Origin of the sequence: Paraburkholderia caledonica NBRC 102488 (genome assembly GCF_000685095.1) — a bacterium.
Lineage (GTDB): Bacteria > Pseudomonadota > Gammaproteobacteria > Burkholderiales > Burkholderiaceae > Paraburkholderia > Paraburkholderia caledonica.
The window spans coordinates 1-54,540 of sequence record NZ_BAYE01000017.1 but is presented as its reverse complement, the minus strand read 5'-3'; the positions used below and the strand labels follow the sequence as shown (position 1 = coordinate 54,540).

The window sequence follows — 54,540 nt, the reverse complement described above, 5'->3', positions numbered from 1 at the left end:
GCTGTTCGGCCCGAGCACGGTGCGCGACGCGGTCGGTTCCATCGGCAACTACTATGTGAACCCGCTCAGTTATGTGGATCCGGCGGGTTTGAGCTGGGCGCTGTACGGCCTCAACATTGTCAATACGCGCGCGAATCTGCTTAACGCGAGCGATGTGCTGGAAGGCGCCGCGCTCGACAAGTATTCGTTCGTGCGTAACGCGTATTTGCAGCGTCGTCAGTATCTGTTGTCGGACGGCAAGCAGTCGCAGGCGTTGCCGAACTATGGCGACGAAGCGCCGCTGCCGAACTACGAGGACGTCGACGGCACGGCCGCCGGAGCGCCGGCAGGCGCGGTGACGGGAACGGCGGGCGCGGCTGGAACGAACAGTGCTGCCGCAAAGGCGTCGGCCGCGTCAGGTGCGAGCGCCGCGACACCGCCGCAAGCCGCTTCTGGAACCGGAACGGCTAACAACGCCGCCGCGCCCGAGTCGGCTTCGGGCAGTTCGGAAACGCCGCCGCTCGATCTGAACGGCGGCCCGGAAACCACGCAGATCCCGGCGGGCCAGCTTGTGCCGCCCACGCGGTTCAACTTTCCGTCATTCAAATTGCGCTGACAGCGTGGCCGTAACAGATCGATACGACTCTCGCAGTTTGCGCGTGGATTGCCGCTGAACTCGCGTGTTAATGTCGGTTCAAACGGTTGCACTATTTTTTACGCAAGGCTCGATATGAAAAAATTTTTCCTGATTCCGTTGTTTGCTGCGCTGTTCTCGTTCACGAGTTTGGGCGCATCCGCGCAGACCGTCGACAGTAGCGCGCCAGACGTACTGATCAAAACGGTCACGCAGCAGGTCATCGACGCCGTGCGCGCCGACAAGTCGATCCAGCAGGGCGACATCTCGCACATCACGCAGCTCGTCAACCAGAAGATCCTGCCGTACACGGATTTCCGCCGCACCACGCAGCTGGCAATGGGCCGCAACTGGCGCACGGCGACGCCTGCGCAGCAGAACCAGGTCGTCGAGCAATTCAAGATGCTGCTCATTCGCACGTATTCGGGCGCGCTTGCTCAGGTGCGCGACCAGCAGATCCAGTACAAGCCGTTCCGCATGAATCCTGACGACACCGACACGGTCGTTCGCTCCGTCGTGATGAACAACGGCTCGCCGATCCAGCTCGACTATCGTCTTTACAAGACGCCGCAAGGCTGGCGTGTCTATGACATCAACGTGCTCGGCGCGTGGCTGATTCAGGCGTATCAGCAGCAGTTCAACGAGCAGATCCAGCAGAAGGGCGTGGACGGGCTGATCCAGTTCCTCACGCAGCGCAACCAGCAACTCGCCGCGGGCAAGCAGTCGTGAGCGAAGTGCTGAGCCCCGTCGCAAATCGTTTTGCGAGCGGCACGACGCTGACCCACGCGAGCGCGAATGCCGCGCTTGCGGCGGGTCTCGATCGGATTGCCGCGGGTGCGGGTGCCGTCGATTGCGCGCCGCTTACGCAGTTCGATTCGTCGGCGCTCGCCGTGCTCCTCGCATGGCAGCGAGCCGCTCAGGCTCGCGGCGCCCCCTTCCAGATCCTCAATCTGCCGGCTGGCCTTGCCAGTCTTGCGCAAGCCTACGGCGTCGATACGCTGCTGTCGGCGCGACATTGACGCTCTCCTGAAGCGTTCGTCGCGCCGCTCCGCGCTCCCCGCTACTGAGATAGGGCCGCTGCTTTTTGCCCTATAATCAAGCGTTTTTTGGGGCGCGGTTCGGACCGCCTAACCGGCCCCAATTCCGTTTTTTTCCCGCATTTGTGCGCCCGCCCAGGGCTCCTTTAAGCGCCGCGTCGCACGTGGCGCACTGTCATGTCAGCCATAGAAATTCGTAACGTCAAAAAGCGCTACAAAGACTTGCAGGCGCTCAAGGGCGTCAGCCTCTCGGTGGAAGAAGGCGAGTTCTTCGGGCTCCTCGGTCCGAACGGCGCGGGCAAGACGACGCTAATCAGCATTCTCGCTGGCCTCGCGCGCGCCGACGAAGGCAACATCGCCGTGCGCGGCCACGACGTGGTCGGCGACTTCCGTGCGGCTCGCCGCGCGCTCGGCGTGGTACCGCAGGAACTTGTGTTCGATCCGTTCTTCACCGTGCGCGAAACGTTGCGTATCCAGTCCGGCTATTACGGGCTGCGCAACAACGACGCGTGGATCGACGAGATCATGGCCAATCTCGATCTCACCGACAAAGCCGACGCCAACATGCGCGCACTGTCGGGCGGCATGAAGCGCCGCGTGCTCGTCGCGCAGGCGCTGGTGCACCGCCCGCCGGTAATCGTGCTCGACGAACCGACTGCCGGCGTCGACGTCGAGTTGCGCCAGACGCTGTGGAAATTCATCTCGCGCCTGAATCGCGAAGGCCACACCATCGTGCTCACCACGCACTATCTGGAAGAGGCCGAATCGCTATGCGACCGCATCGCGATGCTGCGTCGCGGCGAAGTGGTAGCGCTCGATCGCACGAGCACCTTGCTGCAACGCTTCGCCGGCATGCAGTTGTTCGTGCGCTTCGCGCAAGGCGTGCTGCCGGCCGAACTGCGGCCGCTCGAAGCCGAGGGCGGCGCGGGCAACGGCAACGGCCGTCAGCACTTGCTGCGTCTCACGAGCTATGACGAGGTCGAGAAAATCCTCGCGCAATGCCGTGCGGCGGGTTGCACATTCGAAGAAATCGAGGTCCGCAAAGCCGACCTCGAAGACGTTTTCGTTCAGGTGATGAACGGTCCGGAAGTGATCGAGGGGCTCGCATGAGCGGCTATAGCGGTTTCGGCACGCTGTTCTACAAGGAAATTCTGCGCTTCTGGAAGGTGTCGTTCCAGACGGTGTTGGCGCCCGTCATTACCGCGCTGCTGTATCTGACCATTTTTGGCCACGCATTGCGCGACCATGTACAGGTCTATCCGGGCGTCGAATACACGAGCTTCCTGATTCCAGGCCTCGTGATGATGAGCGTGTTGCAAAACGCGTTTGCGAACAGTTCGTCGTCGCTGATCCAGTCGAAAATCACCGGTAATCTGGTGTTCGTGCTGTTGCCGCCTCTGTCGCATTACGAGATGTTCGGTGCCTACGTTCTCGCGGCGGTCGCACGTGGGCTCGCGGTCGGTTTCGGCGTGTTCATCGTGACGATCTGGTTCGTGCCGATCAGTTTCGTGGCGCCGCTCTATATCATTCTATTCGCCATTTTCGGCGCTGCGATTCTCGGCACGCTGGGCCTGATCGCCGGTATCTGGGCCGAAAAGTTCGACCAGCTCGCCGCGTTCCAGAACTTTCTGATCATGCCGCTCACGTTTCTCTCGGGCGTGTTCTACTCCACACATACGCTGCCGCCGGTATGGCGCGAGGTGTCGCGGCTCAATCCTTTTTTCTACATGATCGACGGCTTTCGTTACGGTTTCTTCGGGATGTCGGATATCAATCCGCTCGTGAGCCTCGCGATTGTCGCCGGTTTCTTCGTGGTGCTGGCCGTGGTGGCGATGCGCATGCTCGCGTCCGGCTACAAGCTGCGCCACTGACTGGAGCTTTTCTCATGTTGCCGACTCCCGAACAGGTCAAGCAATACATCGCCGCTGGGCTCGCCTGCCAGCATCTCGAAGTCGAAGGCGACGGTCAGCATTTCTTTGCGACCATCGTTTCCCCGAGCTTCGAGGGCAAGCGGCTGATCCAGCGTCATCAACTCGTGTATGCGGCACTCGGTGACCGCATGCGCGAAGAAATCCACGCGCTCAGCATGAAAACGCTGACGCCCGCCGAATGGCAGAACGCGTAATCTGGAAATTTAGTGCGAATTACTCAGGAAGGACGCGACGCCGGCAGCGGCGCGTCGAACACATTCAAAGCAGTCCCGGCTGAAGTCCGGGTCGATCAGGAACAGACAGGCATGGACAAACTCGTCATTGAAGGTGGCTACCCGCTGTCGGGTGAGGTCGTTGTCTCGGGCGCGAAGAACGCGGCGTTGCCGATCCTGTGCGCCAGTCTGCTGAGCGCGGAGCCGGTGGAACTGGATAACGTGCCGGATTTGCAGGACGTGCGCACGATGCTCAAGTTGCTCGGCCAGATGGGCGTGCGCATTGAAAGCGGCGATGGACGCGTGTCGCTCGACGCATCGAAGGTGGATAACCTCGTCGCGCCGTATGAGATGGTGAAGACCATGCGCGCATCGATCCTGGTGCTGGGCCCGCTGGTCGCGCGTTTCGGCCACGCGCGCGTGTCGCTGCCCGGCGGTTGCGCGATCGGCGCGCGCCCGGTGGATCAGCACATCAAGGGCCTGCAGGCCATGGGCGCTGAGATCACCATCGAGCACGGCTTCATCGAAGCGCGCGCGGAGCGCCTGAAGGGCGCGCGCATCATCACCGACATGATCACGGTGACCGGAACCGAAAACCTGCTGATGGCAGCGGTGCTTGCGGAAGGCGAGACGATCATCGAAAACGCGGCGCGCGAACCCGAAGTCGGCGACCTTGCGCATCTGCTCGTGCAGATGGGCGCGAAGATCGAGGGCATCGGCACTGACCGCCTCGTCATTCAGGGCGTAGACAAGCTGCATGGTGCAAAGCACACGGTCATTCCGGACCGGATCGAAGCCGGCACGTTCTTATGCGCGGTGGCCGCGGCGGGCGGCGACGTCACCTTGCGCAATGTGCGTCCTCAGATTCTGGAAGCGGTGACCGACAAATTGCGCGAAGCCGGCGTGACGATCGAGGAAGGCGACGACTGGATGCGCGTGCGCATGGACAAGCGTCCGAATGCCGTGTCGTTCCGCACGTCCGAGTACCCGGCGTTTCCGACCGACATGCAGGCGCAGTTCATGGCGCTGAATACGGTGGCGGACGGCAAGGCGCAGGTTGTCGAAACGATCTTCGAAAATCGCTTCATGCACGTGCAGGAGTTGAACCGCCTCGGCGCCAACATCACAACGGACGGCAAGACCGCGCTCGTGACCGGCGTCGACAAGCTCTCCGGCGCCAAGGTGATGGCAACGGACCTGCGCGCGTCGGCCAGTCTCGTAATCGCTGCTTTGCGTGCGGAAGGCGAGACGCTGATCGACCGCATTTATCACCTTGACCGCGGCTATGACCGCATGGAAACCAAGCTAAACGCGATTGGCGCGAAGGTCCGCCGCATCGCCGGGAGCCAGGCATGAGTTCCATGCCGCAAACGTCGAGCTCGCCGGCGGTCAGCGCGCCGCTTACGCTTGCTTTGTCGAAGGGGCGTATCTTTGAGGAAACGCTGCCGCTACTGGCTGCAGCCGGCATCAAAGTAGCCGAAGATCCGGAGACCTCGCGCAAGCTGATTTTGCCGACTACCGACGCCAATCTGCGCGTGATCATCGTGCGCGCGACCGATGTGCCGACCTACGTGGAATACGGCGCGGCCGATTTCGGCGTGGCGGGCAAAGACGTGTTGCTCGAACACGGCGGCAGCGGGCTGTATCAGCCGGTGGATCTGGACATCGCGCGCTGCCGCATGTCGGTCGCGGTCGCCGCGGGTTTCGATTATGCGAACGCGGTGCGCCAGGGCGCCCGCTTGCGCGTGGCGACCAAGTACGTCGAAACCGCACGTGAGCATTTTGCCGCCAAGGGTGTTCACGTCGACCTGATCAAGTTGTACGGTTCCATGGAACTGGCGCCGCTCGTCGGACTCGCGGACGCGATCGTCGATCTGGTCAGTTCGGGCAACACGTTGCGCGCCAACAATCTCGTGGAGGTCGAGGAGATCATGCAGATTTCGTCGCGCCTCGTTGTGAACCAGGCGGCGCTGAAGCTCAAGCGCGCCGCATTGCGGCCGATTCTCGACGCGTTCGAACGCGCGACGAAAGCCGGTCTTGCCGCGGCCTGACAGGCGGGTCGAGCCAGTTTGACTTCGCTCTAAAGCGCGCCTTACCGAAACGGATACCCGTATGTCTATCAAGATTCGCAAACTCGATTCCACTGCTCGCGACTTCCAGAAGTCACTGCATGCGGTGCTCGCGTTCGAGGCGAGCGAAGACGAAGCAATCGAGCGCTCGGTTGCGCAGATTCTCAGCGACGTCAAGGCGCGCGGCGACGCGGCGGTGCTCGAATACACGAACCGCTTCGACCGCCTGAGCGCGAACAGCGTTGCCGCGTTAGAGCTGCCGATGTCGGAACTCGAAGCGGCGCTCGAAGGTCTCGAGCCGAAGCGGCGCGCGGCGCTCGAAGCGGCGGCGGCGCGCGTGCGCGGCTATCACGAGAAGCAGAAGATCGAGTGTGGCAGCCATAGCTGGCAATACACGGAAGCGGACGGCACCGTGCTCGGCCAGAAGGTTACGCCGCTCGATCGCGCGGGTATCTACGTGCCGGGCGGCAAGGCAGCGTATCCGTCGTCGGTGCTGATGAATGCGATCCCGGCGCGCGTGGCCGGCGTGCGCGAGATCGTCATGGTGGTGCCCACGCCGGACGGCGTGAAGAACCCGCTCGTGCTGGCGGCGGCCTTGCTCGGCGGCGTGGATCGAGTATTCACGATTGGCGGCGCGCAGGCCGTCGGCGCGCTCGCGTACGGCACGCAAACGGTGCCGGCTGTCGACAAGATTTGCGGGCCAGGCAATGCGTATGTGGCGTCGGCCAAGCGGCGCGTGTTCGGCACAGTCGGCATCGACATGATTGCGGGGCCGTCGGAAATCCTTGTGCTGTGCGACGGTACGACCGACCCGCGTTGGGTCGCGATGGACCTGTTCTCGCAAGCCGAGCACGACGAGCTCGCGCAGTCCATCCTGCTGTGCCCGGACGACGCGTTCATCGGCCGCGTGAACGACGCGATCAACGAACTCTTGCCCACCATGCCGCGCCGGGACGTGATCCAGGCGTCGCTGGAAGGGCGCGGCGCGCTCATCAAGGTGCGCGACATGGCGGAGGCCTGCGCGATCGCCAACGACATCGCGCCGGAACACCTCGAAATTTCGGCGTTGGAGCCGCATCAGTGGGGGCAGTTGATCCGCCACGCAGGCGCAATTTTCCTCGGTCGCTATACGAGCGAGAGTCTCGGCGACTACTGCGCGGGGCCGAACCACGTCTTGCCCACGTCTCGCACCGCACGGTTCTCGTCGCCGTTGGGCGTCTACGATTTCTTCAAGCGGTCGAGCGTGATCGAAGTGAGCGCGGAAGGCGCGCAGACGCTTGGCGAGATCGCCGCGGAGCTGGCTTACGGCGAGGGCTTACAGGCACACGCGCGCAGCGCCGAGTACCGGATGCGGCATAGCGGCTGAGCGCGGCTGGAGCGGCAAGGCGGCTACGCGAATCAGGTGACCGGCTGATCACAGCGAAGGATCACAGCGAAGGCGATCGGAGCGGGCCACGTGGCTCAAGCCGGGCGCCCCGAACCGCGCACAAGGCGGGAACGGTACGCAGCCAATGCAACGATGCCGCACCGTTCGCCGCTCACCGCGCAACTCCCGCGCAACTCCTGTTGACGAATTCGTATCCAATAACGACAACACAGACCAACCGACGCGGCGAGCCGCTGCGAAACAAGGCGCCTCCGACGCGTTTCATGCGCCAGACGCATGCGACGCGCGCGGCCAGCCAACTGACCTATGACGACACCTCAAGACATCATCCGGCGCGACGTGCTCGCGATGACGAGCTATCCCGTTGCAGACGCTACCGGCTACATCAAGCTCGACGCAATGGAAAACCCGTTTCCGCTACCGCCGGTGCTGGCCGCGCATCTTGGCGAGCATCTGGCGGGCGTCGCGCTCAACCGTTATCCGGCGCCGCGCCCCGAAGCGCTGATAGAGAAAATCAAGCGCGTAATGGGCGTGCCGGCCGGCTGCGACGTGCTGCTCGGCAATGGCTCCGACGAGATCATCAGTATGGTGTCGATCGCGTGCGCGAAGCCGGGCGCCAAGGTGCTGGCACCGGTGCCGGGCTTCGTCATGTATCAGATGTCGGCGAAGCTGGCGAATCTCGAGTTCATCGGTGTGCCGCTGAACGCCGATTTCACGCTCGACACGCAAGCCATGCTCACGGCAATCGCCGAACACGAGCCGGCGGTTGTCTATCTCGCCTACCCGAACAACCCCACCGGCACGTTATTCGACGATGCCGACATGGAGCACATTATTGCGGCGGCCACGAAAAGTCTCGTGGTGATCGACGAAGCGTACCAGCCGTTCGCGCAGCGAAGCTGGCTGCCGCGCGCCGACGCGTTCGACAACGTCGTCGTGATGCGCACGGTGTCGAAGCTGGGCCTGGCCGGCATCCGTCTCGGTTATCTGGTCGGCAAGCCGGCCTGGCTGACCGAACTTGACAAGGTGCGCCCGCCCTACAACACCAACGTATTGACCCAGGCGGCGGCGGACTTCCTGCTGGATCACGTCGACGTGCTCGACTCGCAAGCCGCGCAATTACGCGAGGAGCGCACGAAACTCGCGCAGGCCGTGGCTGAATTGCCGGGCGCCGAAGTGTTCCCGAGCGCCGGCAACTTTCTGCTGGTGCGCGTGCCCGACGCTTCGATTCTGTTCGAAACCCTGCTCGCCGCGCGGGTTTTGATCAAAAACGTGAGTAAAATGCATGCACTGCTCGCTAATTGTGTGCGTTTGACCGTCGGTTCTCCCGAAGAAAACGCCCAATTGCTCGCTGCGCTGAAACTCGTGCTGCACTGAGCGAGCGGCGGCAAGCAGCGGCTCGCCGCTCCCACCCCACACTACTATCGCTTCACAGCTAGATTCGAGGAATTACCATGCGCCTTGCGGAAGTCGTTCGCAATACCAGCGAAACGCAGATCCGTGTCAAGATCAATCTGGACGGCACCGGTCAGCAAAAACTGGCCACCGGCGTGCCGTTTCTGGACCACATGCTCGACCAGATCGCGCGGCATGGCCTGTTCGATCTCGACATCGAAGCGCATGGCGACCTGCACATCGACGACCACCATACTGTCGAAGACACCGGCATCACGCTCGGTCAGGCCGTGGCAAAAGCAATCGGCGACCGCAAGGGCATTCGCCGTTATGGCCACTCGTATGTGCCGCTCGACGAAGCGCTTTCGCGTGTTGTAATCGACTTTTCCGGCCGTCCGGGACTCGAATTTCATGTGCCGTTCACGCGCGCACGCATCGGTACGTTCGACGTCGATCTGTCGATCGAATTTTTCCGCGGCTTCGTGAACCACGCGGGCGTCACGCTCCATATCGACAACCTGCGCGGCCTGAACGCTCACCATCAACTGGAAACGGTGTTCAAGGCTTTCGGTCGTGCGCTGCGCATGGCTGTCGAGCTTGACGAACGCGCGGCGGGACAGATTCCGTCGACCAAGGGCAGCCTTTAAGCGACGCATTTACCAGGACCGGGATCGCGCAATGCTCGCGCCCGGTGTTCAATGGATATTCTGAAGTCGTTTATTTCGCTGCTCGCGCTGATCAATCCGATCGGCGCCATTCCGTTTTTCATGAGCCTGACGGCGAATCAGAGCGACGTCGAGCGGCGCAGAACCATTCGGATCGCGGCGATTTCGGTGTTCTGCGTGATTGCGATAACCACGATGCTCGGGCAGCAGATCATCAGCTTCTTCGGCATTTCGGTCGGTTCGCTCGAAGTGGGCGGCGGGATCATCATGCTGCTGATGGCGATCAACATGCTGAACGCGCAGATCGGCAATAGCCGTTCGACGCCCGAAGAACGCCACGAGGCAGAGCAGAAGGACAACATCGCGGTCGTGCCGCTGGCGATTCCGCTGTTGACCGGCCCGGGCGCGATCAGCACCACGATCATCTATGCAGCCGGCTCGCCGCACTGGTACGACCGGATCAGCCTGATCGTGATCGGCGCGGTTCTGGCGGCGATCTGCTTTTTTTCGCTGCGTCTTGCCGAGCCGATTGCCCGCTGGGTTGGTCGCACGGGTATCAACATCGGCACGCGGCTCATGGGTTTGATGTTATCGGCGCTGGCGGTGGAATTCATCGTCGATGGATTGAAGGCTTTGCTGCCTAACTTGAAATGAAAACTTCGATAGCGATTGTGGATTACGGAATGGGCAACCTGCGCTCGGTGGCGCAGGCATTGCGCAAAGCCGCGCCGGAAGCGGACGTGGCGATCGTCGACAAGCCCGAAGCGATTCGCGCGGCCGATCGCGTGGTGTTGCCGGGCCAGGGTGCGATGCCTGATTGCATGCGCAGTCTCGCGCAGTCCGGCTTGCAGGAAGCGGTCGTGGAAGCGTCGCGGGTGAAGCCGTTGATGGGCGTCTGCGTCGGCGAACAGATGCTGTTCGACTGGAGTGCGGAGGGCGACACGCCAGGCCTCGGACTGTTGCCGGGCAAAGTGCTGCGTTTCGATCTGGAAGGCCAGGTGCAGGACGACGGCTCGCGCTTCAAGGTGCCGCAAATGGGCTGGAACCGCGTGCGTCAGGCGCTGCCGCATCCGCTGTGGGACGGCGTGGCGGACAACGCATTCTTTTACTTCGTGCACAGCTACTACGTGGTGCCGGAAAATGCCGCGCATACGTCCGGCGAAACCGTGTACGGCGTGCCCTTTACCTCGGCGGTGGCGCGGGATAACATCTTTGCGACCCAATTTCACCCGGAAAAGAGCGCCGACGCGGGGCTGCGCGTGTATCGCAACTTCGTGCACTGGAACCCGTGAGCGCCTTTGTCCGTTCCGCTGCCGTGCGTCGTTCCGCCACGAGCGGAACCTCCGCCGCGCGCCACAGCTTTTGCACCGTAATTTCGCGCGGCCCTGCCGGTACGCAAGGCCGCCGAAAGAGTTGTACTAAACTAGCGAGACGGCGTTTTGGCGGGCTGACCTACCAGCCGCTGCCGCCGACCTTCAATCCCTTCCCACACAACACCCGATTGCTATGCTGCTGATCCCCGCCATCGACCTGAAAGACGGTCAGTGTGTACGCCTCAAACAGGGCGACATGGACCAGGCGACGATATTCTCCGAGGAACCGGCGGCTATGGCCCGACATTGGGTCGAGCGCGGCGCGCGCCGTCTGCACCTCGTCGACCTGAATGGCGCGTTCGCCGGCAAGCCGAGGAACGAAGAGGCGATTCGCGCAATCATCGAGGAAGTGGGCGGCGAGATTCCCGTGCAGCTCGGCGGCGGCATCCGCGACCTGAATACGATTGAGCGCTATCTCGACGACGGTCTGGAGTACGTGATCATCGGCACCGCGGCGGTGAAGAATCCGGGCTTCTTGCAGGACGCGTGCACGGCGTTCGGCGGCCATATCATCGTCGGTCTGGACGCGAAAGACGGCAAGGTCGCGACCGACGGCTGGAGCAAGCTGACGGGCCACGAAGTCGCCGATCTCGCGCGCAAGTTCGAGGATTACGGCTGCGAGTCGATCATTTACACGGACATTGGCCGCGACGGCATGCTGCAAGGCATCAACATCGAAGCGACAGTGCGTCTTGCTCGCGCGGTGAAAATTCCGGTGATCGCGAGCGGCGGGCTGTCGAACCTGACCGACATTGAATCGCTGTGCGAAGTCGAGGACGAAGGGATCGAAGGCGTGATCTGCGGCCGGGCAATCTACTCGGGCGATCTAGACTTTGCGGCTGCGCAAACGCTCGCGGACCGGCTGCGCGAATCGGACGACGCCTGAATGGTGGCGCCGCTGTCGTCGGTATGCGACAGGCGGGTTTGACGCGATCGCGCCCGGATTTTTTCCGGCATTCGAGCGCACGTGGCTGCGTGTTCCGGCGGCGCGCTCCCGTAGCGGCTCGAGGCTTGGCCGCGCGAAACACATCCGGCGTGGCGCGACCTCCCGCGCCGGACCATGCCGCTCGCTTCAGTCCGAAGTGAGCGGCCTCATCAGCGGTATTGGCAGAATTGCAAGATCATGGCTCTAGCTAAACGCATCATTCCCTGTCTCGACGTCACCGCTGGCCGCGTGGTCAAGGGCGTCAACTTCGTCGAATTGCGCGACGCGGGCGACCCGGTCGAAATCGCGCGCCGTTACGACGATCAGGGCGCGGACGAACTCACTTTCCTCGATATCACAGCAACCTCGGATCAGCGCGACCTGATCCTGCCGATCATCGAAGCGGTTGCCTCGCAGGTCTTTATTCCGCTGACGGTCGGCGGCGGCGTGCGCGCCGTCGAAGACGTGCGGCGTCTGCTGAATGCGGGCGCGGACAAGATCAGCATGAACTCGTCGGCGGTCGCGAATCCGCAGCTCGTAAAAGACGCTACCGACAAATATGGCTCGCAATGCATCGTCGTCGCGATCGACGCCAAGCGCGTTTCCGCCGACGGTGAGACGCCGCGCTGGGAAGTCTTCACGCACGGCGGACGCAAGGCCACCGGCCTCGAAGCGGTCGAATGGGCGCGCAAGATGGCCGAACTCGGCGCAGGCGAAATCCTGCTGACCAGCATGGACCGCGACGGCACGAAAAGCGGCTTCGACCTCGCGCTCACGCGCGCGGTGTCCGACGCTGTGCCGGTTCCGGTGATCGCGTCGGGCGGCGTCGGCAATCTGCAGCATCTCGCCGACGGCATCACGAGCGGCCACGCGGACGCCGTGCTTGCCGCGAGCATCTTCCACTATGGCGAGCACACAGTGGGCGAGGCGAAGCGCTTCATGGCCGAGCAAGGCATTTCGGTGAGGTTGTGACGTGGTGAATCCAACGGCAGTCAATTGGCTCGACAAGGTCAAATGGGACGCGAACGGCCTCGTGCCGGTCATCGCGCAAGAAGCGTCGACGAACGACGTGCTGATGTTCGCGTGGATGAACCGCGAGGCGTTGGCAAAGACCATCGAACTGGGCCGTGCGGTGTACTTCTCGCGCTCGCGCCAGCGCTTGTGGTTCAAAGGCGAAGAGTCCGGCCACGTGCAGCATGTGCATGAAGTGCGGCTCGATTGCGACGAAGACGTCGTGCTGCTGAAAGTGGAGCAGGTGTCCGGCATCGCGTGCCACACCGGCCGTCACTCGTGCTTTTTCCAGAAATTCGAAGGCACGACCGAAGATGGCGACTGGATCGCCGTCGATCCCGTGCTGAAAGACCCCGAACACATCTACAAATGACGCAGACCACGCAAGCTATACCGTCCACGCCGTCGACGACCGATACGCTGATGCGCCTCGCGGCGATCATCGACAGCCGCAAGGGCGGCGATCCCGACGTGTCGTACGTCTCGCGCCTGTTCCACAAAGGCGACGACGCGGTGCTCAAGAAAATCGGCGAAGAGGCCACCGAAGTCGTGCTGGCAGCCAAGGACACGCGTCACGGCGGCGCGACAAAGGCGCTCGTCGGCGAGGTCGCGGACCTATGGTTTCACTGCCTTGTGATGCTCTCGCACTACGATCTGAGCCCAGCCGACGTGCTCGCCGAACTAGAGCGTCGCGAAGGCATGTCCGGCATCGAAGAAAAGGCGCTGCGCAAGAGCCGCGAGCGCGAACAGAACGGCGACTGACCCGCATTCTTCGTCGATGTTTTCCCGTACTGTCTTGAAGTGGCGCGCGCCGGAGCCCACATTGCACTGAACGCATCGCAAACGCATCCTCGGGAGGACGCAAGCATGGAACAGTCGCATGAGAGTTATCCGCGGCCGGCGTATCGCCACGCGATCGAGCCGGAGCGGGAACGCAGCCTGCGCACGCTGACGCACGTGCTGTACGCGCTGTATGCAGTGCATTGGCTGACGGGCGGGCTGACCATCCTCGTCGCGATCATCATCAACTATGTGAAGCGGAGCGACGCGGCGGGCACGCCGTATGAAGCGCACTTCGAGTGGCAGATCCGCACGTTCTGGATCGGCCTCCTGGGTTATGCGATAGGCGGACTGCTGCTGTTCGTGGTGATCGGGGTTGCGGTGCTCTGGGCCGTGAGCATCTGGATGTTGTACCGTATTATCAAAGGGTGGCTGTATCTGTACGATAACAAGCCACTCGCGAATCCGCGTTCATGGTTCTGAATTCGTCCGACGTTAAGGGCGATGGCGGAACCGCGACGTACCGCGTCGAGTCATGCTTGGCATTACCGCATTAGGAATCCGATGAGCCACGACCCGAACTGTCTCTTTTGCAAGATCGCCGCAGGTGAGATTCCGTCGACCAAAGTCCACGAAGACGACGAGTTCGTCGCCTTCCGCGACATCCGTCCGGCGGCCGAGACCCATGTGCTGGTGATCCCGCGCAAGCACATTGCCACCCTCAGTGACTGCACCGAGAGCGATGCGCCGCTGCTTGGTAGAATGCTCGTTTTGACGGCGCGTCTTGCCGACCAGTTGGGCGTGGCGTACACAGGTGGCGAAACGGGCTTCCGCACGGTCATCAACACGGGGCCGGGCGGTGGGCAAGAGGTTTATCACCTGCACGCGCACATCCTGGCGGGGCCGCGTCCGTGGCAGCGCATGGGCTGATTGCGAAGATCGGGCGAGCGGCCCATCGGGTCGGCGTTGTTTTTGCTGCGTTGTAATTTCGGCGACGCGATCGCATGGCCACAATATGCACTGTGCCGCTGTAACGTAGAAGAAGCGCATCTGCTTCGATTCACGCCGCAAGGCAGACGATTTTTGCCGCATCACGTGCGGCGTCGGGGTTAAGGAGAGTAGTCATGGGTTCGTTGAGTATTTGGCATTGGTTGATCGTGTTGCTGATCGTGGCGCTCGTGTTCGGCACGAAGAAGTTGCGCAATATCGGCGGCGACCTGGGTGGCGCTGTGAAGGGCTTCAAAGAAGGCATGAAGGAAGGTGAAACACCGGCCGAGACGCAGCAGCGCGAACTGCCGCGCAACGGCGCCGTCGATGTGGAAGCAAAGGAAAAGGCCCCGCGTTCGGGCGATTACCGCTAAGTCGCGGGCCAACCGCGTTACTGACGGACATTTTCCTCCATGCTGGACCTCGGTCTAACCAAGATGGCGCTGATCGGCGTCGTCGCGCTAGTCGTGCTCGGCCCTGAGCGCTTGCCGCGCGTCGCCCGCACAGCCGGCGCGCTGTTCGGTCGCGCTCAGCGGTATATCAACGACGTCAAGTCGGAAGTCACGCGGGAAATCGAGCTCGACGAATTGCGTCGCATGAAAACCGAGTTCGAGACGGCGGCCAGCAATGTCCAGACCTCCGTGCAGGAGAACCTGCGCAAGCACGAGACGGAACTGAACGACGCGTGGAACAGCGGCACGTCGGTGTCGCCGAGCATTGCCGGCGGTGCGGTCGAAGACGCCGTCAATACTCCGTGGCAAGGCAGCACGCCAGCCGGGTCCGCCAAGCGCAAGAACTGGCGCGTCAAGCAAACCGCAATGCCAACCTGGTACAAGCGCGCAACCACGCGCCGCACGCGCGTGCAGTCGGGCGCGGCGCGCGTCGCGCGGCACACGCCTGCCAGCATGCGTCGTCCGACGCGGTTTTTCTGATGACCAGAACGACAATCTCTAACCGAGGGCCGGTGTGAGCGACCCCCAGAAAAGTCAGGACGAAGGCGCTGAAGAGACCTTCATTTCTCACCTCGTTGAATTGCGCGACCGCATTATCCGCGCGGGCCTTGCCGTCATCGTGGTGTTTGTCGGCTTGGTGTATTGGGCGCCGGATATCTTCCGGCTGCTGGCGCGGCCGCTGATGCAGAACCTGCCCAAAGACGGCAAGATGATCGTCACCGACGTCACCGGCTCGTTCTTCGTGCCGATGAAAGTGACCATGCTGGTGGCTTTCGTGATCGCGCTGCCCATCGTGCTATATCAGATCTGGGCGTTTGTCGCGCCGGGTCTCTATCAGCACGAAAAGAAGCTGGTCGGGCCGTTGGTCGGCAGCAGCTATACGCTCTTTCTGTGCGGCATGGCGTTCGCGTACTTCGTGGTGTTCCCGACCATCTTTCGCGTAATGGCCCATTACAACGCGCCATTAGGCGCGGAGATGACGACCGATATCGACAACTACCTGAGCTTCGTGCTCACCATGTTCATTGCGTTCGGCGTGACGTTCGAAGTGCCGATCGTCGTCGTGCTGCTGGTGCGCATGAACGTAGTAACGCTGAAGAAGCTCAAGGAGATCCGGCCGTATGTGATCGTCGGCGCGTTCGTGATTTCGGCGGTGGTCACGCCGCCAGACGTGTTCTCTCAGCTTATTCTCGCCATTCCACTGATCGTGCTGTATGAGGCGGGGATCATCGCCGCGCGGTTGATCGTCGGCAAGCAACCCGCAGTTGTCGAAGACGCGACGCCGCCGGCTTGAAGTGAAACCGCTACGGTTTGCCGTGGCTCTGCCGATCGGTGACAGGCCTGCGGTGACTCGATGTGAGTCCTGCGGCAATGCTGCGGCAGAAATCACGCAGCGCGGCTAAAACAAAAGGGCAGTCCGTCATGGGCTGCCCTTTTTTGTGTTCTGCGTTCTGCCTCAAGCCCGCATGGCTTTGGCACTGGCAGACCTCAACCGCCGTCGTCGTCCTGCTGATCGCTATCTTCGACGGGTTGTTTCGGCGGCGGCGGGCGCTTGCCGATGGTCACGTCGAGATCGAGCTCGCGGTTCTTGCGCACCAGGTGCACCTTCGCGGCCGTGCCCGGCTTGATCTGCGCGATCACATTCAGCAGGCGGGTCGTGTCGGTGATTTCCTGGCCGTTCACGCTCATCAGAATGTCGCCTGGCTTGATACCGGCGCGGTCGGCCGGACCGTTCTTCAATACGCCCGCGACAATCGCGCCCGACTTCTGCTCGAGCCCGAACGATTCGGCAATTTCCGGCGTGACATCCTGCGGCTCGACGCCGATCCAGCCGCGCGTGACCGAACCCGTGGTGATGATGCTCTCGAGCACGCTGCGCGCCGTGGACACCGGGATCGCGAAGCCAATGCCGAGCGAACCGCCAGAGCGCGAATAAATCGCGGTGTTGATGCCGAGCAGATTGCCGTTCACGTCGACCAGTGCGCCGCCCGAATTGCCGGGATTGATCGCCGCGTCGGTCTGAATGAAGTTTTCGAACGTATTGATGCCGAGATGGTTGCGACCGAGCGCGCTGACAATGCCCATGGTGACCGTCTGCCCGACGCCGAACGGATTACCGATCGCGAGCACGACGTCGCCAACGCGGGTCTGTTCCATGCGACCCAGGGTGATGGTGGGCAAGTTGGTCATGTTGACCTTCAGCACGGCCAGATCCGTTTCAGGATCGATGCCGATCACCTTGGCGTTCGTGGTGCGGCCGTCGGCCAACGCGATTTCGATCTGATCGGCGCCGTCGACCACGTGCTGGTTCGTTAGAATGTAACCTTCCGAACTCACTATCACGCCGGAGCCGAGGTTCGCGGCCGGTTGCTCGCGCTGCTTGCGATTGTTCTTGTCGCCGAAGAAGTAGCGAAACAACGGGTCTTTTGCTCGCGGATCGGGCGGCAGCGAGCCATCTTTGCTGGAAAAGACATTGACGACCGCAGGCATGGCCTTTTGAGCGGCGTCTGCATAAGACGCCGTTGCGGGCCCGCTACCCATGCCAGGCGCCACTTCCCGCAAGGCGACGATCGGTTCGGCAAGTTGCTTGCCGAATTGCCCTTGACGCTGGAGCCACTGCGGTTTGAGGGTCGCGATGATGAACATCAGCGCCAACAGCACAGTCACCGCTTGGGCAAAGAACAGCCAAAAGCGTCTAAGCATCTGAAGACTAGAGGTTTATATGGATCGGATCGAACTTGAATTGTACTTGAACAATCTCCTTGAAACCGCGCGCTTCAAGGACTATTGCCCCAATGGTCTGCAAGTCGAAGGGCGTCGCAAGATCAACAAGCTCGCAACGGGCGTGACCGCCTCGGTGGCGTTTCTCGAGGCCGCGCTGGACTGGGGCGCGGACGCCGTGCTCGTCCATCACGGCTATTTCTGGCGCAACGAGGCGCCGCAGATCACCGGCCGCAAATACGCGCGCCTGAAACTGCTGCTCGCGAACGACCTGAACATGTTCGCTTATCACTTGCCGCTCGACGACCATCCCGAATTGGGCAACAACGCGCAGATAGGCGCGAAGATGGGCTGGATCAGCGACGCGCGCTTCGGCGAGAACGACCTCGGCTGGCTCGCCACTTTTGCGATGCCGATCACGCTCGCGCACTTCACCGCCGAGATCGAACAGACGCTTGGCCGCACGCCGCTCGTGTTCGGCGACCCGGATCGCAGTCTGCGCCGCGTCGCGTGGTGTACGGGCGCTGCGCAAGGCATGTTCGACGCGGCGATCAACGCCGGCGCCGACGTTTATCTGACCGGCGAGGTGTCGGAGTCGGTCATGCACACGTCGGCGGAAAGCGGCGTCGCGTTTCTCGCGGCCGGGCATCATGCGACGGAGCGCCTCGGGGTGCAGGCGGTGGGCAAGCACTTGTCGGAGCAGTTCGATATCGAACATCTCTTTATCGATATCCCTAATCCGGTTTGATTCGTTTGAAATAGAAAATACGCATTAGCTAAGCAAAAGGCACGAATAACGGAGGGGACACTTAAAAGGAGGTGCGAAAAAGTTTGCGATCCGTACGGAGAAACCCTTACCTATCAAGGGCTTCGCACGGTTTTTGGCAATCGGCCCTTGTAAATGGCGACTCCATTCGAGCAAACTAGCGGCGGTAGAAGCGACGTGAAGGAAAAATCCAACTCAGAAGTGGGGCGTGTGATGCGAGACAAGGAAGATGAACGCGTCGACGGCAGCCGCCGTACCTGGCTGATAGCGACGACCGTAGCAGGTGGCATAGGAGGCGTTGCCACTGTCGTACCCTTTGTTAGTTCGTTTGCACCATCTGAAAAGGCCAAGGCAGCAGGTGCCCCGGTCGAAGTTGACATCAGCAATCTGAAGCCCGGCGACATGATGACCGTTGCATGGCGCGGCAAGCCGGTCTGGATCATCAACCGCACCGACAAGATGCTTGCCGATGTCCAGAAAGCCGATAACGAAGTAGCCGATCCCCACAGCAAGAACGTCTTTTCGATGCCGTTGCCGGAGTACTGCAACAACGAATTCCGTGCACGGACCGACCGCAAGAACATATTTGTCGCCGTTGCCGTGTGCACCCATCTGGGCTGCACGCCGACGCCGCGCTTCATGGAGGGCGCGCAGCCCAATCTTCCTGACGACTGGCCAGGCGGCTTTCTCTGCCCGTGCCACGGTTCGACCTATGACATGGCCGGCCGCGTCTTCAAGAACAAACCTGCGCCGCAGAACCTCGACATCCCGCCTTACATGTTCACGGGAGCCAACGGGCTCGTGATCGGCAAGGACGAGAAAGGAGAAGCGTAATGGCGATCGAACACGAAGTAGAGACGACCGGGCTGGTCGGTTGGATCGACCGGCGCTTCCCCTTAACGTCCACCTGGAAAAAGCACGTCTCCGAATACTACGCACCGAAGAATTTCAACTTCTGGTACTTCTTCGGGTCGCTCGCGCTGCTGGTGCTGGTCAATCAGATCGTCACCGGCATTTTCCTCACGATGAACTACAAGCCCGACGCGACGCTCGCGTTCGCGTCGGTCGAGTACATCATGCGCGAAGTGCCGTGGGGATGGCTGATCCGCTATATGCACTCCACGGGCGCGTCGATGTTCTTCGTCGTCGTGTATTTGCATATGTTCCGCGGCCTCATGTACGGTTCGTACCGCAAGCCGCGCGAACTCGTATGGATTTTCGGCTGCGCGATCTTCCTGTGCCTGATGGCCGAAGCGTTCTTCGGTTACCTGCTCCCGTGGGGCCAGATGTCGTTCTGGGGCGCGCAGGTTATCGTCAACCTGTTCTCGGCCATTCCGTTCATCGGGCCGGACCTGTCGCTTTGGATTCGCGGCGACTACGTGGTGTCGGACGTCACGCTGAACCGCTTCTTCGCGTTCCACGTGATCGCGATACCGCTGGTGTTGCTTGGGCTCGTCGTCGCTCACCTGGTCGCGCTGCATGAAGTCGGTTCCAACAACCCGGACGGCATCGAGATCAAGGCGAAGAAAGACCCGGACGGCATTCCGCTCGACGGCATCCCGTTTCATCCGTACTACTCGGTGCACGATTTCTTCGGCGTGTCGATCTTCCTGATGATTTTCGCGGCGATTATTTTCTTCGCGCCGGAAATGGGCGGGTACTTCCTCGAGGCCAACAACTTCGTCCCGGCGAATCCGCTGCAAACACCTCAGGAAATCGCGCCCGTGTGGTACTTCACGGCCTTTTACGCGATGCTGCGCGCCACGACCGATCCGTTCAAGATCGTGCTGATGATCGTGATCGCGTTGCTTGGCCTGCTCGCGCTGGTGCGCGCCCGCGGCAAGTGGAAACTGGGTTTGCCGGTGCTCGCGGTGCTCGTGATTCTGGCAATGGCCTTCACCGAGTCGAAGTTCTGGGGCGTGGTGGTGATGGGCGGCGCGGTGATTTCGCTCTTTTTCCTGCCGTGGCTGGACCGCTCGCCGGTCAAGTCGATCCGCTACCGGCCGTTCTTCCACAAGGTGTTTTACGGGATCTTCGTGCTCGCTTTCCTGACGTTGGGCTTCCTCGGCACTAAACCGCCGTCGCCGGCCGCCACGTTGATTGCGCAGGTGTGCGCGCTGATCTACTTCGCGTTTTTCCTCGGCATGCCGTTCTGGACGAGGCTTGGCACGTTCAAGCAGCCGCCCGAGCGGGTGCGGTTCAAGTCCCACTAATGGCGAGCGAGGAGAACACGAAGATGAAGAAACTGCTTTCGACGTGCGCGCTGATCGGCGCGACACTGCTCGCGGTGCTGAGCGGCCCGGCGTATGCGGACGAGAATGTTCATCTCGACCGCGCGCCGGATAACGCGGACAATTTCGCTTCTTTGCAGCACGGCGCGCAATTGTTTGTAAACTACTGCCTGAATTGCCACAGCGCGAATCTGGTGCGCTACAACCGGCTGACCGATCTCGGCATTGCGCCAGCCGAGATTCAGTCGAACCTGCTTTTCACTACCGACAAGGTCGGCAACACGATGACCGTGGCAATGCGCCCGGACGACGCGAAGGCGTGGTTCGGCGCAAGTCCGCCGGATTTGTCGGTGGAAGCGCGGGCGCGCGGCAAGGACTGGCTCTACACGTATCTGCGCAGCTTTTATCGCGACAATACGCGGCCGACTGGCTGGAATAATCTGGTGTATGAAAACGTGAGCATGCCTCACGTGTTGTGGCAGCTTCAGGGGCAACGTACCGCGAAGTTCGGTGACGAAGTCGACGAAAAAACGGGCGAAACGGTGCACAAATTTGTGGGCTTCCAGCAGGTCACTCCGGGGACGATGTCGCCGGTAGATTATGATTCTGCTGTGGCCGACCTTGTGTCGTATCTGTCCTGGATGTCCGAGCCGACTCAGAAAACCCGCAAACAGCTTGGCGTGTGGGTGCTGATGTTCCTCGGTATTCTGAGCTTTTTCGCCTGGCGACTGAACGCCGCGTACTGGAAACATATCAAATAATCACGCCGCTACACGGCGTGGGGCCGGCGCCAGGAAAAACCTGCTGAACGGTTTTTCCGCGCGCTGGCCCTTCAGCTTTTTGAGGAAACGTAAATCATGATGGTTCTGTATTCCGGCACAACTTGCCCGTTCTCCCAGCGTTGCCGGCTGGTGTTGTTCGAAAAGGGCATGGACTTCGAGATCCGCGACGTCGACCTGTTTAACAAGCCGGAAGACATCGCCGTGATGAATCCGTATGGTCAGGTGCCGATTCTCGTCGAACGGGACCTGATTCTGTACGAATCGAACATCATCAACGAATACATCGACGAGCGCTTTCCGCATCCGCAACTGATGCCGGCCGACCCGGTTCAACGCGCGCGTGCCCGTCTGTTCCTGCTGAACTTCGAGAAGGAACTGTTCGTCCACGTCGGCACGCTCGAGAACGAGAAGGGCAAGGCCGCGGAGAAGAATCACGAGAAAGCGCGCCTCGCGATCCGCGACCGCCTGACGCAACTCGCGCCGATCTTCCTGAAGAACAAGTACATGCTCGGCGAAGAGTTCTCGATGCTCGACGTCGCGATCGCGCCGCTCCTGTGGCGTCTCGATCACTACGGCATCGAACTGTCGAAGAATGCGGCACCGCTGATGAAGTACGCCGAGCGCATTTTCAGCCGTCCGGCTTATATCGAGGCGCTGACGCCCTCGGAAAAGGTGATGCGTCGTTGAGTTTGGCTTTGGGTTGCGGGCTTCGCGCGGCGTCTCGCGCGCAGCTCCGCGCCCGGTAAGAGGACTGCTGATGCAAGAGATTTCCACCAAGCCGTACCTGCTGCGAGCGCTGTACGAATGGTGCACGGATAACGGCTACACGCCGCATATCGCAGTACGCGTCGACAATCAGACGCGTGTGCCGCGGCAATTCGTGCGCGACAACGAGATTGTGTTGAACATCAGCTTCGAGGCTACGAGCCAGTTGCAAATGGGCAACGAGTGGGTCGAATTCAGCGCGCGTTTCTCCGGCAAGTCGCACAAGATCGAAGTGCCGGTCGCCAATATCCTCGCGATATACGCGCGCGAAAACGGGCAGGGCATGGCATTTCCGGTCGAGTCGACCGGAGGCGAAGCGCAGGATTCGGGTGCCGACGCCGAAACAGTCGAGCCGGCCGCCGCGCCGGTTGCCCCCAGTGCGCCTCGTGCGGTCGAAGGTCCGTCCGCAACTGACAGCACCGCCAAAGCTGACCAGACGCCGGAGGGCGACCAGCCCGACGACGACGGTTCAAAAGGTGGCGGTAGGGCTCGCCTCAAGATCGTAAAATGAAGTAGAATCACGGCCTCATGCCGGCTTAGCTCATCAGGTAGAGCGCTTGACTTGTAATCATGAGGTGGCGGGTTCGAGTCCTGCAGCCGGCACCAGTAGCACGAAACGGGGTTTCTGTTCAGTCAGAAACCCCGTTTTTTTATTTGGCGCTCATTGGGCACCTATTGGGCGGCGACGAGGCTCACACGCGAGCCATCGCAGTTTTTCGCCGATCGGTGAGCGTCTTTTGATGCTCGAATTCGCCATATCTCTTTCACCTTGTCGATCGTGGACAAAATTGTCTAAATCCGTGGCGAACAGCGCGGCGAATACGATGCCGTGAGGCGAGGCGGCAGGGGTTACTATTCGGGTCGGGCCGGCATTGCTGTTTGCTCATGCACGCCGCCCGCGCACACCGGCGCATAGCGCCGTCCAACCAGGCCACGTCTTACCGCGTCGCTCCCGCAACACGACCCACCTCATCATGACCAGCCCTGCAAGCATCACCTGGCCCGAAGCCGACGGCCCCCGCACCGCGCGTTGGCGCTCCGAAGCGGCGGTGCCTCCGCCAAAACGCGTGATCGTCGCCGACGACCGGACCACCGCCGACTCCGCCTACCGGCTCGCGTGCGAAGGCACCGCGCTTCTGTGGAACGGGGATTTCCAGAACGCGCGGCAACTGTTGCAGGCGGTGACGCGACGTCTCGAACGCAAACCGCGCAAGCAGGGCGCCACGCCGATCGAGGCGTTCAACCTGCACCGGCAGACGCAGTCACAACGTGCGCGCACGCTCGGCATGATCCTGATACCGCTTGACGCGTCATACGCGATTCCGCTGCGCCGCGCGCCCGACGTGCAACAGGCGTGTATCGAGACCTATGGACCGCCGACCGATGAGGCGTCGGTCGTGTCGTTGCGCGAACTGCTCGGACTGATTGGCGCGCACGAGTGGCGCAAAAAGGGCGTCGAGATTCCCGCGCTCGGCGATCGCATTCATCCTTATTACGGTGTGTTTTCGCCGGTGCGCGGTGAATACGTGGATCTCGTTGCGCGGACCGCGCTGCCTTCGTTGAATAAGGCGTTCGATATCGGCACCGGCACGGGCGTGCTGTCGGCGTTGCTGGCAAAGCGCGGCGTGAAGAAGATCGTCGCCACGGACCAGGACCCAAGAGCGCTTGCGTGCGCGCGGGAGAACATTGCGCGCCTCGGCTACGAACAGCAGGTCGAGGTCGTTCAAGTGGACCTGTTCCCTGAAGGCCGCGCGCCGCTGGTTGTTTGCAACCCGCCTTGGGTGCCGGCGCGGCCCGCATCGCCGATCGAATATGCGGTCTACGATCCGGAAAGCCGAATGCTATTGGGCTTTCTCAACGGCCTGGCCGAGCATTTGTCGCCGGGGGGCGAAGGCTGGCTCATTTTGTCGGACTTCGCGGAGCATCTGGGTTTGCGCACCCGCGAGTGGTTGCTTGCCGCGATCGACGAGGCCGGCTTAACTGTGATCGGGCGCGAGGATATTCGTCCGAGGCATCCCAAATCCACCGACGAGACCGATCCGTTGCACGCAGCGCGGGTCGCCGAAGTTACGTCGCTGTGGCGGTTAAAGGCGCGTGCCTGAAGCGAGTTTGGAATCTGACGCGGCGCCCACTTTACTGCGACGCGCCGCGCGCCCCTGTGAACGCTGCGGCACCGCGCCCAGCGACGAGACCGCTCGCAAAGCACGCAGTCAGCAGATAACCGCCTGTCGGCGCTTCCCAATCGAGCATTTCGCCCGCGCAAAAAACACCGGGCAAGTGCCGGATCATCAAATGCTGATCCAGCGCTTCGAACGGAATGCCCCCCGCGCTGCTGATGGCTTCTGCGATCGGTCGGGCGCGCAGAAGTTTTACCGGGAGCGCCTTGATAGCGTGCGCGAGACGTGGGGCATCTGCGAACACGTCTTTCGGCAGCATCTCGTGCAGTAATGCCAGTTTGACACCGCTAATCCCAACTCTTCCCTGCAGGTGACTCGATATCGACCGCGAGCCGCGCGGCCTCGTGACTTCTGACATCACTCGCTCCAAAGGCAAGCCGGGCGCCAGATCCAAGGCGATGGTGAGTTCGCCGTCAGCAAGAATTCGCTCGCGAATCGCGGCGGAAAGCGCATAGATCAGGCTCCCTTCGAGGCCTGTTTCCGTCAAAAGTATTTCACCTTGTCGATTGTGGACTTTTTCGTCTACATCGGTAAATGAAATGGCGATGGACTTTACCGGCTGACCGGCGAAACGGCCGCGCAGGTAAGGGCTCCAGTCCACGTCGAAGCCGCAGTTCGCGGGTTGCAGTGGACGCACGGGCACGTGGCGGGACGTGAGCAACGGAACCCAGGCCGCATCCGATCCGAGGCGAGGCCAACTTGCGCCGCCCAGCGCCAACACGACGGCGTCATAGGTTACGGCCCGCTCGCCGTCGGGCGTGGCGAACACAAGGGTATGCGCGGAATGCGCCGTCGCGGACGCGTCGGCGGCGGTCTCCTCTTCGGTCTGCCAGCCGATCCATTTTTGCCGCATGTAGAAGCGCACGCCTGCATCCCTCAATCGATGCAGCCAGGCGCGCAGCATCGGCGCCGCTTTCATGTCGGTGGGGAAAACGCGTCCCGAACTGCCGACGAACGTCTCGACCCCAAGCTCTCGCAGCCACGCGCGCAGAGTGTCCGGCCCGAACGTCTGCAGCAGCGGCGCAATCCATTCGCGGCGGGCGCCGTAGCGATCGAGAAACGGCTCGAGCGGCTCCGAATGCGTGATGTTCATGCCACCTTTGCCGGCCATCAGGAACTTGCGGCCCACCGAGGGCATCGCGTCATGGACGTCGACCTGTACGCCTTGCAGGGAAAGCGCCTCGGCGGCCATCAGGCCAGCGGGTCCGCCGCCGATAACGGCGACGCGGGCGGAATCGAACGAAGATGACATGCGAGCCTGCCGATGAGCAAAAGAGGGCGCGCCGGCAGCTAATGCGTGGACGGTGCGAAGAGTGTGACAAACGACTAACTGGGCATTGTGAAGGCGCTGGAACGCTCGCGAACCCGGACGCCCAACAGAGCGTCGGACACGATGAAGGCGCCAAAGCGCGCAGGAACGTATCCGGTGCGGCAGAACGCGCCGGATGCGCCCAGACGCCCGCAGCACGAAAACAGTGCCCAACCCCTCAACACCCCACGAAGCCCGCTATTTTCACACCGCATCCAGCGCGGAGCAAACGCACCTGTCACCAACCGGGCGTCAGAACGCTACATTCAGGCGCGCTTGCCCCCGGGCTTGTCCGATGCACGGCTTTGTTATTCAGCATCGCCAACTATAATTTTTGGACACCTTCCATTGGGCGCGTTCGAGTCATTCCCCGCGTCATTCCCGCGTCAAGATAAGCGACCGCGCTGTCCGGGCGCCGCATGCCGTGGCATCGGGAGCGGTGCGCTTCGGTTTGCGCCTTGTGCCAGCGTGGATGGTCACACATATCGATCAAGGAGACTGCCATGACCCGCAAATACATCGACTGCCGCGAGTTCCCGAGCGAAACGAACTGCACGGTCGCACTGTCGGCCGATAGCGAAGACGAACTGCTCAACGCAGCCGTGCAACATGCCGTCAGCGTGCACAAACACGACGACTCGCCTGAACTGCGCCAGCAATTGAGGACGCTCTTCCACGAAGGCACGCCGCCGGTGGAAGCGCCGCGCGCGTGAATCGAGCGTTCTGGAAGAAGGAGCCACCGCGGTGACTCGCGGGGGAGGCGAGCGGCGGGTGGCCGCTCGCGCAAGTCGCCGTGTGGGTTCGATATGTCCGCGCTTCCTCGCCGGACCTCAGCTCGGATAAGCCTCGTCCACCTTGAGGCCCGCAAGCTTGAAGATGACCCGCAGCGTTTGCGGTTTGATATCGCGCCGTGAAGCCAGCGTCGTCATCACGAAGTCGAGCACTTTCGCGTATTTAAGCAGTGTCAGACACGTTTCCATGTCGACGCTCCCGTCCCGCATGACTTCCGCGAGACGAAGCATTTCGGTGGAGATGTCGCGGGCCATCTCGAGTTCAAGCTGCTGCTTCTCCGACCAGGCGGGCATGGCGGTGAGCTTCGCCATCATCTCCTGGAACTTCTGTTCGACGTTTCCGTTGGGTACCGTATCCATTGCTGCCTCTTCTATTATCCGGGCGCACGTTCAGTTGAGATCGCGGCGCGCTGCCGGTGACGTAACGTTCGGCCCATGTCACTGGGCCGCCCTCCCCACTTGCATCAGGATCGTGTGTCCGTTACCACGACCGACAGCTTATTGTTATAGGCACCACGGCTTACGTTCTTGGGACTCGGGCGGCGGGGAATCGGTTTCTGCGCCGTACGTAAATGTCCCGCGTCGTGCCTTTGCGAGCAGGAAGTGTTCCAGGATTGCTGCACTTCCTGCAGGTTTTTCGCGGCTCTTCGGTGAGCGGGCCGCGGTTTGGGTAAACTGGCAGCAACTTCTTCCTTTTTCCGTCACCTGACGCACGTTCGCGTTGCAATTGACGCCGGTCCCCCACGATGTCCAGCAAAACCCACGAAATCCGACCAAACCAGTCCATCGAATTGCTCAAGGAGCTGCACATCCTGACGCGCGACGGCAAGATGAACCAAGACAGCCGCCGCAAGCTCAAGCAGGTCTACCATCTGTTCCAGTTCATCGAGCCGCTCCTCAAGGATCTGAAGGACCAGCAGGGGGCAATCACCCTTGTCGATCACGGCGCGGGCAAGTCATATCTAGGTTTTATCCTGTATGACCTGTTCTTCAAGGAATTTCAGGATGCCGCAGGTGGGGCGTCGCACATTTACGGCATCGAAACGCGCCAGGAGCTTGTCGCGCGGTCGGAGGAACTGGCGGCGCGCCTCGGCTTCAAGGGTATGTCGTTCGTGAATCTGTCGGTAGCGGAATCTATTACGTCCGACCGCTTGCCGTCGCGGATCGATATCGTTACCGCGCTGCACGCCTGCAATACCGCAACGGACGACGCGATTCGCTTCGCCCTCGAAAAGAACGCCAAATATATCGTGGTCGTGCCGTGCTGTCAGGCCGAGGTGGCGGGTGTTTTACGTCAAAACAAAAGTAAATCGCTCGCCAGTGCGTTGACGGAAATCTGGCGGCATCCGTTACATACTCGGGAATTCGGCAGCCAGATTACCAATGTGCTGCGCTGCCTTCAGTTGGAGGCGCACGGTTATCAGGTCAGCGTAACCGAACTCGTGGGATGGGAACATTCGATGAAAAACGAGCTGATCATCGCGCAGTTCAAGGACCTGCCGCGGCGGCGCCCGGCGGAGCGGCTCAACGAGGTCATGCAAACGCTCGGTATCGAGGAATTGAAAGAGAGATTCTTCGTTTCCGCGTGAATCACGTTTTCATTAATTTATTCCAGCCGACGAGCCCTATTCGCCGAAGCGTTTCCTGATTGCGCTCAAAAATGGCTTCCGGATCTCGAAATGCCTGAACCGCGCGTTCAATACTGTCTTCTCTGAGTAGATGAAAAATCGGATAAGGCGCGCGGTTGGTGTAATTCTCGATATCGTCCGGCTCGGTGCCTTCAAACTGATAAAAAGGGTGAAAGCTGGCAATCTGGATAATGCCAGTCAGGCGAAGCTGCTTGAGCGTTCTTTCTGCGAAGAACAGTGCGTCGTTATATTGCAGAAAATCTTCTAGCGCCTGAGGCACGATCAATAACGTGGTCTCTACGGCGGCGGGATCGCCGGCGGCGAGATCGGTGAGCTCGGTCTCAAGGTCGGCTAGCACGCCTTCCAGATCGGTCGCGGAGCTAACCGCGTAGCGGATTTGCCCCTTCACATGGACGGCCTTTGCGAATGGGCACAGATTGAGCCCGATTACGGCTTCCGTCAGCCAGTGACGGATGGCGGCAACGACAGTGTCGTGCGATTCGGAAGACAACGTCATGGCAGGCGGCGAAAAGGGCAGAGAGGGCGAAGAGCCATTTTAACGGCGCGTGCGCGAGGCCAGTGCACGACTGCCTCGGGCAGCGCCGCGGAATGAACGGGAAAACGAAACGACACAACGAAGCCGCGAAAGAGCCGAAGCCGGGCCAGACCCAAGCCATATACAAGCCGAACCCGAGCCGAACTCAACTCTCTGCCGGCTAACGCTCCGATTTCCCGCCACACGCCGCGGCGATGAGCTGTGCGGCGGCTTTCGGCGCGGCGAGCACCGGACTCGATCCAGCGCGGTAGGTCTGACTCGCCGCATACACGCCCTCGATCAGCAAAGCCAGGGAGCTGGCGAGCATCTCCGGATCGTCGGCGCCTGCGGCGCTTGCTAACTCCGTCAGGCGTGCAAGCAAACGCTCCTTGTTCCGGAACACGAATAGCCGTGCCGGATGCGCGGTATCGGGGAACTCCACCGCGACGTTCACGAACGGACAGCCGCGATAGCCTTCTGCCGACGCCCGCGCGGCGAGATCGTCGAAATATTGCTGCAGCTGCTTTGCGGGGTCGCCGGAGTACTTCGCGAAGCTCGTTTCGACATAGCCGAAAAACTGAGCGTCTTTGCGCTCCAGATAAGCCATCACCAGATCGTCTTTCGACGAGAACTGGCGGTACAGACTCATCTTGTTCACGCCGGCGCGCTCGACCACCGCATCGACGCCAACCGCCCGCACGCCTTCACGGTAAAACAGTTCATCCGCCGCGCGTAGCAGATGCTGTTGCGCCTCCGGCCCAGTTGTGTGGCCACCGCGTGGTCGCCGCGAGCGGGACGAAGCAGGCGGATTGGAAGACGCAGAAGCAGGCGCAGAACCAGACGCTGAATTTTCCACCGTGGAGCCTCGCTTGGAGCTTTCGCTGTCAGACATGGGTGCTCCTAAATTCAATTGACGCCTTGACATGTTACCGACCGGTAACTAACATCGCAACACCATTGTGACTGATCTGTCACAAGTCCCTTACTGACACCGTAATAACGCGAACGGCACGGCGAGTCTGACGACGCCGACAGGAGAGCCGATGAACTGGGCAGCGAGACTGATAGGCAGGCGTTTTCACTACGGCTGGTTGACCGTGGCCGTGGTGTTTCTGGTGCTCCTGGCGGCGGCGGGCACGCGCGCCACACCGAGCGTGATGATGGTGCCGCTCGAGCATCAGTTTGGCTGGAGCCGTGGCACCATTTCGCTGGCAATCTCCGTGAACATCGCGCTATACGGGCTAATGGGGCCGTTTGCGGCGGCGGCGATGCAGCGTTTTGGCGTGCGCCCCACGCTGCTCATCGCGCTCGGCACCATGGCGGCGGGCGTCGCTTTGTCGTCGCTCATGACGCACCCTTGGCAGATGATCCTGATCTGGGGCGTGATGGTTGGCGGTTCGACGGGCGTGGCAGCGCTGTCGTTGTCGGCGACCGTCGTGACACGCTGGTTCACCACGCATCGCGGACTCGTCATGGGGATTCTGACCGCCAGTTCCGCGACCGGCCAACTCGTGTTCCTGCCGATGCTCGCGGCCATCGTCGAGCATTACGGCTGGCGCCAGGTGGTGTGGGTCGTCGCGGCGGTTGCGGCGATCGTGCTGCCGCTGGTTGCGTTCCTGCTCCCCGAGCGGCCGTCCGACGTAGCGCTGCGCCCTTATGGCGAGCCGCACGACGCGCCGGTGACCGCGACGGCGACGAAGCAGAATCCGCTGGCGATCGCCTTCGGCACACTCGCCATGGCGAGCAAAACACGCGATTTCTGGCTGCTGTTCTTCAGCTTTTTCATTTGCGGGGCGAGCACCAACGGCTACGTCGGCACGCACCTGATTGCGATGTGCGGCGATTACGGCATGTCGGAAGTGCAGGGCGCGTCGCTGCTTGCCGCGATGGGCATCTTCGATCTGTTCGGCACGACGCTCTCCGGCTGGCTGTCCGATCGCTTCAATAGCCGCGTGCTGCTGTTCTGGTACTACGGACTGCGCGGCTTGTCGCTCATGTATCTGCCGCACGCTTTCGGCATCGACTTCTTCGGTTTGCCGCTCTTCGCTGTGTTCTACGGGCTCGACTGGATTGCGACCGTCCCGCCGACCGTGCGTCTCGCGACGGACGTCTACGGCAAGGAGGCGGCTCCCGTGGTGTTTGGCTGGGTGGTCGCCGGGCATCAACTCGGCGCGGCGTTCGCGGCGCTCGGCGCGGGCATGCTGCGCGCGAGCCTCGGTACGTACACCGTTGCGTCGATGATTTCGGGCGGTCTGTGCCTCGTGGCCGCCGTCATCGTGTTGCGGATCAACCGTCCCGCCAAGGCGCCGCAGCCACAGGCGGCCTAGACCGGTTACACGGAAGGGCACGGCCGCTCGGCAGCGCCCGCGCCTTTCCATGCTACGGAAAATCTATCCGCTCGCTTCATGCAGCGCGCGCGCCGAACCCCGGTTATGCTATGTGACCTTCGGGCAGCCGCCCGCGATCATGAATTTCTACCGAGAGAAGCGCATGGCCCACAAACCCGCCCCTTCCGCAGTTGCCATTCACGAGCTGATTGCCGGTCGCTGGAGCCCGCGCGCGTATTCGAGCGAGCCGGTGAGCCGCGAGAACCTCCACGCTGTGCTGGAAGCGGCACGTTGGGCACCTTCGTCGTATAACGCTCAACCGTGGCGTTTTCTTGTGTTTGATCGCAGCGTCGACGAAGTCGCGTTCAAGCAGGCGTTCGCCACCCTCGTGCCGTTCAATCAGGCCTGGAACGCGCCCGCACCCGTGCTGATCGCCGTTACCACACTCACGCGCACCAGCAAGGGCGAGGTGAACCGCTGTGCTCAATACGACGCAGGCGCGGCCGCGATGGCGCTGGTGTTGCAGGCACACGCGCTCGGTCTCGCCGCTCATCAGATGAGCGGCTTCGACCCGAACGCATTCCGCAAGGCTTTTGACCTGCCGAACGACGTCGAACCGATCGCCTTCATTTCGTTGGGCCATTTCGGCGATGTCGAGAAGCTCGATCCGGTTTTGCGCGAACGCGAGAAGTCGGTGCGGCAGCGTCTGCCGTTAGCGGAAATCGCCTACGGCGGCGGCTGGAAGAAGGCGTTCTGAGCGGGTCTGCCAGCTTCAACCGTTTTACGGGAACGCGCGGCGCAGACCGCGCGTTTTTGCGTCGACGTGTCTACGGCGCGTCGTCGGTTACGCTCGAAAGCGGCGCCGCCACATGTTCGAGAGATTTGCGCTCCGCGTCCACGCCCCACACCGCCGCGATCACGGCCGCCGCGAGCATCAGCGCCGACCCGACCAGATAGCCCGAGAACACTTCGCTGCGTTGATGCGTGTCGATCAGCCGTCCGAAGAACGCCGGCCCGGCGATCCCGCCGAGTGCCGTGCCGAACGCATAGAACACGGCGATCGCGAGCGCGCGGATTTCCAGCGGAAACGATTCGCTGACTGTCAGATAGGCCGAACTTGCCGCAGCGGACGCGAAGAAGAAAATCACCATCCACGCGATCGTCTGGGTGACGACCGTCAGCATGTGTTGCTCGAAAAGGTAGCCGCTGACTGTCAGTAGAATCGCCGAAATAGCGTAGGTCGACGCAATCATCTTGCGCCGCCCGATCACGTCGAACAGCCGGCCAAGAAGCAACGGTCCGAGAAAATTGCCGAGCGCGAAAGGCAGCAAGTACCAGCCGATGTGGTCGCCGGGCACGCCGTAGAAATCCGTCAGCACCAGCGCATAGGTGAAGAAGATTGCGTTGTAGAAAAACGCCTGCGCGGTCATCAGCGACAGGCCGACCAGCGCTCGCCGCCGGTGCAGATTGAACAACGTGTGGAACACTTCGCGCAGCGGCGTGTGTCCACGCGCGCGCAGACGCAGACGCGTGAGACCAAGCGTGGAAAGCGTGTGGCCTTCGTTGCGAAAGCGCGTTTCGATTCCGTCGACGATCGCATGCGCGTCTCGCTCGTTGCCGTGGGTGAGCAGCCAGCGCGGGCTTTCCGGCACCCAGATACGCATTGGCAGCACGATCAGCGCGAGCGCCGCGCCGATGAAAAAGCACGCACGCCAGCCCCAGTCGCCGGGCACCACATGGGGATCGAGCAGAATCAGCGAGCCCGCCGCGCCGAGGCCGGCGCCGACCCAGAAGGTTCCGTTGATCGCCAGATCGACCCAGCCGCGCACGCGAGGCGGCGTGAATTCCTGAATTGTCGAATTGATTGCGGTGTATTCGCCGCCAATGCCCGCGCCCGTCAAAAAACGGAACAGCAGAAAGCTGGCTAGATTCCACGAAACCGCGGTCGCAGCGGTCGCGGCGAGATACAGCCCCAGCGTAATGAAAAACAGCTTCCGACGGCCCAGCCGGTCGGTGAGCCAGCCGAAGCCAAGCGCACCAAGTACGGCGCCGGCGATGTAAGCGCTGCCGGCCAGACCCACGTCCGCGTTGGTGAAACGCAGCGCCGGGCTCGCCTTGAGCGCGCTCGCGACCGCGCCGGCCAGTGTCACTTCGAGTCCATCGAGCAACCATGTGACGCCTAGCGCCACGACGATCAGCGTGTGAAAGCGTCCCCAGGGCAGCCGGTCGAGCCGCGACGGCAGATCGGTTTCGATAGTCGCTGTTGTTTTGCGCTCGGCATCGGCGACAGGCGGCGCGTTCATTGCTGGAGGTCTCCTTGGTGGCGACACTGTGCGGCGACACTTTGCCGGTGAAGTCAGGTTGAGTCAGCACCCGAATCCGGCACTCAGGCAGCAGGAGGCAGCAATTTGTATTCCGCAGTGGCCGGCTTGCGCTTCTATTGGCAAGTTGATGCTGATCCGGCTTTCGTGATACAAAGCCGCTCCCCCTTCCTGTCCGCGCCAGCCGTTAGCGGCGATTCCTGCCATGAACTATTGCGCGATTGACTTCGGTACTTCCAATTCGGCCGTAGCCGTTCCCGACGGCGCTGCGCTCAGGCTCGCGCCGGTCGAAGGCGCCTATACGACGCTGCCCACGTCTGTTTTCTTCAATACCGATGAGGACACCCGCGAATTCGGGCGCGCGGCGCTTGCGGCGTATATAGACGGTTTCGACGGCCGGCTGATGCGCTCGATGAAAAGCATTCTGGGCTCGCCGCTTGCCGACAACTCGACCGATCTCGGCGACGGCTCCGCGATCAAGTACACCGATGTGATTGCGATTTTCCTCGATCATCTGAAGCGCTCTGCGGAAAAAAGCGCCGGGGCGCCGATCGATCGCGCGGTGCTGGGCCGCCCGGTTTTCTTCGTCGACGACGATCCGCGCGCCGATCAGATGGCGCAAAAGCAGCTAGAAGCGGCGGCGCGCGCGGTCGGTTTGCGGGACATTCACTTTCAGTTTGAGCCGATCGCCGCCGCATTCGACTACGAATCCCGCCTCACGCGCGAAGGGCTGGTGCTGGTGGCCGACATCGGCGGCGGTACATCAGACTTTTCGCTGGTGCGCGTCGGCCCCGAGCGGATGAAGCGCGTAGAGCGCAAAGACGATGTCCTCGCTCACCACGGCGTACACGTCGCGGGGACGGACTTCGACCGCCGCGTCGAATTAACGACCATTCTGCGCGAACTCGGCTATCAGACGCTCGATCCGGAAGGCCGCGAGATTCCAAACCGCGTCTATTTCGATCTGGCGACCTGGCATCTGATCAACACCGTTTATGCGCCGAAGCGCGTCAGCGAGCTGGGGCTCATGCGGCACCTGTTCACCGAGGTCAAGCACCATGACCGCTTGATGCGCGTGGTGGAGCGGCGCCTTGGGCATGCGCTCGCGGCGCACGCGGAAGAAGCGAAGATCGGCGTCGCGGCGGGCGGCGAAACCGTGATCGACCTCGACGAAGTGGAGGACGATCTGCGTCTTGCATTCGACGAAGCTCAGCTTATCGAAGCGGGTCAGGAAGAAACGCGCCGCATCGTGGCGGCTGCGCGCGATACGGTGCAGGCGGCCGGTGTTTCGATCCGCGACGTCAGCGCGATTTACTTCACGGGCGGCTCGACGGGGCTCGCGTTTCTATCCGGCGCATTGGCGCAGGCGTTTCCGGATGCAGAAGCAGTATTCGGCGATCGTCTTGCGAGTGTCGCAACGGGACTCGGTATTCACGCGCAACGCGTGTTCGCATAAGCGGGAATCACCGCTCGCATACTGCGAAGATAATCACCGCTTGCAATGAAGATCGATATAAAAAAACCCCGCCTTGGCGGGGTTTTTTTGCGTCCAGAAGGAAGCAGCGTAGCGCTTACACCGGCTTGATGTTCGCAGCTTGCTTGCCCTTCGGGCCCGTCTTCACTTCAAACGTGACCTTTTGATTCTCTTGCAGCGTCTTGAAGCCTTCCGTGCGGATTTCCGAGAAATGCGCGAACAGATCTTCGCCGCCGCCGTCAGGCGTGATAAAGCCGAAGCCCTTTGCGTCATTGAACCACTTGACGGTACCGGTTTCCATATTACTTGTTCCTAAAGATGGTAAATAAGGCCGAAGCCCAATGGGTGCATGAAAATCAAGGAAGGGGGTAATGGGACCAACCGGAGTACCGTTGATGGGCGAACTACGAAAGACCAATTCACTCGCCGCTTGAAATCCTGCCCGAACGTTATACGGCGATTTCGAGAGAAGGTCAACACTCAGGCGTCAACTTTACAAAAATTCGCGATAGCGCAATGAAAAGTTGCTTACAAACCTTGCTGGACGGGCGTCTTTTTTGCTAGGGAGAACCCTGAGTTTCACCGCAGGCGCTGGGTGCAACCGGTAAACTACGCGCCCGCGCCGGTTGCACCTATGGATAACCGCCGCGCATACATGCGTGTCACCCGTTTTCAGCGCCACGAGCGCCGGTTGTAGGGTGCCGACATGGTTCTGAAACAGGAGAAGACGTGAAAAGTTCTATACAACGGAACATCGGGCCGTTCGCACTCATGCTGACCGGCCTGGGTTCGATCATCGGCTCCGGCTGGCTGTTCGGCGCCTGGAAGGCCGCGAAAATCGCGGGCCCGGCATCGATCTGCGCGTGGATTATCGGCGCTGTCGTAATTCTCGCTATTGCACTGACCTACGCCGAACTCGGTGCGATGTTTCCGGAATCCGGCGGGATGGTGCGTTACGCCCGGTATTCGCACGGCGCGCTGGTCGGTTTCATTAGCGCATGGGCGAACTGGATCGCCATTGTTTCGGTGATTCCGATTGAAGCCGAGGCATCTATTCAGTACATGAGCACGTGGCCATACGAGTGGGCGCACGCACTATTCGTCGACGGCTCATTAACTACGAACGGGCTGCTGCTCTCGGCGGCCCTCGTGATCGTTTACTTCCTGCTGAACTACTGGGGCGTGAAACTCTTCGCGCGCGCCAACTCGGCGATCACGATCTTCAAGTTCCTGATTCCCGGCGCGACGATTCTCGGCCTGATGCTGACCGGCTTTCACAAGGAAAACTTCGGTGAAACCAGCACGTTCGCGCCGTACGGCTGGTCGGCTGTGCTGACCGCGGTTGCGACGAGCGGCATCGTGTTCGCGTTCAACGGTTTCCAGAGCCCGATCAACCTCGCCGGTGAAGCGCGCAATCCGGCGAAGAGCGTGCCGTTTGCGGTGATCGGCTCCATTCTGCTCGCGCTCGTGATTTACGTGCTGCTGCAAATCGCGTATATCGGCGCGGTGAACCCCGCCGACGTAATGAAGGGTTGGAGCCACTTCAATTTCGCTTCGCCGTTCGCGGAACTGGCAATCGCGCTGAATCTGAACTGGCTGGCCATTCTGCTGTACGTCGACGCGTTCGTTAGCCCGAGCGGCACCGGCACGACCTACATGGCGACCACCACGCGCATGATCTACGCGATGGAGCGCAACAACACCATGCCGAAGATTTTTGGCAACGTGCATCCGTTCTATGGCGTGCCGCGGCCAGCGATGTGGTTCAACCTGCTGGTCTCGTTCATCTTCCTGTTTTTCTTCCGCGGCTGGAGTTCGCTCGCGGCGGTGATTTCCGTTGCGACCGTGATTTCGTACCTGACCGGCCCGATCAGCCTGATGGCGCTGCGCCGCGCGGCGACCGACGTCGAGCGCCCGCTGCATATCCCGGGCATGCAGGTGATCGCACCGTTCGCGTTCGTGTGCGCATCGCTGATTCTCTATTGGGCAAAATGGCCGCTGACGGGCGAGATCATTCTGTTGATGGTCGTCGCGCTGCCCGTGTACTTCTACTTCCAGGCGAAGTCCGGATTTGCCGGCTGGGGCCGCGATCTGAAGGCGGCATGGTGGCTGGTCGCCTATCTGCCGGTGATGGCGATTCTGTCGCTGATCGGCAGCAAGGAGTTCGGCGGGCACGGCATCCTGCCCTACGGCTGGGACATGCTGGTCGTGATTGCGTTCTCGCTCGTGTTCTATTACTGGGGCGTGAACAGCGGCTACCGCTCCGAGTATCTGGAAGAGCGTCAGACGCACGACGAAGTGCTCGAGGGAATGGGCGCGCATTAAGACGCTGCCCGGCCGTGCAAGGTCCGGCATGACGCAAAAAACCCCGCCTGAGTTCTGCTCAGGCGGGGTTTTTCGTTTTGCAGCGGTCTGCTTGGTCTTTGCTTGCTGCGCGTGCCATGTCGCCGCTCAGGCCGTCCCAAACACGTAGTTCGTCATTGCAAGCGAACGCTGATACGTGCCGAGCGATTGAACCGTCAGCGAATAATCGTCGTCCGCCGCGCCTAGCGCTGCGAACACCGGCAGGAGGTGCTCGTCGGTCGGATGCATCAACACCGCGTGCGGCGCCTGACGGCGGTAGTCGAGCAACGCGTCGATGTCATGCGCCGCGAGCCTCGCTTCGAACCAGTCGGTGAACTCGGCGACGCGCGGGTCGGCATCTTCGGGTCGCGCGGAGAAATCCGCGGCGCGCAGATTGTGCGTGATCTGTCCGGAGCCGATCACCATCACGCCTTGCTGCCTCAGCGAGCGCAGCGCGCGGCCGACGCGAAAGTGATGTTCCGCGTCCAGGTGCGGCTGGATCGACAACTGTGCGACGGGCACGTCGGCGTTGGGAAACATCAGCAACATTGGCACCCATGCGCCGTGATCGAGCCCGTGCGGCTGTACGTCGGCGTGAATGCCGCTATCGCCGAGCAAAACGGCTGCACGTCGGGCGAGATCGGGCGCGCCCGGCGCCGGATACTGAATCTCATACAGCTGGCGCGGAAAACCGTAAAAGTCGTGGATGGTTTCAGGTTCTGTCGATGTGCTTGCGACCGGCTGCGCCGTGCCCCAATGGGCTGACAACATCAACACGGCCTCAGGCCGCGCCAATTGCGAGCTGAGCACGCCGAATTCAGCGGACGGCAGCGATGGGTCGATCGGCAACGTCGGCGCGCCGTGGGAAAGAAAAAGCGACGGTAAGCGGTTCATGGCAGCGGGGCGCCGGGAGCGCACTCGAAAGTTCGGTTACTGCCAATATAGAGCCGCACCGCCGTTTGATAAACGGCTCAAACCGGATTTGATTGTCTTCCAGCGGTTGGCAATGATCGACAGCAAGCGCTGCGGGCCGTCGTTTCTGACAAGCGTGTCTGAAACTGTGAAGACGTGCCCGCCGCATGTCGCTACGCGCACGCCGACCGGGAATTACTCGTCAGCGCCGCGCAGCCCCGCCCACGCAGGCGACAAAGCGGGCCCGAGCGCGAACAGATCGAGTACGCGGGAAACAGTGTGATCGACCATTTCGTCGATGGTGGCGGGTTGGTTGTAGAAAGCAGGCAACGGCGGAAAAATCACGCCGCCCATTTCGGTGACCGCCGTCATATTGCGCAAATGCGCGAGATTGAACGGCGTTTCGCGTACGAGCAGCACGAGCCGGCGGCGCTCTTTGAGGGTGACGTCGGCGGCACGGGTGATCAGATTGTCGGACAGGCCGTGCGCGACGCTCGCGAGCGTTTTCATCGAACACGGCGCGACGATCATGCCGTCGGTCGCGAAAGAGCCAGACGCGATACTTGCGCCGACATCGCGCACCGAATGGACCACATCGGCGAGCGGATGGACGTCTTGCTTGCCCAGCGTCAATTCGTGCTGAATGTTGAGCCACCCGGCGCTGGAGATCAGCAGATGACTTTCAACGCCGCCCAGCTTGCGCAGCGTCTGCAGCAGGCGGACGCCGTAAATGGCGCCCGTCGCGCCGGTGATCGCGACAATCAGCCGGCGGGGCGCCGCAGCGCGTGTTCCCATGGCTCGCGGCGCCTTTCAGGATCGGCTTTGAAGCAGACGGTCAGGCTGCGGCAAACAGTTGCTGCAATTCGCCCGATTCGTACATTTCCATCATGATGTCCGAGCCGCCGACGAATTCGCCCTTCACGTAAAGCTGCGGAATGGTCGGCCAATTCGAGAATTGCTTGATGCCCTGGCGGACTTCGTCGTCTTCGAGCACGTTGACCGTCTTGAATTCGTTGACGTTGCATGCCTTCAGAATCTGGATTGCGCGGCCCGAAAAGCCGCACATCGGGAACTGGGCGCTGCCCTTCATGAAGAGCACGACGTTGTTTTCGTCGACGATTTGCTTGATGCGTTGTTGCGTATCCATGACTGACCTTGCGGTTCCGGTATGTGTAGAGAATAGGCTGAAATGATAGCGGATTTCGCTTGCGCCAGCCGACGACCGCTTTGTCCTTTCGTTCGTCGTGGCTATTGCGACGGCTCTGGCGGCTGACACCAGGCTTTGTCAGTCAGCGAGCCGACCGCCGGTTATTCGCTCGATGATTGCAAGATCGCGCTGCGATTGGACCTGCGTAAAACCTTGCGCGATCAGAAGCGCGCGCACGGCTTCAGCCTGATCGTAGCCGTGCTCCATCCACAGTACGCCGTTTGCGGCAAGACGACGAGGCGCGCCCGAGACGATCGCCCGGATCGCGCTGAGGCCGTCGGCTTCGTCGGTGAGCGCGCCGCGCGGTTCGTAGCGCAGATCGCCCTGCAAAAGATGCGGGTCGCCGCTCGCGATATACGGCGGATTGCTGACTATCACGTCAAACCGAAGTGCCGCGTCCAGCGAGTCGTACCAGTCGCTTTGTGCGAATGTCACAGCGCCGCCTGGCCGGTTCGGATCGAGCAGGCGCGCGGCATTGCGCGAGGCGACACCGAGTGCCTCCGCCGAACGGTCGAGCGCGCTGACTCGTGCGTCCGGGCGCATCGACGCGATCGCCACCGCAATCGCGCCCGTGCCGGTGCCGAGATCGAGCACGCGCGGGCGTACGAGGTTCTCCATCGCGATGAGTGCCGTTTCGACCAGCAATTCGGTTTCAGGACGGGGAATCAGCACATGCGGCGTGACCTCGAACTCGAGCCCGAAGAATTCGCGGACGCCGACAAGTTGCGCCACCGGCTCGCCCGCTACGCGACGCGCTTGTAATGCCAGATAACGCTGAACAGATTCGCTATCGAGCGCTTCGTCGGCGCGCGTGATCAATTGCGTTTGCCGCCAGCCGAGCACATGCGTGAGCAGAATCCGCGCTTCCAGCGGCGGCAGCGGCGAGGCGCGCAACAGCGCGGCGGGCGTGGCCGCATCGTCGCGATCGGCTGGGGCGTTCGACGTCATGGACGCTTAGTCCGCGTCGCCAAGCGAGGCGAGCAGCTCGGCCTGATGCTCGCTGACGAGTGCACCGATCAGTTCGTCCAGGTCACCGTCCATAATCGCGTCGAGGCGATATAGCGTCAGATTGATCCGATGGTCTGTCAGACGTCCTTGCGGGAAGTTGTAGGTGCGAATCCGCTCGGAGCGATCGCCCGAGCCGATCAGGCTCTTACGCGTGGCGGCTTCCTTTGCCTGCTGCTCGTGCGACTGCTTGTCCTTGATGCGAGCCGCCAGCACTTTCAGTGCGCGGTCTTTGTTCTTGTGCTGTGAACGGTCGTCCTGACATTCGACGACGATCCCCGTCGGCAAGTGCGTAACGCGCACGGCCGAGTCCGTCTTGTTGATGTGCTGGCCGCCGGCGCCGGACGCGCGGAACGTGTCGATCCGCAGATCCGCCGGATTGATTTCAACCTCGCCGATTTCGTCCGCCTCCGGCATTACGGCGACCGTGCACGCGGACGTGTGAATGCGGCCCTGCGTTTCGGTTGCCGGCACGCGCTGCACGCGATGGCCGCCGGACTCGAACTTGAGCTTCGAATAGGCGGCTTCGCCAGCGATTCGTACGATCACTTCTTTATAGCCGCCCAGGTCGGATTCGCTTGCCGACATCATCTCGACCTGCCAGCGATTACGCTCGGCATAACGCAGATACATGCGCAAAAGATCGCCGGCGAAGAGCGCGGACTCGTCGCCGCCCGTCCCCGCGCGAATTTCGAGGAAGATGTTGCGGTCGTCGTTCGGGTCTTTCGGCAGCAGCATTTTCTGCAGTTCGCCACCGAGCTGTTCCATCCGCTCGCGGGCCGCGCGAATTTCTTCTTCCGCGAACTCGCGCATGGAAGCATCCGCGAGCAGTTCCTGCGCGGTGGCGGCGTCGTGCATGGCCTGGCGCCAGAGCGCGTATTGCTCGACAACCGGTCCGAGCTCGGCGTGTTCGCGCGTGAGCTTGCGATACTGGTCGAGGTTCGCTGTGATGTCCTCTCGGCTCAACAGGTCGTTAAGTTCGGCCAGCCGGGTAGTCAGCTGGTCGAGCTTGCGTTGCATGCTCGTTTTCATCAGGCGGGTATCGGAGCGGGCTCCGGCAAGGACGACAACTAGGAAGTGGGCGGATGCCCTGGGGCAGAAGCACGTCGCGGGCCACTTCCGGGTGGCGCGGACAGGCGGCATGCGCGCCGCTAACGCTCCGTGGAACCGGAGTGTTTGTAGAACCCGCTCATCAACTCGATGAGCGTGTCGCGGTTCTCGCCGCTCGCGCGGTTGAGCGCGTGGGTCGGACCGTGGATCAGTTTGTTGGTGAGCGCTTGCGAAAGCGCTTCGAGCACAGCGGCCGGATCGTCGCCACGCGCGAGCATTTTCTGCGCACGTTCGACTTCGGCCCGGCGCAGCACGTCGGCTTGCGTATGCATATGACGGATCACCGGCACAATGCTGCGCGCTTCGAGCCACTGCATGAAGTTCTGCACGCGTGTTTCAATGATCGCCTCGGCCTGCGCAACGGCTGCCTGCCGCGACGCATTGCCTTCGCGGACGATCGCGCCGAGGTCGTCGACGGTGTACAGGAACACGTCTTCGAGCTGGCCGACTTCCGGTTCGATGTCGCGCGGAACAGCCAGATCGACCATGAAAATAGGCCGATGGCGACGCGCTTTTACCGCGCGCTCCACTGCGCCGAGACCGATGATCGGCAACGTGGAAGCCGTGCACGACACGATGATGTCGAACTCGTGCATGCGAGTCGGCAGGTCGGACAACGGAATGGCGCGTCCGTTGAAGCGCTCGGCGAGCCGCGTTCCGCGCTCAGCCGTGCGGTTGGCGACCACGAGTTCGCGCGGTTGCTGCGCGGCAAAGTGCGTGGCGCACAACTCGATCATTTCGCCGGCGCCGATGAACAGCACGCGCTGGTTCGACACCTTGTCGAAGATGCGCTGCGCCAGCCGGACTGCGGCGGCGGCCATGGAAACGGATTGCGCGCCGATCTCGGTCGTGCTCCGCACTTCCTTCGCGACGGCAAACGTGCGCTGGAACAACTGGTTCAGATAGGTGCCCAGCGCGCCGGCTTCAGATGCCGTGCGGACGGCGTCCTTCATTTGTCCGACGATTTGCGTCTCGCCCAACACCATTGAATCAAGGCCCGAGGCGACCCGAAATGCGTGGCGCACGGCTTCGGACTGCGGCAACGCGTAGACGTGCGGCGCAAGTTCTCCGATGGGCAGGTTGTGATAGCGGGACAGCCACTGGATCGCGGCTTCGCGCACGGCCTGGTCGTCGGTCGCGCAATAGAGTTCGGTCCGATTGCAGGTGGACAGAATCGCAGCTTCAGGCGCGGTGCGGGCCGTGGCTCCAAGCCAGACGCTTTTGAAAGTGTCCAGTGCGGGCTTGATCTGTTCGAGCGGAAACGCCACGCGTTCGCGCAAGGCGACAGGCGCAGTGTGGTGATTGATTCCGATCGTTAGGAGCTGCATTCTGGGGAGCTATGGTTTAGCTCGATATTATAGCGTTTTCACGATTCTTACATTGTGACGCGCGCTCAGCCGAGCGCGGCAACCGCTTCCGGCGGGAATACGTCCAGTTGGTAGCCGTAGCCGTAGAGCGGCGTTAGCGAGTAGCCCAATTCTGGGCGCAGTTCCAGCTTGGACCTCACGCGCGACGCATGGGTGTCGACGGTGCGCGACTTTACGTCGCGGCGGCGCGCCCACACCGTTTCGAGGATGTGCGCGCGCGACACGGGCCGCGACAGATTGGAGAACAGCAGCAGCGCGAAGCGGAATTCCTTCGGCGTCAGCGTGACCGTGCGATGACGGAAGGTCACGGCGAAGTTCCCAGTGTCGAACGCATACCCGCGAATCACGTCGTGCCGGCGATTGGGCGGCCGGCGCAGTCCCGCGCGCCGCAGCAGCGCGTCTACGCGTGCGAGCATCTCGGGTCCACGGACCGGTTTGGTCACGCAGTCGTCGGCGCCTGCGTGGAGCACGGCGACGATCTGGCTTTCGCGCGGCTCCGTCATCAATACGATAACCGGCAGGCTCGGCAGGATCGCGCGGGCGTGCGCGATTACGTCTTCGGCTGAATGATCGCCGGCCCAGTTTTCGGTGATCAGCAGATCGAAGAACTGATCTGCAGCCTGTGCAAGGAAAGGGACGCTAGTAGTGAAGTGCTGACACACGTGGCCGCCGGCGAAAACAAGCCGTGTGACCAGTTTGGCGTGACTTGTATCCGGCTCGATAAGGGCAATTCGCATGGGCGCGTTGAGCTCGACGACGGCCGGGAACCAAGCTTTTCCGTAAGGCCTATAGCTTGCCTAACGTCACCCCGACCCCTAAACTCAACCGCTGTGCGGAAAGCGCCGTGCTGATTTTTTAGAAAGAGACAAAAATGCTAGCTGTCGTCGAGCCTCGCGCCCATGAGACAAATCCGAAACTGCGCGAGACCGGTCGCTAATGGGCTGGCCCGGAATCGTAGTGTTGGGGGCAGCAATCGGTATCGCGGGGTGGTGGTTGCATCCGCTGCGCCGCTTGAACCGCTCTAGCCGCGCCCGCTTGTGGGTGGCCGTGCTTGCCGGAATAGTGGGCGCGAGCGTCGCGCGCATGGCCGGCAATGTGATTGGCCTTTTCCATGACGGTGAGACGCTCGAATGGCCTGTTTGCACGGCCGTCGCCATGATCGCCGTTGCCGTGACGGTCGGCTCGCTTTCCCGTCGATGAATATTTGCAGGTGACTTCCATGAACGCCCGACTTCCCCAGACCTCTCCCATCCCCGAACGGCTTGCCACGTTGCGCAGCGCGATGGCGCGCGAAGGCGTCGCTGCTTACCTCGTGCCATCGGCGGATCCGCATTTGTCCGAATATTTGCCAGGACGTTGGCAGGGGCGGGAATGGCTTTCCGGGTTCACCGGCTCGGCGGGCACGCTCGTCGTCACTGCGGACTTTGCAGGCGTCTGGACCGACAGCCGCTATTGGGAGCAGGCCAACGCGCAACTCGCCGGCACCGGCGTTGAGCTCATGAAAATGACGGGCGGCCAGCAAACGGCGCCGCATTTCGATTGGCTCGCGCAGAACGTTGCGCCCGGTAGCGCGGTCGGCGTGGACGGCGCGGTGCTCGGCGTGGCGGCCGCGCGGGCCCTGACCCAGGCGCTCACGGCGCGCGGCGTGAAGCTGCGCACCGACGTCGATCTGTTCGACGCGATCTGGCCGCAGCGTCCGACGCTGCCGGTTACCGCCGTGTTCGAGCACGCGGCGCCGCATGCAAGCGTCGCGCGCTCGGAAAAGCTTGCGCAGGTCCGTCGGGCAATGGCGGAGAAGGGCGCGCAATGGCACTTCATTTCCACGCTCGACGACCTCGCGTGGCTGCTGAATCTGCGGGGCGCCGACGTCAGCTATAACCCGGTCTTCGTGGCGCACGCGCTGATCGGCGAAAACCGAGCGTCGCTTTTCATTGCCGACGGCAAGGTGCCGCAGGCGCTCGCCGAGGCTCTTGCACGCGACGGCATCAGCGTCGAGCCATATGCGAATGCCGCTGAGGCACTCGCTGCGCTGCCCGGCGGCAGCACGCTGCTCATCGACCCGCGCCGCATTACATATGGCTCGCTGCAATCGGTGCCGTCGACGGTAAAAGTAGCCGAGGCAGTCAACCCGTCCACGTTCTTCAAGTCGCGCAAGACCGAGGCAGAGGCCAGGCACGTGCGCGAGACCATGGAGCAGGACGGCGCCGCGCTCGCGGAATTCTTCGCGTGGTTCGAAGGCGCATTGGGCCGTGAGACCATCACCGAGCTCACTATCGACGAACGTCTGACGGCGGCGCGCGCGCGTCGTCCCGGCTTCGTGTCGCTGAGCTTTGCGACCATTGCTGGCTTCAACGCCAACGGCGCAATGCCGCACTATCGCGCCACTAACGAATCACATGCAGTGATCGAAGGCAACGGCCTGTTGCTGGTCGACTCCGGCGCGCAGTATTTGAGCGGCACGACGGACATCACACGCGTCGTGCCGGTCGGCACCGTCAGCGACGAACAGCGGCGCGATTTCACGATCGTGCTGAAAGGCACCATGGCATTGTCGCGTGCCAGGTTCCCGCGCGGCATCCGTTCGCCGATGCTCGACGCAATCGCTCGCGCGCCGATCTGGGAAGCCGGCGCCGACTACGGTCACGGCACCGGTCATGGCGTCGGCTATTTCCTGAACGTGCACGAAGGCCCGCAAGTGATCTCGCACTACGCGCCTGCCGAATCGTGGACGGCAATGGAAGAAGGCATGATCACCTCGGTCGAACCGGGCATCTACCGGCCGGGCAAGTGGGGCGTGCGCATCGAGAACCTGGTGCTGAACGTGCCCGCCGGCGAGACGGAATTCGGCGACTTCCTGAAATTCGAGACGCTAACGCTTTGCCCGATCGACACGCGTTGCCTCGACCTGTCGCTGCTGCGCGACGACGAGCGCGCGTGGCTGAACGACTATCACGAGACGGTGCGCGCGCGTCTGTCGCCGCATGTTTCGGGCGACGCCAAGGCATGGCTCGAACTGCGCACCCAGCCGGTGTGAGCGCCGCAACCGCAACCGCAACCGCATAGCTAACGGAGAGCGCATGGCCATCAAGGCAGTCGTGTTCGATTTCGGCGGCGTGCTGATCGACTGGAGTCCCGAATATCTCTACCGGCAACTGATTGCCGACGAAGCCGAGCGACGCTGGTTTCTGACACACGTCTGCTCGATGGATTGGGTGATTCGTCAGGACGGCGGTCAGCCGATCGTCGAGGCGACGGAAGAACTCGTCGCCCGGTTTCCCGATCACGAAGCGCTGATCCGCGCGTTCTATGAACGCTGGCACGAGATGGTGGCCGGCGTGCTGGAAGACGGCGTAGCGATCATGGAAAAGCTCGAAGCCGCGGAGGTCCCGCTTTTCGGTCTGACGAACTGGTCGGCTGAGACGTTTCCGTATGCGTGGGAGCACTATCCGGTGCTGCGGCGCTTTCGGGACATCGTCGTCTCCGGTCGCGTGGGACTGGTGAAACCCGATCCGGCGATTTTTTCGGCAATGCGCGAGCGGATCGACGCGCAGCTACCAGGCGTCGAGCCGGGCGAACTAGTATTTATCGACGACAACCCGAAGAACGCCGCAGCCGCCACCGCACTCGGCTGGCATGGCGTGCATCACACGAACGCCGCGCAAACAGAAGCGAAACTGCGGGAACTGGGTTTGCCGGTCTGACGAGGCGAGTGTCGCTCGCGCGTCACGCAGTGCGCGACATGTGTAGCCCGTCTTTGCTGCCGTGAGCGCGCGGGTGTCGGTCTCGCCTCGCGCTCACGATAACGCGCTTCTTGTTGCGCGAAGTCTACTGCCCGAGCAAATTCTTCAAAGCATTACCCAAGCCCTTCACGGTTTCTCCCGCGCCTTTTGCCACCCCTTCCACACTGACGCCCAGCGCTTTCGCGAATCCTGCGGCGATGCGAGTCATCAAACCTTCCTGCACTGAGAATTTCGGATCCCGCAAGTTGCCGTCCAGCACGAAGTGCAGCGTGATGTCGCCGTTGCGAGCCTTCAGTGCGGCGACCGCGGCCTTCGTCGGAATCGACATGAAGGTGTCGAGCGGACTGCCGGTGTCCGCGAGTTGCAGCTGGTGAACCGTGATCGTGCCCGGCGCATGCAACTGATAGTTACGCACCGACGACTCGACGCTCAGATCGACCGTGCCGCCCGTCACTCGCGCCTCGGCCCCGGCTTTCTTGACGAGATAAGGATCGAGCATCACGACGTCGACGCCGCGCAGGGTGCTCGTCGTTTGCGAGTCCTTGCTGGCAATCTTGATCCATCCGCCGAATGTGACCGTGCCCGTGTGCGACGGCCCTTTGATCGAGCCGCTGACACTGACGTTGGTCGGCTCGGTGAGGGCCGGCAGATGAACGTTGTCGACCGTCGCGTTTGCGTTGCCTACCGTCACCTTGTAGGCGGGCGGACCGACGGTCATGTCGTAGAAATGGAATCGCCCCTGCTCCAGGCTGATGTGATCGACCTGTTTTTCGCGCGGCGTTGCGCCCGCGGATGCACCGCTCGCGTCGTCGTTCACGGTCGTGACCGACTGTCGCAAATTCGGAAGCAGGCGGATCGTACCGGTTTGAGTACGCAGCACCGCCATATCGAAACCGCGCACGACGACACTGCGAACATGCATGCGCCGAGCGAGCAGGTCGCGGATGTCCGGGGTAATAGTGATTTCGTCGGCTCTCAATGGATCGCCGGCCGGCCAGCCTGGCGGCGCCTTCAACAGAACGTTGGTGAGATGAACCGAGGTCAGCCCGACGTCGATGCTTTGCGCGCTGCCTAGTGGACCCAGCGCGGCCACCACGCGCTCTTTCACTTCTCGCTGCGCGTATTGCAGCAGACCGAGCGCAATGACAACGAGCACGACCAGCACGCTGCCCACGGCAACGATCCAGCGTTTGCCCTTCGACATTGCCATGCTTTGCTCCTCGGTGCCGTGTGCGCGGCGTGGCTGTGACGGATGCGCGCGTCGTGGACGCGTGGCGCGAAACGACATATAGCACGCCCAGGTGAGCAATGGCTGTGCCCCGTCGCCACGTCGCCGACATGTGGCGATTGCGGCTGCTATCGAGCCGATATTCGCAGTCAGGTGAATCGGAGTACTGCCGACGCAAACCGTTAGAGGCGACGTGCATGAAGCAACCTGCATGCAGCAACCCGCCCGTCTCCCGACGAGCAGGCCGCAGCTACTTTCTACGCAGCGAGTCTTAGCGCGTAATCGGCTTGTAACGCAGACGTTTCGGACGCGCGGCTTCTTCGCCAAGGCGTGCGCGCTTGTCCGCTTCGTACTCCTGGTAATTGCCGTCGAAGAACGTCACTTGCGAATCGCCTTCGAATGCGAGAATGTGCGTGGCGATGCGGTCGAGGAACCAGCGATCGTGCGAGATCACCATCACCGAGCCGGCGAATTCCAGCAATGCGTCTTCGAGCGCGCGCAGCGTTTCCACGTCGAGGTCGTTCGACGGTTCGTCCAGCAGCAACACGTTGCCGCCCGCGATCAGCGTCTTCGCAAGATGCAAACGGCCGCGCTCGCCGCCCGACAGATTGCCGACGATCTTCTGCTGATCACCGCCCTTGAAGTTGAAACGGCCGATGTACGCGCGCGACGGCGTTTCATACTTGCCGACCGTCAGCACGTCCGCACCGCCGGAGATTTCTTCGAACACGGTCTTCGAAGGGTCCAGCGCGTCACGGCTTTGATCGACGTAAGCGAGCTTCACGGTCGGGCCTTTCACGATCTCGCCCGAATCGGGTTCTTCGCGGCCGGTGAGCATGCGGAACAGCGTGGACTTACCCGCGCCGTTCGGACCGATGATGCCCACGATCGCGCCCGCCGGAATCTTGAAGCTGACGTTATCGAGCAACAAACGGTCGCCATACGACTTGCTGACGTTCTTGAACTCGATCACTTCATTGCCGAGGCGGTCGCCGACCGGAATGAAGATTTCCTGCGTTTCGTTGCGCTTCTGGTAGTCCTGACTGTTCAGTTCCTCGAAGCGGGCGATACGCGCCTTCGACTTCGCCTGACGGCCCTTCGGGTTCTGCCGCACCCACTCCAGTTCCTTCTTGATCGCCTTCTGACGCGCCGATTCCGACGACTCTTCCTGCTTCAGGCGTTCTTCTTTCTGATCGAGCCAACTGCTGTAGTTGCCCTTCCACGGAATACCGTGGCCGCGGTCGAGTTCGAGAATCCACTCGGCCGCGTTATCCAGGAAGTAGCGATCGTGCGTGACCGCGACGACGGTGCCGGGAAAACGCGTGAGGAACTGTTCGAGCCAGTCGACCGATTCGGCGTCGAGGTGGTTGGTCGGCTCATCCAGCAACAGCATGTCGGGTTTCTCGAGCAGCAGCTTGCACAGTGCGACGCGGCGCTTTTCACCGCCCGACAGATGTTCGATCTTCGCGTCCCATGCCGGCAGGCGCAGCGCGTCGGCGGCGATTTCGATCTGCTGTTCGGCGCTGCCGCCGTCGGTTGTCGCAAGAATCGCTTCGTACTTCGCCTGCTCGGCAGCGAGCGCGTCGAAGTCGGCGTCGGGCTCCGCGTAGGCCGCGTAGATTTCGTCGAGCTTCTTCTGCGCGTTGAACACGTCGCCGAGACCTTCCTCAACGGTTTCGCGCACCGTCTTGTTCGGGTCGAGCTGAGGTTCCTGCGGCAGATAGCCGATGTTCAGGTTCGGCATTGGCGTAGCTTCGCCTTCGATGTCCTTGTCCACACCGGCCATGATGCGGATCAGCGTCGACTTGCCCGAACCGTTCAGGCCGAGCAGGCCGATTTTCGCGCCGGGAAAAAAGGACAGCGAGATGTCTTTCAGGATTTGACGCTTGGGCGGCACGATCTTGCCGACCCGATTCATGGTGAAGACGTATTGGGCCATTTGCTTGCGAGACGTTGGCGACGCCGGCCGCGAGGGGGCGGGCAGTCGCGGGTGGATAGGTAACCGGTGCCACGGCGGTGTTACGGCGACGTCATGGCCGGGCGGAGCGCCCGGCGTTGGCCGGCGCGGTGTCGAGCGCGGTGTCCAGCGCAGTGTTCTGCTCACCGACGGCCGCGCGCGGGCCGTGTGCAGATGGCATTGTACTTCGGCATGAGCGCGCGGCGGCGGTGAGGCATGCGCGGTTGCGGGTTGCTGCGAGGCTGTGTGCGATCTACAGCCAGCTAGCTACACCGCCGTGTCGCGAGCATGTGCCGCTGTGATGCCGGCTGAAACTGTAGCTGCCGTCGCGGCAGCGCGCCGTCGCGCCTTCAGGCGCCTTGCCTGACAGCGACCGGGCCGGCGCATGGACCGTGTTGCCGTCGCGATTGGTGTAGGTGTTGTGATTGCTGAGGTCGGCTTCGTTGGGCGTCGTGCCCGGCGCGACATACGCGAATGCCGGCGACATGCCGACCAGCAGCGCCGCCACGACTGCAACGCCGCAGCGAGCGGCTTTCAAGCCAATGCATTGCATGATTTCTATGTATTGTTGTTGTGGCCGCGTCTGTCAGTTCACCCGCCGCCCGCTTGCCGGATCGAAGAAATGCAGATGCCGGGTCGGCAGCGCGACCTGCAGCGCTTCGCCGGCCGCCGGCCGGTGCGCGTGCGGCAATCGCACTGTCACGTCGTGCTTGCCCCACCGTCCGTGCGCGAGATTGTCCGCGCCGAGCAGCTCGCATGAATCGACAGTGAGCGTTGTATGCGGCGCATCGGCCTGCTCCGGACTCATGTGCTCGGGACGAATGCCGAGCGTCCACTCGCGTCCTTTGGCGACTTCGCGGCCAATCGACGCGACGCCGGCGAGCGGCAACTGCGGACCGTTGCCCGCCATGTCGAAAGTCGAACCGTCGTCGGACACGCGGCCTTCCAGCAGATTCATGCCAGGCGAACCGATGAAGCCGGCGACGAACACGGTTGCGGGCCGCTCGTAGACTTCGGTTGGCGCGCCGATCTGTTCGGCGTGACCCTTGTTCATCACGATCACACGTTGCGCCAGCGTCATTGCTTCGATCTGATCGTGCGTCACGTAGAGGCTCGTGGTCGCGAGCCGCGCATGCAGCCGCTGGATTTCGAGCCGCATTTGCACGCGCAGACGCGCATCGAGATTGGACAGCGGTTCGTCGAACAGAAACACGGCGGGTTCGCGCACGATCGCGCGGCCCATTGCCACGCGTTGACGCTGTCCGCCCGACAGCTCGCGCGGCTTGCGTTGCAGCAGCGGTTCGAGTTCGAGAATCTGCGCGGCGGCGTTCACGCGCTGCGCGATCTGCGCCCGGTCGACGCCCGCGATCTTCAGCGCGTAGCCCATGTTTTCCGCCACGCTCATATGCGGATAAAGCGCGTAGTTCTGAAACACCATCGCGATGTTGCGGTCTTTCGGCTCCAGCTCGTTGACCACTTTGCCGGCGATCGAGATGGTGCCTTCGGAGATCCGCTCGAGCCCCGCGACCATCCGCAGCAATGTGGATTTGCCGCAACCCGACGGCCCGACCATCACGACGAACTCGCCGTCGTTCACGTCGACATCGATGCCGTGCAACACAAACTGTTTGCCGTCGTAGGTTTTTTTAACGCCTTGCAGTGTCAGTGCAGCCATGCGGTTTTAGTCCTTCGTTTCGTGTCGTTTGTCTGTTGCCTGTGCGGCGTCAGTGCATTGATGCGTTGATGCGCTGGCGAGGCGCTTTCATTTTTCCGCATCGACGAGTCCGCGCACGAACCAGCGTTGCATGGTCAGCACGACGGCGAGCGGCGGCAGCATGGCGAGCAGCGTGGCCGTCATCACCAGATGCCATTCCGTCGCGGTGTCGCCCGACGCGATCATGCTCTTGATGCCGACCACGGCCGTTGTCAGCGACTGCTGGCTCGTAATCAGAATCGGCCACAAATATTGATTCCAGCCGTAAATGAACGTGATCACGAACAGCGCCGCCATGTTGGTTTTGGACAGCGGCAGCACGACGTCCCAGAAGAAGCGCATGGCGCCCGCACCGTCGATGCGCGCGGCTTCCATCAACTCATCGGGCAAGGTCATGAAGAACTGACGGAAGAGAAACGTGGCAGTGGCCGAGGCGATCAGCGGCAACGTCAAGCCGCTATAGGTATTGCTGAGGTGCATCGACGAGACGACTTGCACGGTCGGAAAAATGCGGACTTCGACCGGCAGCATCAACGTGATGAAGATCAGCCAGAACGACAGATTGCGAAACGGAAAGCGGAAAAACACGATCGCGAAAGCGGAGATCATCGATACGGCGATCTTGCCGATAGCGATGGCAAGCGCCATGACGAGGCTGTTGAACAGCATGCGGCCGAAGGGTGCCGCCGCGTTCCCGCTGCCGTGCGCCCAGACCGTCGTGACGTTTTCGAAGAGATGCGAACTCGGCACCAGCGAGAGCGGCACGGTGAACACTTCGTGCTCGCTCATGGTCGCCGCGCAGAACGCGACGTAGACCGGAAACACCACCAACGCGACGCCGAGTATCAGCACCGCGTGGCAGAAGAGGTCGAAACCGCGGCGGTTTTCGATCATGAGTATTGAACCCTGCGTTCGATAAAGCGGAATTGCACGACCGTCAACGCGACGACGATCACCATCAGAACCACCGACTGCGCGCCGGAACTGCCGATGTCGAGTCCCTGGAAGCCTTCCGCGAAAATCTTGTAGATCAGCGTGCGCGTCGATTGCGCGGGACCGCCGCCGGTCGCTGCGTCGATCACGGGGAACGTGTCGAAGAATGCGTAGGTGATGTTGATGACCAGCAGGAAGAAGCTGGTCGGCGACAACAGCGGCAGTGCGATGCCGAAGAAGCGTCGCACGGGACCGGCGCCGTCGATGGCCGCAGCTTCGATCAACGAGCGCGGAATTGCCTGCAAGCCCGCATAGAAGAAGAGGAAGTTATAGCTGACCTGCTTCCACACCGACGCTAGCACGACGAGAAACATCGCCTGTCCCGCATTGAGCGCGTGATTCCACACGATGCCGTACTTTGCGAGCGCGAATGTGACCAGGCCGATACTCGGGTTGAACAGAAACGACCACAACACGGCCGCGATTGCCGGCGCGACCGCGTACGGCCAGATCAGCAGCGTCTGGTAAGCCTTCGCGCCGCGCGTGACGCGGTCGGCGCAGACGGCCAGCAGCAGCGAAATGACGAGGCCGGAAACGGTGACGAGCGCACAGAAAATCAGCGTCGTGTTGAACGATGACAGGTAGAGCGGATCGGCGAATAGTTGGCGGAAGTTGGCGAGCCCGACAAATTCGCTCGACGTGCCGAACGCGTCCTGGCTTTGCGTGGATTGCCACAGCGCTTCGCCTGCGGGCCACAGAAAAAACAGCGCCGTGATCGCCAGTTGCGGCGCGACGAGCAGGTAGGGCAGCAAACTGGTGCCGAAGCGGGAGCGCTTTTCCATCGAAGATTCCCAAGGGTTGCTGCAAGCGGGTTTCGACGCGATTGCGCCGAAACCCTGCGGACTGGCTTTATGCTTTTATTGCGCCGGGTCGCGGTTGTTCGCCCATAACGCTGCATGGGTTACATGAGCAGCATGAGCTGCGCAGGCCGATACTGCGCTTAACTGCCGGCTTTTTCGAAGCGCCGCAGCAACTCGTCGCCACGCGAAACCGCCGAGTCGAGCGCCTGTTGCGGCGTTTTCTTCTCAGCCCACACCTGTTCGAGCTCTTCGTCGATGATCGTGCGGATCTGCGGCATGTTGCCCAAACGCAGGCCCTTCGTGTACGGCAGGGGCGGCTTGTTGAGCATCTGCTTGATGGCCGTGTCGCTGCCCGGGTTCTTCTCGTAGAAGCCTTGTTGTTGCGTCAACTGATAAGCGGCGGTCGTGACCGGCAGATATCCCGTGTCCTGATGCCACTTGGCGGCAACCGGCGCCGACGACAGATACGACAGGAATTTCGCCACGCCCTTGTAGACAGCCGGGTCCTTGCCCGCCAACACCCACAAGCTCGCACCGCCGATTATCGCGTTCTGCGGCGCGCCCTTCACGTTTGCGTCGTAAGGCATCATGCCGGTGCCGAAGTTGAACTTCGCGTATTTCTTGATGGTGGCAAGCGAGCCCGACGAGTTCGTGATGATCCCGCAATCGCCGCTGTAGAACTTCGAGACGGGTTCGTCCTTGCGGCCAACGTAGGTGAACGAGCCTTCCTTCTGCATGTTCTGCAGGAACTGGATGTGCGCGACCTGCAGCGGCTTGTTGAATTCGAGTTGCGCGTCGGCGCCGTCGAATCCATTGTTCTTCGACGCAAACGGCGCGCCATGCCACGCGCTGTAGTTCTCCAGCTGGATCCAGCTTTGCCAGCCCGACGAATAGCCGCACGCCATGCCGGAGGCTTTGAGCTTCTGCGCGTCGACCTGCAGTTCGGCCCATGTCTTCGGCGGCTGGTTTGGATCGAGGCCGGCTTTCTTGAACGCGTCCTTGTTGTAGTAGAGAACCGGCGTCGAGCTGTTGAACGGCATCGAGATCAGCTGGCCGCTTCTGGCGTCGCTGTAATAGCTGGCGATGGTCGGCACGAACGCTTTCTCGACGAGCGGCACGCCGGCTTGCTTGAACACTTCCGATACGGGAATGACAGCCTTCTTCGCCTGCATCATGGTCGCGGTGCCGACTTCGTAGACTTGCAGGACAGCTGGCGCGTTGCCGCTGCGGTAAGCGGCGATACCGGCGGCAAGCGTCTGGTCGTAAGTGCCCTTGAACACCGGCACGATCTTGTAATCGGATTGCGACGCATTGAACGCGTTGGCGATATCGTTCAGACGTTCGCCCAGAGCGGCTTCCATTGCGTGCCAGAACTGGATTTCGGTGGCGGCCTGGGCCGTCTGGCTGGTGGCCATAATGCCCGTGCCCAGCACGGCGGCAACGGAAAGCGAACGGAACAGCGGCTTCAAACTCATCGATTAGTCTCCTGTGTCGATGGGA

59 protein-coding genes and 1 tRNA gene (1 of these 60 only partly in view) are annotated in these 54,540 nt (G+C 61.9%); 39 read left to right on the top strand and 21 right to left on the bottom strand.

What is annotated here, in order from left to right; genetic code table 11:
- The 22 genes from BCA01S_RS26270 to tatC form a co-directional block, all read left to right on the top strand.
- Positions 1 to 595, top strand: partial view of an MlaA family lipoprotein gene (locus tag BCA01S_RS26270; protein WP_027779472.1) — the 3' portion only. It extends 461 nt beyond the left edge of the window; only the last 595 of its 1,056 coding nucleotides appear in the window; its start codon lies off the left edge, out of view; it ends in the stop codon at positions 593 to 595.
- Between the two features lie 114 nt (positions 596 to 709).
- Positions 710 to 1,342 (top strand): MlaC/ttg2D family ABC transporter substrate-binding protein, encoded by a 633-nt coding sequence (locus BCA01S_RS26265; RefSeq protein WP_027779471.1) that lies wholly within the window; start codon positions 710 to 712, stop codon positions 1,340 to 1,342.
- Positions 1,339 to 1,632, top strand: coding sequence for an STAS domain-containing protein (locus BCA01S_RS26260; protein ID WP_027779470.1), 294 nt, complete (start codon positions 1,339 to 1,341; stop codon positions 1,630 to 1,632). The genes BCA01S_RS26265 and BCA01S_RS26260 overlap by 4 nt, the downstream gene beginning before the upstream one ends.
- A gap of 195 nt (positions 1,633 to 1,827) precedes the next feature.
- Positions 1,828 to 2,760, top strand: a complete 933-nt coding sequence (locus BCA01S_RS26255) for an ABC transporter ATP-binding protein (RefSeq protein WP_020070639.1) — start codon at positions 1,828 to 1,830, stop codon at positions 2,758 to 2,760.
- The gene (locus tag BCA01S_RS26250) at positions 2,757 to 3,521 is read left to right on the top strand and encodes an ABC transporter permease (protein WP_027779469.1); all 765 of its coding nucleotides are present in this window, start codon (positions 2,757 to 2,759) and stop codon (positions 3,519 to 3,521) included. The genes BCA01S_RS26255 and BCA01S_RS26250 overlap by 4 nt, the downstream gene beginning before the upstream one ends.
- 14 nt (positions 3,522 to 3,535) lie before the next feature.
- A complete protein-coding gene (locus tag BCA01S_RS26245; protein ID WP_006052280.1) occupies positions 3,536 to 3,775 on the top strand; it encodes a BolA family protein in 240 nt (79 codons plus the stop codon).
- Positions 3,776 to 3,886: 111 nt separating this feature from the next.
- Positions 3,887 to 5,149: a UDP-N-acetylglucosamine 1-carboxyvinyltransferase gene (murA, locus tag BCA01S_RS26240; RefSeq protein WP_027779468.1), complete on the top strand. Its 1,263-nt coding sequence runs from the start codon at positions 3,887 to 3,889 to the stop codon at positions 5,147 to 5,149.
- Complete coding sequence (gene hisG, locus BCA01S_RS26235) at positions 5,146 to 5,844, top strand: ATP phosphoribosyltransferase (protein WP_027779467.1); 699 nt, start codon at positions 5,146 to 5,148, stop codon at positions 5,842 to 5,844. The genes murA and hisG overlap by 4 nt, the downstream gene beginning before the upstream one ends.
- 61 nt (positions 5,845 to 5,905) lie before the next feature.
- Positions 5,906 to 7,228, top strand: a complete 1,323-nt coding sequence (hisD, locus tag BCA01S_RS26230; protein WP_020070643.1) for a histidinol dehydrogenase — start codon at positions 5,906 to 5,908, stop codon at positions 7,226 to 7,228.
- Between the two features lie 327 nt (positions 7,229 to 7,555).
- On the top strand, positions 7,556 to 8,626 hold the full coding sequence (gene hisC / locus BCA01S_RS26225) for a histidinol-phosphate transaminase (protein ID WP_027779466.1): 1,071 nt from the start codon (positions 7,556 to 7,558) through the stop codon (positions 8,624 to 8,626).
- Positions 8,627 to 8,703: 77 nt separating this feature from the next.
- A complete protein-coding gene (gene hisB, locus BCA01S_RS26220; protein WP_015003873.1) occupies positions 8,704 to 9,291 on the top strand; it encodes an imidazoleglycerol-phosphate dehydratase HisB in 588 nt (195 codons plus the stop codon).
- Between the two features lie 51 nt (positions 9,292 to 9,342).
- On the top strand, positions 9,343 to 9,963 hold the full coding sequence (locus BCA01S_RS26215; protein ID WP_020070646.1) for a MarC family protein: 621 nt from the start codon (positions 9,343 to 9,345) through the stop codon (positions 9,961 to 9,963).
- Positions 9,960 to 10,601: an imidazole glycerol phosphate synthase subunit HisH gene (hisH, locus tag BCA01S_RS26210; RefSeq protein WP_027779465.1), complete on the top strand. Its 642-nt coding sequence runs from the start codon at positions 9,960 to 9,962 to the stop codon at positions 10,599 to 10,601. The genes BCA01S_RS26215 and hisH overlap by 4 nt, the downstream gene beginning before the upstream one ends.
- Before the next feature lie 214 nt (positions 10,602 to 10,815).
- Complete coding sequence (gene hisA, locus BCA01S_RS26205; RefSeq protein WP_020070648.1) at positions 10,816 to 11,568, top strand: 1-(5-phosphoribosyl)-5-[(5-phosphoribosylamino)methylideneamino]imidazole-4-carboxamide isomerase; 753 nt, start codon at positions 10,816 to 10,818, stop codon at positions 11,566 to 11,568.
- Positions 11,569 to 11,805: 237 nt separating this feature from the next.
- On the top strand, positions 11,806 to 12,579 hold the full coding sequence (hisF, locus tag BCA01S_RS26200) for an imidazole glycerol phosphate synthase subunit HisF (RefSeq protein ID WP_020070649.1): 774 nt from the start codon (positions 11,806 to 11,808) through the stop codon (positions 12,577 to 12,579).
- A gap of 1 nt (position 12,580) precedes the next feature.
- Positions 12,581 to 12,991 (top strand): phosphoribosyl-AMP cyclohydrolase, encoded by a 411-nt coding sequence (gene hisI, locus BCA01S_RS26195; RefSeq protein ID WP_027779464.1) that lies wholly within the window; start codon positions 12,581 to 12,583, stop codon positions 12,989 to 12,991.
- Positions 12,988 to 13,380 carry a phosphoribosyl-ATP diphosphatase gene (locus BCA01S_RS26190; protein WP_027779463.1) on the top strand — a complete coding sequence of 131 codons (393 nt, stop codon included), beginning with the start codon at positions 12,988 to 12,990 and terminating at the stop codon, positions 13,378 to 13,380. The genes hisI and BCA01S_RS26190 overlap by 4 nt, the downstream gene beginning before the upstream one ends.
- 105 nt (positions 13,381 to 13,485) lie before the next feature.
- On the top strand, positions 13,486 to 13,881 hold the full coding sequence (locus tag BCA01S_RS26185; RefSeq protein WP_020070652.1) for a DUF4870 family protein: 396 nt from the start codon (positions 13,486 to 13,488) through the stop codon (positions 13,879 to 13,881).
- An 81-nt stretch (positions 13,882 to 13,962) separates the two neighbouring features.
- Positions 13,963 to 14,328 (top strand): histidine triad nucleotide-binding protein, encoded by a 366-nt coding sequence (locus BCA01S_RS26180; protein WP_020070653.1) that lies wholly within the window; start codon positions 13,963 to 13,965, stop codon positions 14,326 to 14,328.
- 194 nt (positions 14,329 to 14,522) lie between these two features.
- Positions 14,523 to 14,759, top strand: coding sequence for a Sec-independent protein translocase subunit TatA (gene tatA / locus BCA01S_RS26175; RefSeq protein ID WP_020070654.1), 237 nt, complete (start codon positions 14,523 to 14,525; stop codon positions 14,757 to 14,759).
- Positions 14,760 to 14,798: 39 nt separating this feature from the next.
- Positions 14,799 to 15,317 (top strand): Sec-independent protein translocase protein TatB, encoded by a 519-nt coding sequence (gene tatB / locus BCA01S_RS26170; protein ID WP_027779462.1) that lies wholly within the window; start codon positions 14,799 to 14,801, stop codon positions 15,315 to 15,317.
- Between the two features lie 34 nt (positions 15,318 to 15,351).
- Complete coding sequence (tatC, locus tag BCA01S_RS26165) at positions 15,352 to 16,131, top strand: twin-arginine translocase subunit TatC (RefSeq protein ID WP_027779461.1); 780 nt, start codon at positions 15,352 to 15,354, stop codon at positions 16,129 to 16,131.
- A 194-nt stretch (positions 16,132 to 16,325) separates the two neighbouring features.
- On the opposite strand, the gene BCA01S_RS26160 is transcribed toward tatC, so the two are convergent.
- On the bottom strand, positions 16,326 to 17,540 hold the full coding sequence (locus BCA01S_RS26160) for a Do family serine endopeptidase (protein WP_027779460.1): 1,215 nt from the start codon (positions 17,538 to 17,540) through the stop codon (positions 16,326 to 16,328).
- 19 nt (positions 17,541 to 17,559) lie between these two features.
- Between BCA01S_RS26160 and BCA01S_RS26155 the strand changes: the two genes are divergently transcribed.
- From BCA01S_RS26155 to BCA01S_RS26120, 8 genes are all read left to right on the top strand, one after another.
- On the top strand, positions 17,560 to 18,306 hold the full coding sequence (locus BCA01S_RS26155) for a Nif3-like dinuclear metal center hexameric protein (protein ID WP_027779459.1): 747 nt from the start codon (positions 17,560 to 17,562) through the stop codon (positions 18,304 to 18,306).
- 231 nt (positions 18,307 to 18,537) lie between these two features.
- Positions 18,538 to 19,158, top strand: a complete 621-nt coding sequence (gene petA, locus BCA01S_RS26150; RefSeq protein WP_020070659.1) for a ubiquinol-cytochrome c reductase iron-sulfur subunit — start codon at positions 18,538 to 18,540, stop codon at positions 19,156 to 19,158.
- Positions 19,158 to 20,537, top strand: a complete 1,380-nt coding sequence (locus tag BCA01S_RS26145) for a cytochrome b (protein ID WP_027779458.1) — start codon at positions 19,158 to 19,160, stop codon at positions 20,535 to 20,537. The genes petA and BCA01S_RS26145 overlap by 1 nt, the downstream gene beginning before the upstream one ends.
- A gap of 23 nt (positions 20,538 to 20,560) precedes the next feature.
- Positions 20,561 to 21,316, top strand: a complete 756-nt coding sequence (locus tag BCA01S_RS26140) for a cytochrome c1 (protein ID WP_027779457.1) — start codon at positions 20,561 to 20,563, stop codon at positions 21,314 to 21,316.
- A 96-nt stretch (positions 21,317 to 21,412) separates the two neighbouring features.
- Positions 21,413 to 22,024 (top strand): glutathione S-transferase N-terminal domain-containing protein, encoded by a 612-nt coding sequence (locus BCA01S_RS26135; RefSeq protein ID WP_006052302.1) that lies wholly within the window; start codon positions 21,413 to 21,415, stop codon positions 22,022 to 22,024.
- Positions 22,025 to 22,094: 70 nt separating this feature from the next.
- Complete coding sequence (locus tag BCA01S_RS26130; protein ID WP_027779456.1) at positions 22,095 to 22,613, top strand: ClpXP protease specificity-enhancing factor; 519 nt, start codon at positions 22,095 to 22,097, stop codon at positions 22,611 to 22,613.
- A gap of 19 nt (positions 22,614 to 22,632) precedes the next feature.
- A tRNA-Thr gene (locus tag BCA01S_RS26125) sits at positions 22,633 to 22,708 on the top strand.
- 368 nt (positions 22,709 to 23,076) lie between these two features.
- The gene (locus tag BCA01S_RS26120) at positions 23,077 to 24,204 is read left to right on the top strand and encodes a methyltransferase (protein WP_027779455.1); all 1,128 of its coding nucleotides are present in this window, start codon (positions 23,077 to 23,079) and stop codon (positions 24,202 to 24,204) included.
- A gap of 31 nt (positions 24,205 to 24,235) precedes the next feature.
- On the opposite strand, the gene BCA01S_RS26115 is transcribed toward BCA01S_RS26120, so the two are convergent.
- A complete protein-coding gene (locus tag BCA01S_RS26115; RefSeq protein WP_027779454.1) occupies positions 24,236 to 25,531 on the bottom strand; it encodes a TIGR03862 family flavoprotein in 1,296 nt (431 codons plus the stop codon).
- 560 nt (positions 25,532 to 26,091) lie between these two features.
- On the opposite strand from BCA01S_RS26115, the gene BCA01S_RS26110 reads away from it, so the two are divergent.
- Positions 26,092 to 26,301 carry a DUF1059 domain-containing protein gene (locus tag BCA01S_RS26110; RefSeq protein WP_027779453.1) on the top strand — a complete coding sequence of 70 codons (210 nt, stop codon included), beginning with the start codon at positions 26,092 to 26,094 and terminating at the stop codon, positions 26,299 to 26,301.
- Positions 26,302 to 26,418: 117 nt separating this feature from the next.
- Here the strand turns inward: BCA01S_RS26110 and BCA01S_RS26105 are convergent, their stop codons facing one another.
- A complete protein-coding gene (locus BCA01S_RS26105; protein WP_013589753.1) occupies positions 26,419 to 26,739 on the bottom strand; it encodes a type II toxin-antitoxin system HicA family toxin in 321 nt (106 codons plus the stop codon).
- A 386-nt stretch (positions 26,740 to 27,125) separates the two neighbouring features.
- Here BCA01S_RS26105 and BCA01S_RS26100 point away from each other — a divergent pair, with 386 nt between their 5' ends.
- The gene (locus BCA01S_RS26100) at positions 27,126 to 27,968 is read left to right on the top strand and encodes a class I SAM-dependent methyltransferase (protein WP_027779452.1); all 843 of its coding nucleotides are present in this window, start codon (positions 27,126 to 27,128) and stop codon (positions 27,966 to 27,968) included.
- A 1-nt stretch (position 27,969) separates the two neighbouring features.
- Here the strand turns inward: BCA01S_RS26100 and BCA01S_RS26095 are convergent, their stop codons facing one another.
- Positions 27,970 to 28,524 carry a DUF1415 domain-containing protein gene (locus BCA01S_RS26095; protein ID WP_027779451.1) on the bottom strand — a complete coding sequence of 185 codons (555 nt, stop codon included), beginning with the start codon at positions 28,522 to 28,524 and terminating at the stop codon, positions 27,970 to 27,972.
- Positions 28,525 to 28,723: 199 nt separating this feature from the next.
- A complete protein-coding gene (locus BCA01S_RS26090) occupies positions 28,724 to 29,434 on the bottom strand; it encodes a TetR/AcrR family transcriptional regulator (RefSeq protein WP_027779450.1) in 711 nt (236 codons plus the stop codon).
- A 151-nt stretch (positions 29,435 to 29,585) separates the two neighbouring features.
- Between BCA01S_RS26090 and BCA01S_RS26085 the strand changes: the two genes are divergently transcribed.
- Together BCA01S_RS26085 and BCA01S_RS26080 are read left to right on the top strand one after the other, a co-directional pair.
- Positions 29,586 to 30,869 carry an MFS transporter gene (locus BCA01S_RS26085; protein WP_027779449.1) on the top strand — a complete coding sequence of 428 codons (1,284 nt, stop codon included), beginning with the start codon at positions 29,586 to 29,588 and terminating at the stop codon, positions 30,867 to 30,869.
- A gap of 163 nt (positions 30,870 to 31,032) precedes the next feature.
- On the top strand, positions 31,033 to 31,626 hold the full coding sequence (locus BCA01S_RS26080) for a nitroreductase family protein (protein WP_020070670.1): 594 nt from the start codon (positions 31,033 to 31,035) through the stop codon (positions 31,624 to 31,626).
- Between the two features lie 70 nt (positions 31,627 to 31,696).
- On the opposite strand, the gene BCA01S_RS26075 is transcribed toward BCA01S_RS26080, so the two are convergent.
- On the bottom strand, positions 31,697 to 33,172 hold the full coding sequence (locus tag BCA01S_RS26075) for an MFS transporter (RefSeq protein ID WP_027779448.1): 1,476 nt from the start codon (positions 33,170 to 33,172) through the stop codon (positions 31,697 to 31,699).
- Positions 33,173 to 33,395: 223 nt separating this feature from the next.
- Here BCA01S_RS26075 and BCA01S_RS26070 point away from each other — a divergent pair, with 223 nt between their 5' ends.
- Positions 33,396 to 34,646, top strand: a complete 1,251-nt coding sequence (locus tag BCA01S_RS26070; RefSeq protein WP_027779447.1) for an Hsp70 family protein — start codon at positions 33,396 to 33,398, stop codon at positions 34,644 to 34,646.
- A 115-nt stretch (positions 34,647 to 34,761) separates the two neighbouring features.
- Here the strand turns inward: BCA01S_RS26070 and BCA01S_RS26065 are convergent, their stop codons facing one another.
- On the bottom strand, positions 34,762 to 34,965 hold the full coding sequence (locus BCA01S_RS26065; protein ID WP_007180251.1) for a cold-shock protein: 204 nt from the start codon (positions 34,963 to 34,965) through the stop codon (positions 34,762 to 34,764).
- Positions 34,966 to 35,393: 428 nt separating this feature from the next.
- Here BCA01S_RS26065 and BCA01S_RS26060 point away from each other — a divergent pair, with 428 nt between their 5' ends.
- Positions 35,394 to 36,989, top strand: a complete 1,596-nt coding sequence (locus BCA01S_RS26060; protein WP_027779446.1) for an APC family permease — start codon at positions 35,394 to 35,396, stop codon at positions 36,987 to 36,989.
- Positions 36,990 to 37,115: 126 nt separating this feature from the next.
- Here BCA01S_RS26060 and BCA01S_RS26055 read toward each other — a convergent pair whose 3' ends face one another.
- From BCA01S_RS26055 to BCA01S_RS26025, 7 genes are all read right to left on the bottom strand, one after another.
- A complete protein-coding gene (locus BCA01S_RS26055) occupies positions 37,116 to 37,901 on the bottom strand; it encodes a DODA-type extradiol aromatic ring-opening family dioxygenase (RefSeq protein WP_027779445.1) in 786 nt (261 codons plus the stop codon).
- A gap of 213 nt (positions 37,902 to 38,114) precedes the next feature.
- Positions 38,115 to 38,714, bottom strand: a complete 600-nt coding sequence (locus BCA01S_RS26050; RefSeq protein WP_027779444.1) for a UbiX family flavin prenyltransferase — start codon at positions 38,712 to 38,714, stop codon at positions 38,115 to 38,117.
- Positions 38,715 to 38,754: 40 nt separating this feature from the next.
- Positions 38,755 to 39,066, bottom strand: coding sequence for a Grx4 family monothiol glutaredoxin (gene grxD / locus BCA01S_RS26045; protein WP_006052757.1), 312 nt, complete (start codon positions 39,064 to 39,066; stop codon positions 38,755 to 38,757).
- Positions 39,067 to 39,204: 138 nt separating this feature from the next.
- On the bottom strand, positions 39,205 to 40,074 hold the full coding sequence (gene prmC / locus BCA01S_RS26040; protein ID WP_027779443.1) for a peptide chain release factor N(5)-glutamine methyltransferase: 870 nt from the start codon (positions 40,072 to 40,074) through the stop codon (positions 39,205 to 39,207).
- A gap of 6 nt (positions 40,075 to 40,080) precedes the next feature.
- A complete protein-coding gene (gene prfA / locus BCA01S_RS26035; RefSeq protein WP_027779442.1) occupies positions 40,081 to 41,163 on the bottom strand; it encodes a peptide chain release factor 1 in 1,083 nt (360 codons plus the stop codon).
- 119 nt (positions 41,164 to 41,282) lie between these two features.
- Positions 41,283 to 42,569 (bottom strand): glutamyl-tRNA reductase, encoded by a 1,287-nt coding sequence (gene hemA, locus BCA01S_RS26030; RefSeq protein ID WP_027779441.1) that lies wholly within the window; start codon positions 42,567 to 42,569, stop codon positions 41,283 to 41,285.
- A gap of 65 nt (positions 42,570 to 42,634) precedes the next feature.
- Positions 42,635 to 43,345 (bottom strand): response regulator transcription factor, encoded by a 711-nt coding sequence (locus tag BCA01S_RS26025; protein ID WP_027779440.1) that lies wholly within the window; start codon positions 43,343 to 43,345, stop codon positions 42,635 to 42,637.
- Positions 43,346 to 43,544: 199 nt separating this feature from the next.
- Between BCA01S_RS26025 and BCA01S_RS26020 the strand changes: the two genes are divergently transcribed.
- The 3 genes from BCA01S_RS26020 to BCA01S_RS26010 are packed head-to-tail and all read left to right on the top strand — an operon-like array spanning position 43,545 to position 46,309.
- Complete coding sequence (locus BCA01S_RS26020) at positions 43,545 to 43,808, top strand: hypothetical protein (protein ID WP_027779439.1); 264 nt, start codon at positions 43,545 to 43,547, stop codon at positions 43,806 to 43,808.
- A 19-nt stretch (positions 43,809 to 43,827) separates the two neighbouring features.
- Positions 43,828 to 45,642 (top strand): aminopeptidase P family protein, encoded by a 1,815-nt coding sequence (locus BCA01S_RS26015; protein ID WP_027779438.1) that lies wholly within the window; start codon positions 43,828 to 43,830, stop codon positions 45,640 to 45,642.
- A gap of 43 nt (positions 45,643 to 45,685) precedes the next feature.
- Positions 45,686 to 46,309, top strand: a complete 624-nt coding sequence (locus BCA01S_RS26010) for an HAD family hydrolase (protein ID WP_027779437.1) — start codon at positions 45,686 to 45,688, stop codon at positions 46,307 to 46,309.
- 124 nt (positions 46,310 to 46,433) lie between these two features.
- On the opposite strand, the gene BCA01S_RS26005 is transcribed toward BCA01S_RS26010, so the two are convergent.
- The 7 genes from BCA01S_RS26005 to ugpB form a co-directional block, all read right to left on the bottom strand.
- A complete protein-coding gene (locus BCA01S_RS26005; RefSeq protein ID WP_027779436.1) occupies positions 46,434 to 47,558 on the bottom strand; it encodes a DUF748 domain-containing protein in 1,125 nt (374 codons plus the stop codon).
- Between the two features lie 289 nt (positions 47,559 to 47,847).
- Positions 47,848 to 49,515, bottom strand: coding sequence for an energy-dependent translational throttle protein EttA (gene ettA, locus BCA01S_RS26000; protein ID WP_020070684.1), 1,668 nt, complete (start codon positions 49,513 to 49,515; stop codon positions 47,848 to 47,850).
- Between the two features lie 271 nt (positions 49,516 to 49,786).
- Positions 49,787 to 50,086: a DUF3761 domain-containing protein gene (locus BCA01S_RS25995; protein WP_027779435.1), complete on the bottom strand. Its 300-nt coding sequence runs from the start codon at positions 50,084 to 50,086 to the stop codon at positions 49,787 to 49,789.
- Between the two features lie 33 nt (positions 50,087 to 50,119).
- Positions 50,120 to 51,208 carry a sn-glycerol-3-phosphate import ATP-binding protein UgpC gene (locus BCA01S_RS25990; protein WP_027779434.1) on the bottom strand — a complete coding sequence of 363 codons (1,089 nt, stop codon included), beginning with the start codon at positions 51,206 to 51,208 and terminating at the stop codon, positions 50,120 to 50,122.
- 87 nt (positions 51,209 to 51,295) lie between these two features.
- Positions 51,296 to 52,141 carry a sn-glycerol-3-phosphate ABC transporter permease UgpE gene (gene ugpE, locus BCA01S_RS25985; protein ID WP_027779433.1) on the bottom strand — a complete coding sequence of 282 codons (846 nt, stop codon included), beginning with the start codon at positions 52,139 to 52,141 and terminating at the stop codon, positions 51,296 to 51,298.
- Positions 52,138 to 53,022: a sn-glycerol-3-phosphate ABC transporter permease UgpA gene (ugpA, locus tag BCA01S_RS25980; protein WP_027779432.1), complete on the bottom strand. Its 885-nt coding sequence runs from the start codon at positions 53,020 to 53,022 to the stop codon at positions 52,138 to 52,140. The genes ugpE and ugpA overlap by 4 nt, the downstream gene beginning before the upstream one ends.
- 158 nt (positions 53,023 to 53,180) lie before the next feature.
- Complete coding sequence (gene ugpB / locus BCA01S_RS25975; protein ID WP_027779431.1) at positions 53,181 to 54,515, bottom strand: sn-glycerol-3-phosphate ABC transporter substrate-binding protein UgpB; 1,335 nt, start codon at positions 54,513 to 54,515, stop codon at positions 53,181 to 53,183.
- Between the last annotated feature and the right edge of the window lie 25 nt (positions 54,516 to 54,540).

What these genes read in the sequence shown, in the direction of transcription:
- BCA01S_RS26110 (WP_027779453.1), top strand. Translation starts at nt 26,092, where the DNA reads ATGACCCGCAAATACATCGACTGCCGCGAGTTCCCGAGCGAAACGAAC.
- BCA01S_RS26115 (WP_027779454.1), bottom strand. Translation starts at nt 25,531, where the DNA reads ATGTCATCTTCGTTCGATTCCGCCCGCGTCGCCGTTATCGGCGGCGGA.
- BCA01S_RS26135 (WP_006052302.1), top strand. Translation starts at nt 21,413, where the DNA reads ATGATGGTTCTGTATTCCGGCACAACTTGCCCGTTCTCCCAGCGTTGC.
- hisG (WP_027779467.1), top strand. Translation starts at nt 5,146, where the DNA reads ATGAGTTCCATGCCGCAAACGTCGAGCTCGCCGGCGGTCAGCGCGCCG.
- BCA01S_RS26160 (WP_027779460.1), bottom strand. Translation starts at nt 17,540, where the DNA reads ATGCTTAGACGCTTTTGGCTGTTCTTTGCCCAAGCGGTGACTGTGCTG.
- ugpE (WP_027779433.1), bottom strand. Translation starts at nt 52,141, where the DNA reads ATGATCGAAAACCGCCGCGGTTTCGACCTCTTCTGCCACGCGGTGCTG.
- BCA01S_RS26065 (WP_007180251.1), bottom strand. Translation starts at nt 34,965, where the DNA reads ATGGAAACCGGTACCGTCAAGTGGTTCAATGACGCAAAGGGCTTCGGC.
- BCA01S_RS26070 (WP_027779447.1), top strand. Translation starts at nt 33,396, where the DNA reads ATGAACTATTGCGCGATTGACTTCGGTACTTCCAATTCGGCCGTAGCC.
- BCA01S_RS26055 (WP_027779445.1), bottom strand. Translation starts at nt 37,901, where the DNA reads ATGAACCGCTTACCGTCGCTTTTTCTTTCCCACGGCGCGCCGACGTTG.
- tatA (WP_020070654.1), top strand. Translation starts at nt 14,523, where the DNA reads ATGGGTTCGTTGAGTATTTGGCATTGGTTGATCGTGTTGCTGATCGTG.
- BCA01S_RS26015 (WP_027779438.1), top strand. Translation starts at nt 43,828, where the DNA reads ATGAACGCCCGACTTCCCCAGACCTCTCCCATCCCCGAACGGCTTGCC.
- BCA01S_RS26095 (WP_027779451.1), bottom strand. Translation starts at nt 28,524, where the DNA reads ATGACGTTGTCTTCCGAATCGCACGACACTGTCGTTGCCGCCATCCGT.
- murA (WP_027779468.1), top strand. Translation starts at nt 3,887, where the DNA reads ATGGACAAACTCGTCATTGAAGGTGGCTACCCGCTGTCGGGTGAGGTC.
- BCA01S_RS26245 (WP_006052280.1), top strand. Translation starts at nt 3,536, where the DNA reads ATGTTGCCGACTCCCGAACAGGTCAAGCAATACATCGCCGCTGGGCTC.
- tatB (WP_027779462.1), top strand. Translation starts at nt 14,799, where the DNA reads ATGCTGGACCTCGGTCTAACCAAGATGGCGCTGATCGGCGTCGTCGCG.
- prmC (WP_027779443.1), bottom strand. Translation starts at nt 40,074, where the DNA reads ATGACGTCGAACGCCCCAGCCGATCGCGACGATGCGGCCACGCCCGCC.
- hisH (WP_027779465.1), top strand. Translation starts at nt 9,960, where the DNA reads ATGAAAACTTCGATAGCGATTGTGGATTACGGAATGGGCAACCTGCGC.
- ettA (WP_020070684.1), bottom strand. Translation starts at nt 49,515, where the DNA reads ATGGCCCAATACGTCTTCACCATGAATCGGGTCGGCAAGATCGTGCCG.
- BCA01S_RS26010 (WP_027779437.1), top strand. Translation starts at nt 45,686, where the DNA reads ATGGCCATCAAGGCAGTCGTGTTCGATTTCGGCGGCGTGCTGATCGAC.
- BCA01S_RS26140 (WP_027779457.1), top strand. Translation starts at nt 20,561, where the DNA reads ATGAAGAAACTGCTTTCGACGTGCGCGCTGATCGGCGCGACACTGCTC.
- ugpA (WP_027779432.1), bottom strand. Translation starts at nt 53,022, where the DNA reads ATGGAAAAGCGCTCCCGCTTCGGCACCAGTTTGCTGCCCTACCTGCTC.
- BCA01S_RS26020 (WP_027779439.1), top strand. Translation starts at nt 43,545, where the DNA reads ATGGGCTGGCCCGGAATCGTAGTGTTGGGGGCAGCAATCGGTATCGCG.
- prfA (WP_027779442.1), bottom strand. Translation starts at nt 41,163, where the DNA reads ATGAAAACGAGCATGCAACGCAAGCTCGACCAGCTGACTACCCGGCTG.
- BCA01S_RS26005 (WP_027779436.1), bottom strand. Translation starts at nt 47,558, where the DNA reads ATGGCAATGTCGAAGGGCAAACGCTGGATCGTTGCCGTGGGCAGCGTG.
- petA (WP_020070659.1), top strand. Translation starts at nt 18,538, where the DNA reads ATGCGAGACAAGGAAGATGAACGCGTCGACGGCAGCCGCCGTACCTGG.
- BCA01S_RS26215 (WP_020070646.1), top strand. Translation starts at nt 9,343, where the DNA reads ATGGATATTCTGAAGTCGTTTATTTCGCTGCTCGCGCTGATCAATCCG.
- BCA01S_RS26265 (WP_027779471.1), top strand. Translation starts at nt 710, where the DNA reads ATGAAAAAATTTTTCCTGATTCCGTTGTTTGCTGCGCTGTTCTCGTTC.
- hemA (WP_027779441.1), bottom strand. Translation starts at nt 42,569, where the DNA reads ATGCAGCTCCTAACGATCGGAATCAATCACCACACTGCGCCTGTCGCC.
- BCA01S_RS26250 (WP_027779469.1), top strand. Translation starts at nt 2,757, where the DNA reads ATGAGCGGCTATAGCGGTTTCGGCACGCTGTTCTACAAGGAAATTCTG.
- hisF (WP_020070649.1), top strand. Translation starts at nt 11,806, where the DNA reads ATGGCTCTAGCTAAACGCATCATTCCCTGTCTCGACGTCACCGCTGGC.
- hisD (WP_020070643.1), top strand. Translation starts at nt 5,906, where the DNA reads ATGTCTATCAAGATTCGCAAACTCGATTCCACTGCTCGCGACTTCCAG.
- BCA01S_RS26080 (WP_020070670.1), top strand. Translation starts at nt 31,033, where the DNA reads ATGGCCCACAAACCCGCCCCTTCCGCAGTTGCCATTCACGAGCTGATT.
- BCA01S_RS26100 (WP_027779452.1), top strand. Translation starts at nt 27,126, where the DNA reads ATGTCCAGCAAAACCCACGAAATCCGACCAAACCAGTCCATCGAATTG.
- BCA01S_RS26085 (WP_027779449.1), top strand. Translation starts at nt 29,586, where the DNA reads ATGAACTGGGCAGCGAGACTGATAGGCAGGCGTTTTCACTACGGCTGG.
- BCA01S_RS26090 (WP_027779450.1), bottom strand. Translation starts at nt 29,434, where the DNA reads ATGTCTGACAGCGAAAGCTCCAAGCGAGGCTCCACGGTGGAAAATTCA.
- BCA01S_RS26075 (WP_027779448.1), bottom strand. Translation starts at nt 33,172, where the DNA reads ATGAACGCGCCGCCTGTCGCCGATGCCGAGCGCAAAACAACAGCGACT.
- BCA01S_RS26155 (WP_027779459.1), top strand. Translation starts at nt 17,560, where the DNA reads ATGGATCGGATCGAACTTGAATTGTACTTGAACAATCTCCTTGAAACC.
- ugpB (WP_027779431.1), bottom strand. Translation starts at nt 54,515, where the DNA reads ATGAGTTTGAAGCCGCTGTTCCGTTCGCTTTCCGTTGCCGCCGTGCTG.
- BCA01S_RS26050 (WP_027779444.1), bottom strand. Translation starts at nt 38,714, where the DNA reads ATGGGAACACGCGCTGCGGCGCCCCGCCGGCTGATTGTCGCGATCACC.
- BCA01S_RS26130 (WP_027779456.1), top strand. Translation starts at nt 22,095, where the DNA reads ATGCAAGAGATTTCCACCAAGCCGTACCTGCTGCGAGCGCTGTACGAA.
- BCA01S_RS26025 (WP_027779440.1), bottom strand. Translation starts at nt 43,345, where the DNA reads ATGCGAATTGCCCTTATCGAGCCGGATACAAGTCACGCCAAACTGGTC.
- hisA (WP_020070648.1), top strand. Translation starts at nt 10,816, where the DNA reads ATGCTGCTGATCCCCGCCATCGACCTGAAAGACGGTCAGTGTGTACGC.
- BCA01S_RS26145 (WP_027779458.1), top strand. Translation starts at nt 19,158, where the DNA reads ATGGCGATCGAACACGAAGTAGAGACGACCGGGCTGGTCGGTTGGATC.
- hisC (WP_027779466.1), top strand. Translation starts at nt 7,556, where the DNA reads ATGACGACACCTCAAGACATCATCCGGCGCGACGTGCTCGCGATGACG.
- BCA01S_RS26185 (WP_020070652.1), top strand. Translation starts at nt 13,486, where the DNA reads ATGGAACAGTCGCATGAGAGTTATCCGCGGCCGGCGTATCGCCACGCG.
- BCA01S_RS26190 (WP_027779463.1), top strand. Translation starts at nt 12,988, where the DNA reads ATGACGCAGACCACGCAAGCTATACCGTCCACGCCGTCGACGACCGAT.
- BCA01S_RS25995 (WP_027779435.1), bottom strand. Translation starts at nt 50,086, where the DNA reads ATGCAATGCATTGGCTTGAAAGCCGCTCGCTGCGGCGTTGCAGTCGTG.
- grxD (WP_006052757.1), bottom strand. Translation starts at nt 39,066, where the DNA reads ATGGATACGCAACAACGCATCAAGCAAATCGTCGACGAAAACAACGTC.
- hisB (WP_015003873.1), top strand. Translation starts at nt 8,704, where the DNA reads ATGCGCCTTGCGGAAGTCGTTCGCAATACCAGCGAAACGCAGATCCGT.
- BCA01S_RS25990 (WP_027779434.1), bottom strand. Translation starts at nt 51,208, where the DNA reads ATGGCTGCACTGACACTGCAAGGCGTTAAAAAAACCTACGACGGCAAA.
- BCA01S_RS26180 (WP_020070653.1), top strand. Translation starts at nt 13,963, where the DNA reads ATGAGCCACGACCCGAACTGTCTCTTTTGCAAGATCGCCGCAGGTGAG.
- BCA01S_RS26255 (WP_020070639.1), top strand. Translation starts at nt 1,828, where the DNA reads ATGTCAGCCATAGAAATTCGTAACGTCAAAAAGCGCTACAAAGACTTG.
- BCA01S_RS26105 (WP_013589753.1), bottom strand. Translation starts at nt 26,739, where the DNA reads ATGGATACGGTACCCAACGGAAACGTCGAACAGAAGTTCCAGGAGATG.
- BCA01S_RS26120 (WP_027779455.1), top strand. Translation starts at nt 23,077, where the DNA reads ATGACCAGCCCTGCAAGCATCACCTGGCCCGAAGCCGACGGCCCCCGC.